Origin of the sequence: Streptomyces sp. NRRL S-646 (genome assembly GCF_000720765.1) — a bacterium.
GTDB lineage: Bacteria > Actinomycetota > Actinomycetes > Streptomycetales > Streptomycetaceae > Streptomyces.
In genome coordinates, this window is the sequence record NZ_JODC01000039.1 from 1 (window position 1) to 44,814 (window position 44,814).

Sequence of the window (44,814 nt, forward strand, 5' to 3'; positions counted from 1 at the left end):
GGTCTGCTCCGCAGACACGCCGCGCCGCCGCTACGCGGCGGTCAACTCCCTTGCTCCGCAAGGGAGTTGATGTACCGTCACTCCGTGACGGTAGTCGAATTGCTCCGCAATTCGACTAAGGAATTCGCTCCGCGAATTCCAGAAAAGCGCGGCTGGGAGGGTGGGGCTGCGCCGGACTGGTCCGGGCTGAAGGAAAGGTTGACACTCTTTCAGGAACCCGTATAATGCGCTGAGTTCGGCACCCTTACTTCATAAAGGAATTGCCTGCCTCCGGTTCCACGTAACGGTTGGTTTGTTTGTGTGTGGGACGTTGGGATTTGATTTGACAGTTCGTCATGCGGGTTCCCTTGATGAGTTATTTGGGATCTCCGGTTCCGAAGGAGGAACGGAGTTCCAGAGGAAGCGGTTCGGTAACTGCCTGGGGCGCGAATCGGTTTCTTCGCCATTGGTAGATGTCTTGGGAGATTGCTATTCCGTGGAGGAAAGTAGCGCCTTCTACAGTGGTGGGGTGTTCCGGTGATGCGTGGTGAGGGAACGCCGGCGGGGAGGTCGCGTCAGGCTGCGAAGCCGATGTTGGTGACGTACTCGTACTGACCCCACTCGGAGCCGAGGTCCACCGTCGCGTCGTTGACCCAGGCCTCGTCCAGGGCCTCGTCGTCATCGTTGGCCCAGGCCTCGACGATCCGGTCCCAGTGGCGCACGTTGAGCGTGCGGAACGACAGGGCACGCTGGCGCGGGCGGCTCACCTGGGACTGGTTGAGCGGGTGGAACTCGACCCGGGTCCCGCGGCCTCCACGGTTGAGGCGGGCGAGCAGGTACCGGGCCACGTTGTGGCGGCGCACTGTGAGGTACGCGGTCTCGATGGCCTGCAGGTTCTTCCTCGAGGGGTTGCGCTTGCCGTCCAGCCACGCCATGAGCGTGCGGTCGGTGACGGAGAGGCCGGCCTCGCGGGCCGCCTCGCGGGCGTGGTCGCTTCGGGTGAGGTAGTGCAGCCGCGCAAGCAGACCACGCCGCTGTCTGATCGGCGTGGCGATGAAATTAGCGAGTGCATCGAGCTGGCGGGCCACGGCTTCATGCCCCTTGATACCGCGCGCCCCGAATTTGCCGAAATCGATACTCCGATCCGGCATCCTCGACTCCCCACCCTCCAGGTAATCGATGGGCGTTGACGAGCACCCATTCCAACACGAGGCAATACTACAGGAATTCGGCCGCCGGGATGCCACTTTCGCAGGCTGTGCCGGATTGCAGCAGCTTGTCACCGGCGGCGTTATAAAAAGCTCTGACATGACAGCTGTAGATCGTGATGTGGGAGAGCTTGGTGGTGGTCACGGCACTGAAGGCACCCACCTGGCATTCTGACGTACATGTCCCCAGAGACCGGGCGGGCGTTTCGGGTTCGTGGGCGAGGCGGTCGACGTGGTCGGCGTCGGGCCGGCTGAGGATCCAGCGGCCTGCACCGCGAGTACCTGGCAGCCGTCGCGCGCCATGGCGCCCTCGCCGGGCATACGGCGGACAGCCGCTGCCCGGCTCCGGCCGCCGCAGGCAGGTCCAACCGGATCAGCCCATGAGCACCCTGGCCATGGTGCTTTTGACCCACGCAGCAAGCTGCAGCCGCCCGATGACTGCAGGCCTCGGCGGCGCATCCGCAGGCCCTACGGGGCCGAGGATGCACCGCCCCGTAGGCGCCGAGAGCCGGCTGCCGCGCCCGTCCCCGGTCAGTCCGGCAGGTGGGGGCGCAGGCGGGAGGAGCGGGCGGCGACGAATGCGCCGGTGGCCAGGGCGGTGCTGCCCATGAGGAGGAAGTAGGCGGGCAGGGGCAGGACGGCCGTCAGGCGGTACAGCTGGCCGCCCAGGACGACTCCGACGGCGGCGAACATGCCGTTGAGGGCGAGGAAGCGGTTGAGGTAGCCGGGTGGGGCGACGGCGGCGGCCAGGGCGAGGCCGGCCGGGGCGAGCACTACCTCGCCGAGTGAGTACAGCAGGTAGACGGCGATCAGCCAGGCCACGGAGACGTCGCCGGTGCGGGCCAGCAGGGCGGCTGCGGCCATGACGAGGAAGCTGAGGCCGGCTGCGGCTAGGGCGCCGGCGAACTTGGCGGTGGTCGTGGTGCGCAGCCGGCCGGCCAGGGGGGCGAGCAGCAGGATGAACAGGGGGTGCACGGACTGCAGCCAGCTCGCGGGGATCGTGAAGCCGAGGATGTCGCGGTGGGTGTGGTGTGCGGCGAACAGCGACAGGACGGAACCGCTCTGGGCGAAGATCATCCAGAAGGCGGCGGAGGCCGCCATGACGGTGGTGAAGGCGGTCAGCCGGGCGCGTTCCACGGTGCTGCGTCGGCCCAGGGAGCGCAGGTACGCAAACGGAAGGCATACGGTCGCCAGGCCCAGCAGGGCCAGCAGGGCGAGCAGGGGCAGTGCGCCGAGGAGGACGGCGGTCGTGGCCGCGGCGCCGGCTGCGAGGAGGGCGGCGGTGCGCCGGGCGGCCGTGCGGGCCTCGGCGCGGGTCAGGGGGCGGGTGGGGGCGCTGCCGGTGCCGTCGAGGACGCGCAGGCCGATACGGAACTGGGCGAGGCCGACTGTCATGCCGAAGGCGGCTGCGGCGAAGCCCAGGTGCCAGGTGACCTTTTCGGCGAGGAAGCCGGTGACGAGGGGGGCGAGCAGTGCGGAGACCTGGATGCACATGTAGAAGCGGGAGAAGGCCTGCTCCCGTCTGGCGGTGCCGCTGACGACGGACACCATGGCGGCCAGGGACGGTTTGACCAGGCCGGTGCCGGCGACGACCAGTGCCAGGCCGGTGTAGAGGGCGGGGGCGGTGGCGAGGGCGAGGACGGCGTGGCCGCAGGCGATGAGGGTGCCGCCGGTCAGGACGGCGCGGCGGGCGCCGATGACCCGGTCGGCGAGCCAGCCGCCGGGCAGGCCGGCCAGGAAGTTCAGGGACATGTAGGTGGCGAACAGGGCGGTGGCTGTCTGCTGGGGCATGCCCAGGCCGCCGTCGGCGGGGGCGGCGGTGAGGTAGAGGACGAGGATCGCCGCCATGCCGAAGAAGCTGAAGCGTTCCCACAGGTCGACGCCGAGCAGGGTGAGAAAGCCCCGGCGCGTCCCGGGCTGCGCGGGGGTGCCGGGTGGGGCGGGGGGCACGTACAGGCCGTTGCCGGTACGGCTTGGGCCGGTCATGGCGTCTTCGGTGTGCTGGGGCATTGAGCCTCCTTCCGCCACCGCGCGGTGTGCGGCACGAGGGGCCGCTTCGTGAAGGGCCGCGGGCGCATGGAGCGGCGGGGGGGGGGGGGGGGGGGGGGGCGCTTTTGCGCCCCCCCCCGCCGGTGCGGTTCGGTGCGTGTCTTCAGTAGTGGGCGAGGACCTTGTAGATCTCGAACGGGCGGGCCCGGTGGGTGTCGCGGAACTCGCGTAGGGGGGTGGTCTGGTCCTTGTGCTGGGCGCCCGTCTCCCACTGCTCGAAGGACTCCCAGCTGTCCCAGTGACTGACCACCACGTAGCTGTCGGGGCGCCCCAGTTCGGTCATGAGCTGGTTGCCGAGCAGGCCGGGGGTGCCGGCCATGCGGCGGCTGGCCTCGTGGTAGGCCGCCAGGACGTCCTCGCCTTGGTCGCTGAGGTGGTAGAGCACCACTTCCACTGCGGGGGCGGTGCTCATGCGGCCGCTTTCTGGAGGCTGGCCACGATCCGCATGGTGGCCATGGAGCCGCCGCTGCGGAAGGGGTGCAGCTTGGTGCGGTGCTGCAGGTGGGTGTCGCTGGTCTCGAACGCGCGGAACTGCGGCTCGTCCACCCAGTCGCTGACGATGTAGTAGATGCCGTCCTCGTTTTCGGCGGTGCTTTTGGCCAGCCACTGGCCGCGGTTGGCCGGGTGGCCGGTGACGGAGTCGCCGACCTCCTGCCACATCTGCTCGAAGTCGGCCTCCATGCCCGGCTTGATCTGCATGCGCAGCATGACCCGGAACGTGGCGTCGCTCATGGTCAGATGCCTCCGTCGACGTTGAGGGTCTCGCCGGTGATGTAGGCGGACAGGTCGCTGAGCAGGAACAGCACCGGGGCGGCCAGTTCGTCGACGCGGCCGAGCCGGGCGAGCGCGGTCTTTTGGGAGTAGGTGGCGCGCAGGCCCTCGGCGCGGTCGGGCGGGAGGGTGTCGAAGGCCTCGGTCTCGATGACGCCCGGGGCGATGACGTTGACCCGGATGCCCTTGCCTCCCAGTTCCTTGGCCAGCGAGCGGGTCAGGCCGATCATGGCCGCCTTGGCTGCGGTGTAGTGGGCGCGCAGCGGGATGCCTGCGGCCGCGCCGCGGGAGCCGATGTTGATGACGGAGGCTCCCGCGCCGAGCAGCGGCAGCGCCTGCTGGATGATGCGGTAGCTGGCCGTCAGGTTGGTGTCCAGGACGCGGGACCACTCCTGGGGGGCGAGGTTGGCGAAGGGGATGTGGCTGATGACGCCGGCGTTGTTGACGATGCCGTCGAGCCGGCCGTACTTCTGTTTGGCGGTCTCGACGAGGGCGTCGACCTGGGTGAGGTCGCCGACGTCGGCGCGTATGACGTGGTGGTCGCCGCCGGTCTCCTTCAGCTCTCGGCGCAGGCTCTCGACGTACTCGCTCTCCTGCACGTAGCAGGTGAGGACGTCGGCGCCGGCGCGGGCGGCGGCGAGCACGATGCCCCGGCCGATGCCGCGGGTGCCGCCGGTGATGAGGAGTTTCTTGCCCTGCAGTGCGAGTTCCACCTGGTGTCCTTCCGTGGTGTGACGGTGATTCACACGCAGCCGTCTACGTGGATGTTCTGTCCGGTGATGTAGGAGGCCTGGTCGCTGATGAGGAACAGGACGACGTGGGCGATCTCCTGTGGGGTGCCCAGGCGGCCGGCGGCGGCGAACTTGGAGAAGATTGCGCGCTGCTGGGCGGCCGCCTCGGGCGGCAGCGCGTCCAGGGCTTCGGTGTCGATGCGGCCGGGCGAGATGGTGTTGACGCGGATGTTTCGCGGGCCGAGTTCGCGGGCCAGGGAGCGGGTGAGGCCGACCAGTGCCTGCTTGACGGCCGTGTAGTGGGCGCCGCCGGCCATGCCGATGCGGGCCACTGTGGAGCCGAGGTTGATGATGGAGGCGCCGGCGGCCAGGAGGGGCAGTGTGGCCTGGGTGACCTGGTGGGTGCCGGTGAGGTTGGACTGCACGGCGGCGGCCCAGGCGGCGTCGGTGAGGTCGGTGTAGGGGGCGGGGGTGAAGTCGCCGGCGTTGTTGACGACCGCGTCGAGGCTGCCGAACAGGTTGCGGGCGCGGTCGGCCAGTAGGCGGGCGCCGGCGGCGTCGGAGGCGTCGGCGCGCACCAGGTGGCCGGTGCCGGGCAGGGCGGCGAGTTCCTTGCCGAGCGTGGTGACGTGGTCGTTGTCCTGGCGGTAGCAGGTGAGGACGTCGGCGCCGGCGCGGGCGGCGGCGAGCACGATGCCTCGTCCGATGCCGCGGGTGCCGCCGGTGACCAGGATGCGTTTGCCGGTGAGGTCGGCGTAGGGGGTGCGCAGGGCGCTGGCCGCGGTTTCGACCTTCCGCTTGATGATGTTCATCTGGACGACGGTGTTGCGGTTGATGCGGTCGGTCATGCCGTCGTCGTCGAGGGGGGCCCCGTCCTTCATGTGGAAGTCCTGGGTCCACTGCATCCGCACGCCCCGGTCGGTCTGGGTGTACTCCCAGTGGATGTTCATGTACTCGAAGGGTCCGGTTTCCACGCGGTGGGCGCGGACGGTGCGGGTCGCGGCGTCGGTGGTGCGCTGGGACACCCAGCTCCACACCGTGCCGTTGTCGTCGGGGTGCAGGGCGAGCCGGAAGGTGACGGTCGGGCCGTCCTGTTCGAGGATCTCGGCGAGGGAGTACTCGCTGAACAGGTCGGGCCATGACGTGACGTCGTTGGTCTGCTCCCAGACGAAGTCCATGGGGGCGTCGATGACGATGGAGTTGCTGGTGTGTCCCGCCATCACTCCTGCCTTTCGGGTTCGGGGGTTACGTGAGGTGGTCGGTGCGGTCCCCGGCGCCGAGCACGAGCGCGGAGGTGAAGCCGCCGTGTCCGCGGGCGAGGACCACGGCGGTGCGCAGCGGGGTGTGCCGGGGCCGTTCGGCGACCAGGTCGATGCCGAGGTGTTCGGCGTCGATGGGGCCTGCGGTGTGCGGGATGACGTCGGCGGCCAGGCTGAGCAGGGCGGTGGCGACGTCGAGTGCGGCGCCGCCCGCGTACAGCCGGCCGGTGAGGGTCTTGGGGGCGGTCACCGGCACCCGGCCGGCTCCGAACACCTCGTTGATGGCGGTGGCTTCGGCGCGGTCGGCCTCGGGTAGTGCGGCGGCGTCGGCGAAGACCACGTCGACGGCGTCGGCGTTCAGACTGGCGTCGGCGAGGGCGCGGCGGATCACCGCGGCGAGGACGGGGGGACGTCCGGAGCCGGGTGCCGGGTCGAATCCGGCGGCGTAGCCGAGGATGCGGCCGTAGTGGCCCACCCCGCGTTCGCGGGCGCCGTCCTCGGTCTCGACGACCAGGATGGCGCCGCCCTCGCCGGGGACGTAGCCGCGCGCCGTCTCGTCGAAGGGCAGGTAGGCGCGGGTGGGGTCGTCCTCGGTGGACAGGTGGCCGGTGGACAGTTGGGCGGTCAGCCCGTAGGGGCACAGGGAGGCGTCGGTGCCGCCGGAGAGCACCAGCCGGGAGCCGGTGTCCAGCAGCCTGCGGGACTGGCCCAGGGCGTCGAGGCCGCCGGCCTGTTCGGCGCAGATGACGCCGCAGGGGCCGCGCATGCCGTGCCGGATGGAGACCTGGCCGGTGGTGGCGGCGTAGAACCAGGCGATGGACTGGAAGGCGCCTACCCAGGCCGGTCCGTGCTGGTAGAGCTGTTCCATCTCCCGCTGGCCGAATTCGGTGCCGCCGGAGGAGCTGGCGGTGACCACCGCCATCTCGTACTCGGGCAGGGTGGCGGGGTCGGCCTGCGCGTCGGCGAGGGCTGTCTCGGCCGCGGCCAGGGCGAGGTGGGTGAAGCGGTCGGTGCGGGAGACGAGGATGTCGGGGATCTGCCGGTCGGCCTCGAAGCCGGGGACCTCGCCGGCCACTTTGACGGGGTAGGTGGTCGGGTCGAAGCGGGTGATGCGGCCCAGGCCGCTCTTGCCGGCGAGGACGGCCTCGAAGTGCCGGCGTGCGCCGATTCCGGTGGGGGCGATGACGCCGAGGCCGGTGACGACCGGGGGGCGGCGCCGCCCCTTGGGTATGCCGAGGGCGCTCATGCTGCTTCCCTTCCGCTGCCGGTGCCCGGGCGGCTGAGGATCATGGCGCTTTGGAAGCCGCCGAATCCGCTGCCGACGCTGAGCACGTGGTCCATGCGGTGCTCCCGGGCGGTGACCGGTACGTAGTCGAGGTCGCACTTGGGGTCGGGCACCGACAGGTTGGCCGTGGGGGGCACCACTTGGTGGTGCAGGGCCAGCGCGCAGGCGGCGACCTCCAGGGAGCCGATGGCGCCCAGGGAGTGCCCGATCATCGACTTGATGGAGCTGACGGGGATGTCGTAGGCGTGCCGGCCCAGGCTCCGTTTGAAGGCGGCCGTCTCGTGGCGGTCGTTTTGTTTGGTGCCCGAGCCGTGCGCGTTGATGTAGCCGATGTCCGTCGCGTCCAGCCGGGCCCGGTTGAGGGCCACGCCGATGGCTTCGGCCATCTCCCGGCCGTCGGCCTTGAGTCCGGTCATGTGGTAGGCGTTGGAGCGGCTGGCGAAGCCGGTCACTTCGGCGTAGATCTGGGCGCCGCGGCGGCGGGCGGCTGCTGCTTCCTCGATCACCATGACGGCGGCGCCCTCGCCGAGGACGAAGCCGTCGCGGCGGCCGTCGAAGGGCCGGGAGGCGCCGGCGGCGTCGTCGTCGTTGTTGGGCGTGGTGGCCTTGATGGCGTCGAAGCAGGCCGAGGTGATCGGTGACAGTGGGGCGTCGGTGGCGCCGGCGATGACGAGGTCGCAGGCGCCCTCCTCGATGAGCTGGACGCCGTGTGCGACGGCGTCCAGGCCGGAGGTGCAGCCGGTGGAGATCAGGGCGACGGGCCCCTGCGCGTCGGCCTGCCAGGCGACTTCGGCGGCCAGTGTGCTGGGCACCATGTAGCCGTAGAGGTGGGGCACGCCGTAGGTGTGGTCGACGAGCCAGTTCTTGCCGCTGTCGGACAGGACGACGTATTCGTCCTCCAGGCCGGTGGTGCAGCCGACGGCGCTGCCGATGCTGACGCCGGTGCGGCCCGGGTCGCCGGCTGTGGTGTCGATGCCGCTGTCCTCGATGGCCTCGCGGGCGGCGACGACCGCGAACTGGGCGGCGCGGTCCATGCGGCGGATCTCCTGGGCGCTCAGCCCGGCGGCCGCCGGGTCGAAGTCGCACTCGGCGGCGATGCGGGAGCGGAACTTGCCCGCGTCGAACAGGCTGATGTCCCGGGTGGCGGTGCGGCCGCTGGCGAGCAGGTCCCAGTAGGCGTCGCGGCCGACGCCGCCGGGTGCGACGGCGCCGATGCCGGTGATGACGGCGCGGCGGCTCATCGCGGGCCTCCGACGTCCGGGTTGGTGCCGCCGGCGACGAGCGGTGTCTCGGTGTCGACGTGGCCGAGTTCCGGGCGCGGTGCCAGCGGGGAGAGGTGGAAGACCACCTGGGCCGTCTCCTGGCCGGTGTTGACCAGCCGGTGGCGCACCCCGATGGGCACGAGCAGGGAGTCGCCGGGGCCCAGGGCGACCGGCTCGCCGTCCAGGGTGATGCTCAGCTCGCCGCGGACGACGTGCAGGAACTCCTCGGAGTACGGGTGCAGGTGCTCGGTGACGTACTCGCCGGGGCTCAGGTGCAGGGTTCCGCCGAAGCCGGAGGTGCAGCCGACGGTGCGGGGGCTGAGGGTGATGCGGATGTCGCCGCCGCGCTTGCGGTTGGCGGCGACCTCCGTGAGGTTCACCTTGGTGGTGGGGGCCGTGGTGGTCATCGGCTGCCGCCCAGGGTGGGGCCGGACGGCGGGGTGGTGACGGGCCCGTCCTGGGGGGTCCAGGTGTAGAACGGCACGGCCATCGCGTCGCGCGGCTCGCGCCAGTTCGGGTCGTAGGGGGAGATGAACTCCTGCAGGCGGGTGTTGATGTCGTTGTAGAGCGGGTGGCTGCGCGCCTTGTACAGGTTCGGGCCGATGTCGTGGTCGGCCTCCACGAGGTGGAAGTACAGGTCGTGGAAGGCGAACAGGGTCCGCCGGGAGACACCCACCATGTGCGGCAGGTCGGTCGAGTCGGAGTCCGCGAAGACCTTGGCGACGCCCTCGGCGTCGGCGAGGTTCATCCGCGCCACGATCAGTGTGCGGTGCACGTTGCCCTCCTGGCTTCTTCGGTCGTTGCTCCACCCTGGTGGGCGGCTCTCGAAGCTGTCTTGAAACGGTCTGGACCGGCGGCCGGGAAGGTCACAGCTTCAGGTCGATGCGGTAGTCGCTCAGCCAGGTCTCCAGCTGCAGCACCATCTCCATGCTGGCCCGCTCGACCCAGGCGAAGGCTCCTTCGGGGGCCTTGTCGGCGTCGGCGGCCGCTGCGGTGGCGGTGGCGTCCAGCAGGCCCGCGACGGCCGCGCCGCGGTCGGTGGCCAGTTCGATGAACCGGCGGCGTACGAAGTCGCCGTAGGCCGCTTCCTGGGTGGTGGGGTAGGCGCTCTTCTTGCGGCGCAGCACCGGCTCGGGCAGCAGGTCGGCGACCGCGGAGCGCAGCAGGCTCTTCTCCACGCCGTCGACGCGTTTGAAGGCGGCGGGCACGTTGTAGACGTATTCGACCAGGGCCCGGTCGCAGAACGGGGGCCGCAGCTGCACGCCGTGGGCCATGCTCATGCGGTCGGCGCGGTCCAGGTGGGTGGGTGCCCAGCGGGTGAGGGCGAGGTAGGTGACCTCGCGGGCCCGGCGTTCGGCCGGGGTGTCGCCGTCGAGGTGCGGGACTTCGGTGAGGGCGTCGCGGTAGTGCTGGTCGGCGTAGCCGAGGAAGTCGAGGTCGCGGCGCAGCCGGCGGTCGATCATGGAGGTGCCCAGGCCGCCCGCGGCGGCGTCGTGGCCGCGTTCGAAGGACACCCAGGGGAAGGTCTGGGAGTTGCTGTGGCCCGGGTCGTAGGCCCAGAAGTAGCCGTTGAAGACCTCGTCGGCGGTTTCGCCGGACAGGACGGCGGTGAAGCCGGCCTCGCGCAGCCGGGCGAAGAACTGGATGAGGGAGACGTCCATGTCGCCGAGCGGGGAGGGGGCGTCCTGGCTGCGCAGGGACATGGCGTGCACGGCCGGGTCGGTGAGCGCCGCGGTGTCCAGGAGGATCTCGGTGTGCTGCGAGCCGATGTGCTCGGCGGCGAGCGCCGCGTAGGGGGCGTCCGGGGTGGAGCGCATGGTGGGGTGCGGCTCGAAGTTCTCGGTGTAGCCGGTGAAGTTGACCGAGAAGCTGCGCAGCGGGCCGGCGCCGGTGGCGGTGAGGGTCTGGTGGGCCAGGGCGGTCAGGGCGCTGGAGTCGATGCCGCCGGAGAGCATGGCGCCCACGCTCACGTCGGCGCGCAGGTGGCCGGCGACGGCGGAGGCGAGCAGGCCGCGCACGGTGGTGATGGTGTCCTCGAGGCTGTCGGTGTGCTGCCGGGCCGGCAGTGACCAGTAGCGCTGCTCGGTGCTGCCCGAGGGGCGGACGACGAGCACATGGCCGGGTACGACCTCCCGCGTGCCGCGGAAGACGCCGGTGCCGGGTTTGCGGCTGTGCGCGAACAGTTCGCGCAGGCCGTCGGCGTCGACGACGGGGGCGACGTCGGGGTGGGCGAGCAGGGCCTTGGGCTCGGAGCCGAACAGCACGCCGGTGGGTGTCGGGTAGTAGCACAGGGGCTTGACGCCGAGGCGGTCGCGGGCCAGGAGCAGTTCCTGGCGGCGTACGTCCCACACGGCGAGGGCGAACAGCCCTTCCAGGCGGGTGAGGAAGCCGGTGCCCCACTGCAGGTAGGCGTGCAGGGCGGTCTCGGCGTCGCCTGCGCCGGTGAAGTGGTGGCCCTTGGCGGTCAGTTCGGCCCGTAGTTCGTCGTGGTTGGTGATCGCGCCGTCCAGGGTGAGCACGGCAACGGGCGTGCCGCCCTCGGTGCGGTGCACGACGGGCTGGCGGCCGGTGTCGGTCACGTCCAGCAGGGCCAGGCGGCGGTGGGCGAGGGCGGCGTGGCCCTGCGCCCAGACGCCCCGGCCGTCGGGGCCGCGGTGCGCGAGGGTGGCTGCCATGGCCTCCACGACGTGGGTCTGCGGGGTCAGGTCCCGCTGGAAGTCGACCCAGCCGGCGATTGCGCTCATCGGGAGGTCCTCTCATTCACGGCGAGTTCGGCGCTGTTGCCGGTCTCGAGGGTGACGGCGACAAGGGTGAGCGGGACGTCGGCGACGGCGGCCCCAAAGTCGTCCAGGGTGGGCTCGGGTCCGTCGGTCACGGCGATGCCCAGGCGGCGCGGGCCGGCCTCCGGGCCGTAGCGCTGCCACAGCTCCAGGTAGCCGCGGGCGGTCAGGTGGGCGTCGGTGACCAGCCGGAGGCGGGCCGGGGTGCGCCGGCCCTGCCAGGTGAGCTCGGCGTCGGCGGTGTCGGTGAAGTTGTGCCGCCAGGAGCTGGAGGTGGCCAGGTACAGGGCGCTGTCCAGTCGGTGCACGCCCGCGGGCACGGTGTAGGGCTGTTTGCTGCGCCGCCCGGTGAAGTGGACCAGCGCCAGGTGGGTGGCGGCCGGGCCAGGGTCGGGCCTAGACAGCAGGGCGGTCATGCGGGCGTTGGTCACCGCCTGCTCCGTGGCGTTGCGCGGCGCGCGGGTGATGCGCGGGCCGGCGGGGGCCGGCTGTCCGGTCGCCGCCGTCATGACAGGACCACTGCGGCGGCGGTCAGGGCGCAGCCGGCGATCGCGAAGCAGGTGCGCAGCAGATGCCAGTCGCGCCACTGGCGGCGCGGGTCCGGCCAGTTGGGGCCCAGATCCTGTGGCCGGGTCTTCTTGACCCGGTTGTTGATGGGCACGTTGCGTGTCTGGGAGACGACCGCGACACCGGCCATGGCGAGCGCGCCGGCGATGAACAGGGCGCGCGGCCCGGCCTCGTGCGCGCGCACCGCGAACGCGGCGTCCACGAGGACCGAGCCGCTCACGATGAACGGCATGATCCGGTCGTAGCGCTTGCCGAGCAGCTTGTGGGTGTCCACGTAGCGGTCGGGGGTCATCGCGATCAGGGCGGGCATGACACTGATCGCCACGGCGAACAGCACCCCCGCCACCAGGCCGGTGCCCACCAGCACCAGCACACTCAGTGTCTCCACCACGGCCTGTGGCCTTTCGTCCGGCTTCTCAACGTCATGAGCGGTTCGACGATCGCAGCGGCTCCTCGTACGCGGCTCGAACCGGTCTGGACGCCCCGGGCCGCCCGCGGTGCCGGGCACGGGCGCGGGCGTGGTCCGAGCGGGCCTCGAGGGCGGCGCTGTTGGCTGGCCGGGACTGTCCGGAATCGGGTCCACCCCGCAACGCCGGGCACGACGGCATCGAGACAAGGGAGCACCGGTGGTGGCTGAGCGAACCGACGTACTGATCGTGGGCGGCAGCATGGTGGGCCTGGCCCAGGCACTGTTCCTCGCCCAGCAGGGCATCCGGCCGATCCTCGTCGAGCGGCACGCCCACATCTCGGCGCATCCGCGCGCGCAGGCGGCCAGTCCCCGCACGATGGAGCTGATGCGGGCGCTCGGCCTGGAGCAGGCGGTGCGCGCGCGGGAGAACCCGCACGCGCAGTACGGCGACATCCTGCAGGTGCAGTCGCTGAGCGGGGCCGAACTGGGCCGGTTCGACGGCCCGTTCCGGCACGACCCGAACGAAGTGAGCACGACCGGCTGGACATTGATCGGGCAGGACCGTTTCGAGCCGGTGCTGCGGGCAAAGGCCGAGGAACTGGGCGCGGACGTCCGCTTCGGCACCGAGCTGGTGCGCTACGAGCAGGACGCCGACGGGGTCAGTGCGGTGCTGCGCGATGTGCGGCACGGCACCGAGACCACGGTCCGCGCCGCCTACCTGGTCGCCGCGGACGGCGTGCGCAGCCCGGTCCGTGACGGGCTGGGCATCGGCACGCACGGGCCGGGCGTCTTCGGCCGCCAGATGAACATCATCTTCCACGCCGCGCTGGACGAGTACGTCGCCGGCCGGCGCTTCTTCCTCTGCTTCGTCAGCAACGACCGTGTCAAGGGCGTGTTGGGCCGGCTCGACGACGCGGACCGCTGGGTGCTGGCGCCGAGCCTGCCGGCGCAGGAGACGCACGCCGAGTACTCCGAGGAGGACTGCATCGAGATGGTGCGGGCCGCGGTCGGTGTGGAGGACCTCGATGTCGCGGTGGAGACCAGCACCAGCTGGGAGATCGCCGCGCGCGTCGCGGACCGGTTTAGCTGTGGCCGGGTGCTGCTGGCCGGGGACGCGGCGCACATCATGCCGCCCACCGGCGGGTTCGGCGGCAACATGGGCCTGCAGGACGCGCACAACCTGGCGTGGAAGCTGGCGCTGGTGCTGCGCGGGCAGGCCGGCGTGGAGCTGCTGGACAGCTACGAGGAGGAGCGGATCCCGGTCGCCGAGTTCACGGTCGAGCAGGGCGTGATCCGCTATCTGCAGCGCAGCGGCCTGGACGAGGAGGCCGCGGCCCGGCACCGGCCGGAGACGACCGTGCTGTTCGGGCACGTCTACCGGTCCGGCGCGGTGCTGGCCGAGAACGGCGCGGACGACGGCGCCCCGGTGGAGGACCCCACCCAGCCCTCGGGCCGGCCGGGCACCCGGGCCCCGCACCTCGTGCTGCGTTCCGGCGGCACGGACACTCCGCTGCACGATGTGCTGAGGGGCGGCTGGCTGCTGCTGGCCGGCCCGGAGGCCGGGCTGTGGGAGCGGGCGGCGGGCGGGGTGTCCCGGCTGACCGGCATCGATCTCGCCTTCCACCGGGTGGGCGGGGAAGAACCGGCGGAGACGGTCGAGGAGTTCTTGAAGAAGTACGGCATCACCGCCTCGGGTGCCGCGCTGGTGCGCCCCGACGGCTTTTTGGCCTGGCGTTCGGCCGGGCAGCCCGCGGACCCGGCGGTCGAACTGTCGGCGGTCGTGCACCGGTTGCTGTCACGCACGCTCTGAGCGGCCGGCCGCCCCTGCACATGACTGGGCGCGCCTCCCGAAGCCGGGAGGCGCGCCCAGTCATGTGTGTGGGGGGACGGTACCGGCTGCCGGGTGGGGAGCGACGGAACCGGCCGCCGGGGTGGGGGCCCGGGGCCGGTTTCGGTCTCGTCGGCCGTGGTGGTGCCGGTCAGTGCAGGCAGAGGATGTTGCGCAGCACCTCGGTCACCGCCTGGGTGACGTCGTCGGCGGGGGCGGCGGGCGAGCGCCAGGCGACGAAGCCGTCGGGGCGGACCAGGACGGCGCCGCCCTCGCCGATGCCGTAGCGCTCGGTGAAGGTGTTCTCGACGTCGGCGTAGTGGCCGCCGGCGCCGATGCCGCGGACGGTCAGCACCAGGCCGAGGTCGCCGGCGGCCTGGGTGGCGGCGGCCCACGGCCCGACGGGGCCGGCGGTCAGCAGGGTGAAGCCGACCGGGAAGAGATCGGTGGTGGAGAAGGGGCCGTGCTCGCCCTCGACGACCACGTGCGGGGCACGGGTGCCGGGCCGGCCGCTGGGCTTGTCGGGGTTTTCGGTGATGGTCCACCCCTGCGGGTCCTCACCGGCGAACGCGCCCTGGGGGTAGGCGTATCCGAAGGTCATCGTGGTCTCGTCGACCAGGTCCTTGGCCACCTCGTCGAACCCTTTGCCCTCACGGACGGCGAAGCGCAGCATGGCCTGCCGCACGGTCTCCTGGGCGACGGGGCGGCGCTCGCTGTCGTAGCTGGCCAGCAGCTGCTCGCCGGCCTTGCCGTCCAGCACGAGGGCGAGTTTCCAGGCCAGGTTGTAGGCGTCCTGGATGCCGGTGCTGGCGCCGAAGGCACCGGTGGGCGGCATCACGTGGGCGGCATCGCCGGCGATGAGGAAGCGGCCGTGGGTGAAGGTGTCGGCGACCCGCGCCGAGATGTCCCAGGCGGGCATGTCGACCGACTCGATGGTCAGCGGCAGGTCGGGGACGCCGACGGCGGCCCGGACCAGTTCGACGCAGCGCTCGGGGGTGAAGTCGTCGGCGCTTTGGCCCTTGTCCGGGAAGAAGGAGACGTTGATGACCCACTTGCGGTCGTTGTCGATGGGGATGATGGTGCCGCGCACCTGGGGGTTGTTGACGTAGGCCGCGATGATTTTGCGGCCGCGCAGGGCGTCGGTGAGGTCGGCGTCGAAGAAGAAGCTGACCAGGTTGGTGAGCGTGCCGCGGCCGTGGGCGTCGATGCCGAGCATCCGGCGCAGCGGGCTGCGGCTGCCGTCGGCTGCGACCACGTAGGAGGCGCGCAGTTCGCTGCTCTGGCCGGTGCCCAGGTCGGTGAGCGTGGCACTCACCCCGTCGGTGTCCTCCACGACCGCCTCCAGGCGGGTGTGGAAGCGCAGGTCGACGCCGACCTCCTCGGCCCGCTTGCGCAGGATCGGCTCCAGCTGGTTCTGGTCGATCAGGGTCCACTGGGTGGGGCTGATCCGGCTGATGTCCTCGATGGAGGCGTTGGGCATGCGGACCCGCTCGTTGCCGGCGAGGGTCTCCACGTGCACCAGGTCGGTGTTGCCGGAGATCGGCGAGCGCCCGGCCCGCACCCGCTCCTGCATGCCGACCGCGCGGTACAGCTCCATGGTGCGCGGGTTGATGGCGCGGGCCTTGGGGTGGACGGAGGTGGTGGGGTGGCGCTCGATAAGTGTGGCCTTCACGCCGTGGTGGGCGAGGAAGACGGCGGTGGACAGTCCGGCGAGGCCGCCGCCGACGATGAGAACGGGCACCTTCTCCTGGCTCATGTTGATTCCTTGGATCGTTGGGCGGCCGTGCCGTCCAGGGCGGTCATCGGGTCGCGGTCACCAGCGTGTGCGTGCCGAGCAGCGGCTGTGCGGCGGGGGCGGTGAAGCCGGCCTCGGCCAGCCAGTCGCTCAGGTCGCCGATGCGGTACTCGGAGCCGTCGGGGCTGACCAGGCGCATGTGCAGGCTGGAGAGCAGGCGCTCGGCGCTGCGGCGCTCGTCGTCGATCATCCGGTCGTAGACGAGGATCTGCCCGCCGGGGTTGACGGCCGCGTGGACCCGGCGCAGCAGCTGTCGGCGCCGGTCGGCATCGAAGCCGTGCAGGATGTGCCCGAGCACCAGGACGTCGGCCCGGGGGATGTCGTCGGTGAAGAAGTCGCCGCCGGTGAACTCGATGCGGCCGGTGTGTCCCAGGCGGCCGACGTGCTCGGTGAACAGCGGCCGGGTGCGCTCCAGGTCGAACACGCCCGCCTTCAGGTGGGGGTGCTCGCGGACCAGGACGGAGGCGAGGTTGCCGCGGGCGCCGCCCAGGTCGACGAAGGAGGAGTGCTGTGACCAGTCGATGCGGCGGGCGAGTTCGGCGCCCATCCGGTCGCTGTAGGCGTCCAGACCGGCGAAGAAGCGCTTCATCTTCTGCGGGTCCTTGTGCTTGTCCCCGACGAACCCGCCCTTGTCGGGGTCCAGGTGCTGCGGCGCGCCGGTGGTCAGGGCCTCGGTGAGCCGCCCCCATGTCCCGTACAGGGTTTCGTTGGTGAGCTCGACGAAGCCGCCGAGGTAGGTGGGGGTGCCGGGGACGAGGTAGGCCTCGGCCAGCGGTGCGTTGGCGTACTGGTCGCCGGTGCGCTCGAGCAGGCCGAGGCCGGCCAGCGCGTCGAGGAAGTCGTCGGCCATGCGCGGGTGCAGACCGGTGGCGGCGACGATCTGCTGCGCGCCGGCCGGCCCCTCGGCGAGCGCGCCGAACACGCCGAGTGTCACGGCGCTGTGCAGCACCTTGGCCGCGCAGTCCGCGATGGTCAGCTTGATCAGCGGACCGGGGTCGACCGCCGCGGCTGTCGTACGGTCATCGGTCGTTGTCACGCGAGCCTCCTAAGCGAGCGGGGGGACCGCTGCGGTCCTCGCCCGACCATGGCGGGTGCGCGTGGAGTCCGGCTCGAAGCGGCCTGCAGCACTCGGGCGCTGCCGCGGGATGCGCAGGGGCGGCGCGCGGCCGTGGCGGGCCGTGCCCGGGGCACGGCCGTGGCGGGGCCCGCCGGGGGGAAATGCCCCGTACCCGGAGGCGCGCCGAGGGGGCCGCTCAGGCGGGAGGTCCCGCACGGTGTACGCGCCGGGAGCAGCCGTGCGGGCGAAGGGTCTGGCACGGTGCACGCGTCCGGCAGGAGCCGTGCGGGCCTGGCACGGCTGCTCCTGGGCGGCAGGAGCCGGCTGCGGGGGCAGTTGGGGTATGGCGAAGGGCCGTCCTCCCGCATGGGTGGGGAGGACGGCCCCGGCCGTGGATCACGCGCGGGGGAATTCGCGTGGATCAGGCCGCTTCGGGGGTGGCTTTGGTGGGTGCCGGGTCCGTGGCGGGGGCGGACTCGCGTTCGCCGCCGCCGTGGTGCTGCGAGCGCAGCGTGAGGTTCTTCATGCACAGGGTGATCAGGAGGCCGGCCGCGAGGATGGGCACCGCGGTGACGAACACCGGGGTGAGGGCTGCGGCGTAGGCCTGTTCGACGGCGTGGCGCACGGGGGCGGCCAGCGAGTTGAGGACCGACGGGGACGACAGCGCCTCGTGGTCGACGCCGCGCAGGGCGGCGGCCGGGACGTGTGCGGTGATCTCGTCGGTGAGGCGTCCGTAGAAGATCGAGGCGAACAGCGAGATGCCGATCGAGGTTCCGAAGGAGCGGCCGAAGGTGGCGGCGCCGGAGACGGCGCCGAGGTCCTGGGGCGGCGCGGTGTTCTGCGCGGCCTGGGTGAAGACCTGGGCGGACAGACCGGAGGCGAAGCCGAAGACCACCATGAACAGCACGGACACGAGGCGCGGGGTGGAGGCGTCCATGGTGGACAGCAGCAGTGCGCCGACGATGCCGAGGGCCATGCTCGCCACGGGGAAGACCTTGTACTTGCCGCTCTTGCGGATGATCTTGCTGGAGCCGACGGAGGAGAGGACCAGGCCGAGCATCATCGGCAGCAGCACGAAGCCCGAGGTGGTGGGGCTGGCGCCGGTGACGACCTGGACGTACAGGGCGAGGAAGTTGACGGAGCCGACGAAGACGATGCCGCAGATGACGGTGCCGAGCAGCGACAGGGTGAACGTGGAGTCCTTGAACAGGCGCAGCGGCACGATCGGTTCGACGGCGCGGGACTCGGAGACGATGAACAGGGCCAGGCACAGCACCGCGCTCGTGCAGAGGCCGATGATCCGCGGGGAGGTCCAGGCGTACTGGACGCCGGCCCATGAGGTGAGCAGCGTGAGGCTGACGATGGCGCCGGAGAGGGTGAGGATGCCGGCGTAGTCCAGGCGGGAGGGGCGGACCTGGCGGGGCAGGTGCAGGTACTTGGCGAGCAGGAAGAAGACGACGGCGCCCAGGGGCAGGTTGACCAGGAAGACCCAGTGCCAGCTGAGCACGTCGGTGAGCAGGCCGCCGATGGCGGGGCCGGCCAGCGAGGCGCCGGCGAAGATCATGCCGAACATGCCGTAGTACTTGGCGCCTTCGCGGGGGGAGAACAGCTCGCCGATGATGGACAGGACGCAGACGAAGATGCCGCCGGCGCCCATGCCCTGCACGACGCGGAAGATGATAAGCGCTTCCATCGAGCCGGAGGCACCCGAGAGGGCGGAGCCCGCCATGAACAGGGTCATCGCGGACAGGAAGGTGACCTTGCGGCCGAAGAGGTCGCCGAGTTTGCCGTAGATGGGCGTGGTCACGCTGCTGGCGATGACGTAGGCGATGGTGACCCACGCGAAGAGGTCGATGCCGTGCAGGTCGCCGACGATGCGGGGCAGCGCGGTGGCGACGATCTGGGTGTCGAGGATGCCGAGGAACGCGGCGAGCATGCACCCGACCATGGTGGGGGTGATGCGGGTGCCGGAGGAGTGGAGCCCTCCCGTCGCCCGGGCGGTGGGAACGGACATGATGAGCCGCCTTTCGAGTCGGTGTGTGCGGTCCCCCTCGCACCGGCCGCCGGAGGCGGCGGCGTCTCTTTTCGCGGGCCCGTCAGGGGCTTAAAGGGGAGGTCACTTCGTGGTCGTGTGCAGGGAGCGGGGGGTGCGGCCGGCCCGGCGGGGGTCCGGGCCGGCCGCGGGCTTGCGGGGTCAGGGGACCAGCACGACCTTGCCGAGCTGGGCGCGGGCCTCCATCAGCTCGTGGGCCGTGACGGCCTCCTCCAGCGGCAGCCGCTTGTGGATCACGGGCTTGATCTGGCCGGAGGCGATGAGGTCGAGCAGGTGGCGCTGGCCGGCGGCCACGGCGTCCTGCTTGTTGTAGAGCATCGCGTAGAGGCTGAAGCCGGCGACGTTCTTCATGCGGGCCAGGGCCAGGGTCGGGATCGGGGGGATGTCGCCGGAGGCGGAGCCGTAGAAGACGAGGGTGCCGAACTGGGCGGTGATGCCCAGGGACTTCAGCAGGACGTCGCCGCCCACGGTCTCCAGGACCACGTCGGCCCCGCGGCCGTCGGTGGCGGCGAGGACCTGGTCCACCCAGTCCTCGTCGGTGTAGTCGATGGCGACGTCGGCGCCGAGTTCGCGCACGAAGTCGAGCTTGGCCTTGGAGCCGGCGGTGGCGATGACCTTGCCGGCGCCGAGGGCCTTGGCGATCTGGACGGCGAGGTGGCCGACGCCGCCGGAGGCCGCGTCGATCACGATCGTCTGGCCCGCCTGGAGGCGGCCGGCCTCGCGGATCGCGTGGTACGCGGTCTGGGCCGGGCTGGGCAGGAGGGTCGCCTCGGCGGCGTCCAGGTCCTGCGGGATCTTGATGAGGAAGTCGGCGCCCGTGACGACGTGGTCGGCGTAGGCGCTGTGGTCGACGTCGCCGACGACCCGGTCGCCGACGGCGAAGCCGGTGACGCCCTCGCCGACGGCCTCGATGGTGCCGGCGACGTCACCGCCGGGTGCGCCGGGCAGTTCGGCGTGGCCGCCGATCGGGATGCCCTGACGGCGCTGGACCTCGGCGAAGGTGACGCCGATGGCCTCGGCGCGGATCAGGACCTGGCCCGGGCCGGGCTGGGGCTTGGCCGTCTCCTCCAGGCGCAGGACGGACGGCGCACCGTGCTCGTGGTGGCGGACGATTCGCATTGCTGTCTCCATGGGGGGTTTGTCCGTCGAGCCGCGTCGCGCATGCGCTGCCGTGGCTCCGTCCGGCGATCCGGATTACGTATGCATGTTGTCATGCATTTGATTGTGAGTCCACACCGTATTGGTGGGCGCACAGGCTCTTTGCCATTACTTGAAGACCGGCCGGTCCGGCCCCTCGGTCCCCGCCCAGGCCGCCAGCGCCGCGCGCAGCCCCTCGGCGGCGACGGCGGGCGGGGTGTCCTGGTCGGCGGCCCAGGCGACGTAGCCGTCGGGGCGCACCAGCAGACCGGCCAGGCCGGGCTCCTGCTCGCAGGTGCCCACGACGTGCCGCACGCGGCCGGGCCAGGAGATGGGCCCGGCCCACTCCTGGTACACCTGCGAGATCTCCGGGCGGCCGGAGAGGTCCAGCAGCGCGAAGGTGCCGCGGCGCAGCAGCTTCTGGAGGGTTGCGGGGCCCTCCTCGGTGGCGACGGTCAGGTCGCGCGCGAAGTCGCCGAGCAGACGGTGGTCGGGGCCCGGGAGGTCGTAGCGCACCGCGACGCCGCTGAGCATCTCGGCGACGTGCCGGTTGACCTCCTCCTTGCGCATCAGGTCCTCGAAGAGCTCGCGCAGCGCAGTGACGTACGGGTCGGGGTTCATCAGCGCGATCTGCGCGCGGGTGTTGGCGAGCACCTTGCGGGCCGGGCCCTGGCGCTCGCGGTCGTAGGTGTCGAGCAGTCCCCGGGGAGCCCAGCCGTTGAGGTCGGCGGCGAGCTTCCAGCCGAGGTTGAGCGCGTCCTGCAGGCCGAGGTTGACGCCCTGGCCGCCGACCGGGAAGTGGGTGTGGGCGGCGTCGCCGGCCAGGAAGATGCGTCCGGCGCGGTAGCGCTCGGCCTGGCAGGCGGAGTCGGTGAACCACGACAGCCAGCGCGGCCGGCTCGCGCCGAGGTCGTCGCCCCAGATCTCGCGCAGGCTGTCGGTGAACTCCTCCAGCGTCAGCTCGCCCCGCGCCTCGCGCTCCTGGTGGAAGTCGAAGGTGGCCACGCGGTGGTAGGTGTCGTCCAGCGGCACGCAGAAGAGCAGGCCGCGCTCGGTGCGCTCCATGCCCATCGGGGCCTTCTCGCCGTCGGCGAGGACGACGTCGGCCAGGCGCGCGGTGACCTTGCCGCCGGTGCCCGGGAAGGCGATCTGCGCGGCCTTGCGGACCAGGCTGCGGCCGCCGTCGGCGCCCACCAGGTAGCGGCCGCGCAGGGTGTAGGGCCCCTCGGGACCGGTGACGTCGGCCTCGACGCCGTCGGCGTCCTGCCGTACGGCGGTGACCTGGTGGCCGCGGCGGATCTCGGCGCCGAACTCCTGCGCCCGCTCCTCCAGCAGGCGCTCGGTGCGGGTCTGCTCGGACAGCAGGGCGTAGTTCTGGGCGCTGTCCAGCAGGGAGAAGTCGACCCAGACGTCGAGGCCGGCGAAGTGGCCGTTGCTCCAGGAGGGAGCGCCGTCGCGGAAGCGCTCCAGCAGGCCGCGGCGGTCCAGCGACTCCAGCGAGCGGGCGTGCAGGCCGAAGGCCTTGGAGTGGGGGGTGCGTTCGGGCAGCCGCTCCAGCACCACCGGCCTGGCGCGGGAGATGCACAGTTCGGAGGCGAGCAGCATGCCCACCGGGCCCCCGCCGACGATGAGGACGTCGAAGTCGAAGTCCTGGGTGTCCGGCATGGAAGTCCTTTCAGGGGAAACATTGACGAGAGACTATATGCATGAAATCATGCAAGGACTTGCTAGCATACACATGCTCGTTTGCTTGTAATCACCGGGCCTAGGATGGGGACATGGAGACTTCGACCAGGCAGACGAGCGTCCCGTCGAGGCAGGGGCCGCTCGCCGCGGCCGACCCCCTCGACGCGGTGGGTCCGGCCTTCTCACGGCTGCGCCGCGCCTCCGCGCTGAACGCGGAGACGCAGGTCTCACGCAAGGACATGACCCGCACCCTGGTCCTCAACATCGTCGAGGAGGGCCCGGAGGAGGACGGCCAGGAGATCACCGTCGGCGTCGTCGCCGAACGGCTCGCCGTGGATCCCTCGGTCGCCAGCCGCATGGTCACCGACTGCATCTCCGCGGGGTATCTGGTCCGCGCCGCCTCGCAGCAGGACGGACGCCGCACGATCCTTCAGATGACCGGCGAGGGCATGGACATGCTGGCCGCCTTCCGCCGTCACCAGCGGGCGGCCTTCGAGTTCATCACCCGCGACTGGCCCGGGGAGGAACGCCTGCAGTTCGCCCGCCTGCTGATCAAGTACGTGGACTCGGTGGCCGAGGCACGGCACGCCCCGGCCGGCGGCTGACCGCCCGCCCCGCATCGCTCAGCGGGCCAGGATGCGGCGCAGCACCGACGACAGCGCCGCGGCCCGCTCGCCGGCGGGCAGGACATCCGCGCTGCGCCAGGCGACGATCCCGTCCGGGCGCACCAGGACCGCGCCGCCGGCCGGCACCCCGTAGGCGCCGGCCCACCGGCCCCCGGGATCCGCCAGCCCCTGGTCCCCGTCCGCGGTGATCCGGTGCACGTCGAGCGCGACCCCCAGCTGCCCGGCCGCCGTCCGCGCCGCCGCGGCCCAGGACGCGCCGTCCGCACCGGCCAGCAGCACGAACCGGGTGCCGAACAGGTCCAGCGTCGCCAGCGGCGCGCCGTCCCGCTCGAGCACCACGTACGGGGCACGGGTGCCGGGCCGGCCGGAAAGGGTGCGCGGATCGCTGGTCAGGGGCAGCGCGCCGGCCTCCTTTTCGGCGACGAAGGCGCCGGCCGGATAGGCCTGGCCCATGGTCACGGTCATCGCGTCGTCGGTCGCGGCCCGCTCCTGCTCGGTGGCCGTGCCCGAGCGCAGCGCCAGCTGCAGCGAACCCTGCCGCGCGGTGTACAGGCCGACCGGGCGCCGCTCCTGCTCGTAGGTGTCGAGCAGGCCCGCACCGGCGGTGCCGTCGAGCACCAGGGCCAGCTTCCAGGCCAGGTTGAAGGCGTCGGCGATGCCGGTGTTGGCGCCGTAGCCGCCGGTGGGCGGGATCTGGTGGGCGGCGTCGCCCGCGAGCAGCACCCGGCCCTGGGCGAAGTGCTCGGCCACCAGCTCGGCCATGTCCCACGGGAAACGGGAGCGCACGGTGACCTCGACGGTGTCCGAGCCGATGGCCGCGCGGACGAGTGCGGCGCACCGGGCGTCGGTGAAGTCCTGAAGGCTCTCGCCCCGCTCCGGGTCGTAGCCGACGATCAGCGTGCCCTCGGTGAGGGTGTCGTCGTGCACCAGGATGCCGGTGACGGTGTCGTTCTTGACGTGGACGACGCTGTAGCGGCGCTCGCCCAGCACCGCGGCGAAGTCGGCGCCGAAGGCGATGCTGACGTGCCGTGAGAGCACCCCGCGGCCCTGGCGCGGGATGCCGAGCGCCTCGCGCACCGTGCTGCGCGGGCCGTCCGCGGCCACCAGGTAGTCGGCGCGCACCGTGCTCTCGTCGCCGTCCGGGCCCTTCAGGACGGCGCTGACGCCGTCGTCGTCCTGTGTGAAAGAGACCAGCTCGGTGCCGAACTGCAGGTCGGCGCCGAGTTTTTCGGCCCGTGCCCGCAGCAGGGGCTCCAGCCGGTCCTGCGGAAGCAGCAGCAGCCTGGAGGGGGTCAGGTCCGCGAGGTCGTCGCCGCCGGCGAGTTCCTCCTTGCTGAAGAGCACCTCCCCGGCCAGCGAGACCACGCCGGCGCGCGTCTTGTGCTTTTCGAAACCGGACGCGGCGCTCTTGGCCGCCTCCTCCACGCCCACCGTGCGCAAAAGCTCGGCGGTGCGCGGGTAGTAGCCGACGGCGCGCGGGTGGACGGAGGTGCCGGGGTGGCGTTCGACCAGGATGCAGGGCACGTTGTGATGCGCGAGGAACAGCGCCGTCGACAGGCCGACGAGACTCCCGCCGGCGATCAGTACACGTGTGCTGCTGGTACTCACAAGGAACCCCTCTCGCGGATGCCGGTCTGTACCGGATCGTGGCAGCGGCCACTGGATCCCGGCTCGAACGCGGCTCGCGCCGCGGGCCGCGGGCAGGGGCTGTCAGCAGGGCAGGGAATACGTCGACCAGGAGCTGTCCGCGCAGAACCCCAGGCGGCGGTTGAGAGCGACGATCGGGGTGTTGCGCACGTCGTTGAAGGCCTGCACGAGCGCCAGGTGTTCGTTGTCGCGGGCGACCCGGCACAGCACGTCGGCCTTGAGCCAGGTGCCGAGGCCGCGGCGGCGCCGGCCGGTGAGGACGAGCGTCTCCCCCGTGTCCGCCATCGGGCTGTCCCGCACCAGGAGGGTGGCGTACCCGCAGACCTCGCCGCTGTCCTCGGCGACGGCGGCGCTGACGTAGGGCCGGTGGCCGGCCCGGGCGGCCTCTCCCTCACGAAAGCGCACGTCCTCGGCGGTGGGCCGGCCAACCCCGGCCCGGCCGTTGACGGGTGCGTCCAGGGTTTGCCAGGCGCGGGCGTAGGAGTCGACCAGTTCGGCGGGGCAGCGGCCCTGCCAGTGCACCAGGCGGTAGCCGGCCACCGCCCGGCCGGCCAGGTCGCTCAGAGCGGCCCTGACCGGGCCGCGCAGCACGAGACGGTTGCGCAGGTTGGTGCCGCAGCGCCCGGCCCCGCGGGCGGCGGCGAACGCCTCGGCGGCCGGGGTGTGCGGGGCGTCGATCAGGAGCGGGCCGCGGCCGCGGCGGTGCAGCTCGGCGCGGGCGGCATCGGCCAGGGCCGTGCCGGCGCCGCGGCGCCGGAAGGAGGGGAAGACCCACAGGGATCCGTGGCCCGGGCCGTCGGGATCGCCCTGGTCCAGGCCCAGTTTGACGCATCCGGCAGGCCGGCCCTCGTCGTCGAAGGCGGCCAGGACGATCCGGTCGGCGCCGTGCCGGCGCTGCAGCAGCCGGGCCAGCAGGGCGGCCGAGACCGGCGGGTCGCCGGGCAGTTCCAGGCTCATCGTCTCCCGGAACCCGGGCAGGAGCAGTGCGATCGTCGCCGGGGCGTCGCCGTCGAGGCTGCGGATGTCCATGGCTTCCTTCCGTGGGCTTCAGGGGATGCGCGGGGCAACCGCAGCGCGGGCGCCGGAAAGGGGGACGCAGCCGGCGGCCGGGTACGGGCGCCGCACCGCCGCCGTACCCGGGCCGCCGGCAGAAAGGGCCGGGGCCTTGCGTGCCGGCCCCGGCAGGGCGGGATCAGGCGGGATCCGTCTCGGTGAGGGAGATGGCCTGGACGGGACACGCGCGCGCGGCCTCGCGCACCAGCGGCTGCCCGGCGCCGTCCTCGCGGCCCGCGATCACCGTGGACAGGCCGTCCTCGTCCTGCTCGAACACGGCGGGCACGGCCACCATGCACTGGGCGGAGCCGATGCACCGGTCGCTGTCGATGGAGATGCGCACGAGGGCCTACCAGGTGACGGGCAGGTCGGTGACGCCCTGCAGCACGAACGGCGCGTTCACGCCGACCTGGTCGGCGGGCACGGCCAGCCGCAGCGTGGGAACGCGGCGCAGCAGGGTCGCCAGGGCGATTTCCATCTCGGCCCGCGCGAGGTTCTGGCCGATGCACTGGTGGATGCCGTAGCCGAAGCCGACATGGCGGCCGGACTGGCGGCGGATGTCCAGCTCGTCGGGGCGCTCGAAGGAGTCGGGGTCCCGGTTCATCAGCATCGTCGACAGGATCACCCCGTCGCCGGCCTTGATCAGGCGGCCCTCGATCTCGACGTCCTCCTTGGCCACGCGCATCAGCATGTCGCCGATGGAGGCGAAACGCATCAGCTCGTCCACCGCGCGCGGCATCAGCGACTCGTCGGCGCGCAGCTGCTCCAGCTGCTCGGGGTGGGCCAGCAGCGCCATCGTGGACAGCGCGATCATGTTGGAGGTGGTCTCGTGCCCGGAGACCAGCAGGACGGTGGCGAGCATCGCCAGCTCCTGCCGGTCGACCTTGCCCTCCTCGAGCTGACGGCTGATCAGCTCGTCCAGCAGGGTGTCGCCCGGCTCGGCCTGCCTGCGGCTGATCAGGTCGTCCAGGTAGGCGAGGATCTCGGTGAACGCCTGCTGCGCCTGGGCCGCCTGCTCGGGGCCGGAGGAGGACAGCACATGCCGGGAGCGCTCGTCGAAGTAGTGGTGGTCCTCGTAGGGGACGCCGAGCAGGGTGCAGATGACGGCGGACGGCATGGGCAGCGCGTACTCGGTGAGCAGGTCGACGGTGCTGCCCGGGCCCTTGGCCAGCATCTTGTCCAGCAGTTCGTCGGCGTAGCGCTGGATCACCGGACGCAGCGCGTTGACCTGCCGGACGCCGAAGCTGGGCAGCACCATGCGGCGCTGGCGGGCGTGCACCGGGTCGTCGACGCCGACCAGCGGCGGCGCGGCGGCCTGCTGGCGCTGGGCCTCGATCCGTGGGGCGAGCAGCGGGAAGCGGGGGTCCAGGACGTCGGAGGACAGCCGCGGGTCCGGGAACAGCCGGCGGCCGGCCTCGTTGCCGGTCACCAGCCAGGCCACCCGTCCGTTCCACAGGGTGACGCGGGAGATCGGGCCCTTGTCCCGCAGCTCCTCGTATCCGGGCGGCATGCGGTAGGGGCAGGTGCGCTGGATCGGGTAGGCGGGAGCGTCGTCGCTCCCGTCCGCCACAGTGGTCGGCGCGTCGAGTGTGTCGGGCATGGGTTCTCCAGGGTGTGCGGCCGCCGGCTTCGGACGGCGGGTCCGCTGGTGGACTAGGGGGCGGGCAAGGCGTTCACAGGCCGCCGGTGACGCGCAGGGCCTCGCCGTGGACGTTGCCGTTGGCGGCGGAGCCCAGGAAGACGATGGTGCGGGCGACGTCGTCCGGGGTGTTCATCCGGCCCGACGGCAGCGAGGCGGCCTTGTTCTGAAGGAACCCGGGCGAGGCGTGGGCGAGCACGTTCTCGGTCAGGGTCTGGCCGGGCACGACCAGGTTGACCAGGATCCCGGCCGGCCCGAGCTCCCAGGCGAGGCTGCGCACCAGGCCGTACAGGCCGGCCTTGGCGGCCCCGTACGCGCCCGCGCCGACCATCCCGGTGTCCGCCAGGCCCGCGCCGAGCAGGACGATGCGGCCCCACTGCCGGCCCCGCATCCGGGGCAGCACGGCCTGGACGGTGTCGAAGGCGGCATCCAGGCCGGTGCGCAGCACCCGCTGCCACTGGGCGGCCGGCACGTCCTCGAAGGCGGGCATCTGCCGGCCGGGCCGCGGGATGGCCTCGCCCCACTCCACGGCGCAGGCGACCAGCACGTCGATGCCGCCCCACTGTCCGGCGACGGTGTCGACGGCGGTGCGGAGGGAGTCGGGGTCGGCGAGGTCGTGGCGGAGAACGAGGGCGGTGCCGCCCGCGGCGGCCACCTGGTCGGCGGTCTCCTTCGCGCCCGCCTCGTCCACGTGGTAGGTGAGCGCGACCCGCGCGCCCTCGGCGGCGTAGGCGAGGGCCGTGGCCCGGCCGATGCCGCGGGAGGCGCCGGTGACGAGCACCACCTTGTCGGTCAGGTCCGTCTTCATCGTGGGGTCTCCGTAATCCGGCCGGGTTCGGGGCGGATGCTCTGCGCGTGGTGGAAGAAGTCGTCGGGGTCGTAGTGGTGCTTGACCGCGCGCAGCCGGGGGGCGTTCTCGGCGAAGTGGTCGCTCTCCCAGTCGGGGCCGATGCGGGAGGAGGGGAAATTGATGTAGGAGCCGGTGGCCAGCGGGGCGAGCGCGGCATCGCACCCATCGGCCCATTCCTGCAGCCCGGCGGGGTGGTGTGCGGCCTCTTCCGCGTCCCGCGTGGCTATCTGATAGCCCATCAGGAACTGGGCGTCGCGGTGCACGTACGCCGTCTCGGTGCGGCCGGCCCGGTTGGCGGCCCCGCCCAGGGCGATGCACAGCAGATAGCGTTCGCCGTCCAGGTCCGGGTCCCACGCATCGAGGAGGGTCTGCGCCTGGGCGCGGGTGACGGGCCGGCCGGTGAGCCGGTAGGCCTGCCGGGTGTAGGGGTGGCGGTGGCCGGCCGCCTCGGGATGGGTGCCGGTGCGGTGGCACTGCTGCACGGTCTTCGAACCGCACAGCGCCTCGTGCATGACGTCGGCGTACGGGCCGGGGGTACCCGTCTCGCGGTGCACGGGCTTGGTGCCGGTGCGCTCGGTGAGCTCGTCCAGGGCGCGTTCGAGGTCCTCGGGTGCGCCCAGGTGCACGCCCCACGCCTTCACCACCGGCTGCCCGCCGGGCCCGAACATGCCGGGCAGCACGACCAGGGAGGTGCCGAGGTCGTCGCTGCCCTGCGCCGCCCAGGCCTGCCAGGCCGCCAGCACGTCGGCGGCGTCCTCGTAGGACCACAGGGTCTCGAAGGAGGTCAGCCGGGGCGCGTCGACGGGCAGCAGTTCGAAGTCGGTGACGATGCCGAACGTACCGCCGCCTCCCCCGCGCAGCGCCCAGTACAGGTCCGGGTGTTCGCCGGCCGAGGCGGCAACGGTGCGGCCGTCGGCCAGCACGACGCGGCCGGAGACGATCCGGTCGCTCGCCACGCCGAACCGGCGGGTCTGCCAGCCCAGTCCGCCGCCGGTGAGGAAGCCGCCCTGGCCGACCGTGGGGAAGGTGCCGGTGATGATCTGGCGGCCCAGCGGCTTGAGCCGGTCCAGGGCGTCCAGGGACTGGATGCCGGCGCCGATGCGCACGGTGCCGGCGTCGGCGGCGACCTGGTTCATCCGCGACAGGTCGATCACCAGGCCCTCACCGGTGGACCAGCCGTTGAAGCTGTGGCCGCCGCTGCGCACATGGACGCGGACGCCGGTGTCCCGGGCGTGCCGGACGCAGGCCACCACGTCCTTGGCCGAGTGGCAGTAGGCGACGGCAGCGGGGGTGACGCCGTCGTACTCGGTGTTCTGCAGCTGCGTGGCCAGCCCGTACCCCGGATCCGACGGGAGAACGAGCTCACCTTCGAGGCGATCGCGCAGCATGGCGGGTCCTTCCTGCGTGAGGTGCCGGCCGGGGGTGACGGCGGCGGTGCGTGCGCCGGCGTGCCGGGCCGGCTACTTGTCGATGCCGAACTTGCGGGCGACGACCTTGGAGCCCTCGTGGCCGCGCAGCAGGTCACCGGTGGGCGAGTAGAAGTTGGCGCCGCCGGTGCCCTCCCAGCAGTCGTCGGAGACGAACTCGCCCTCGACGAAGACGTGCGCCTCGCCGACGTGCCGGCCCTCGGGGCTGACGGCGAGGATGTGGAAGTTGTAGTGGAAGGAGTCCTTGCCGGTGGGCTCCCAGTTGCCCAGTCCGATGTTCTTGGCGTTCACCTGGTAGCAGGTGACGGAGCCGTCACCGGTGAAGGACGCCAGTCCGAACACGGACTTGCCGTCGTCCTCGAGTTCCGTGGTCCAGGTTCCGACCAGCCGCGCGTCGGTCATGGCGCATCTCTCCTGACGGGGTTCGGTAAGGGTGGGTGTTCGCCGCTACGGTGCCGCCCCGGGCTGGAGCGGTGCTTGAACGGCTCTGCAGCCGCCCGCGGGCGCTCAGCCGGACTGCCAGGTCCCGGCGGCCGGGTGCGGGTTGTGGTGCGGGCGGTGCCAGACGGTGGCCGCCTGGCCCGCCCCGGTGTCCTCGCCCGCGGCGGCGCGGGGGGCCAGCAGCGCGGTGAGCACCGCGGCCACGGCGGCGGTCTCCTCCGCCGTGGGGGTGCCGCCCGTGATGCGCCAGCAGGTCATGGTGTCCTCCTCGCCCCTCACAGCGGCGGGTTGCCGTGCTTGCGGGAGGGCAGGCCGGCGTGCTTGGAGCGCAGCATGGCGAGCGCGCCGATCAGTGCGGAGCGGGTGTCGGCGGGGTCGATGACGTCGTCCACCAGGCCGCGTTCGGCGGCGTAGTAGGGGTGCATCAGCTCCGACTGGTACTCCTTGATCTTCTGCGCGCGCACGGCGTCGCCGTCGTCGGCGGCGGCGATCTCCCGGCGGAAGATGACGTTGGCTGCGCCCTCGGCGCCCATCACGGCGATCTCGTTGGTGGGCCACGCCAGGGAGACGTCCGCGCCGATGGAACGCGAGTCCATGACGATGTACGCGCCGCCGTAGGCCTTGCGCAGGATCAGCTGCACCCGCGGGACACTCGCGTTGCAGTAGGCGTACAGCAGCTTGGCGCCGTGCCGGATGATGCCGCCGTGTTCCTGGTCCACGCCCGGCAAAAAGCCCGGCACGTCGACCAGTGTCACCAGCGGGATGGAGAAGGCGTCGCAGAACTGCACGAACCGTGCCGCCTTCTCGCTGGCGTTGATGTCCAGGACGCCGGCGAAGGCGGCGGGCTGGTTGGCGACGACGCCGGTGACGTGGCCGTCGAGACGGACCAGCGCGCACACCACGTTGGCCGCCCAGTGGGGCTGGATCTCGAAGTACTCGCCGTCGTCGACGATCTCCTCGATGACCGCGCGGATGTCGTAGGCCTGGTTGGCGCTGGCCGGGACGATCTCCCGCAGCGCCCGGGTGAGCCGGCCGGCCGGGTCGCCGGATGCCTGGTGCGGCGCCGTCTCACGGTTGTTGGACGGCAGCAGCGACAGCAGGAACCGTACGTCCTCCAGACAGGCGGCCTCGTCGTCGTGGGCGAAGGCCGCCACGCCGGAGACGCCCGCATGGACGTCGGCCCCGCCGAGCCCGTTCTGCGTGATCTCCTCGCCGGTGACGGCCTTGACGACGTCCGGTCCGGTGATGAACATCTGCGAGGTCTCACGCACCATGAACACGAAGTCCGTCAGGGCCGGCGAGTACGCCGCTCCCCCGGCGCACGGGCCCAGCATCACACTGATCTGCGGGATGACACCGGAGGCCCGGGTGTTGCGCTGGAAGATGCCGCCGTAGCCGGCGAGCGCGGTGACACCCTCCTGGATACGGGCGCCCGCACCGTCGTTGAGCGAGACGAGCGGGGCGCCGGCCGCGAGGGCCAGGTCCATCACCTTGTGGATCTTGGTGGCGTGGGCCTCGCCGAGCGCGCCGCCGAAGATGCGGAAGTCGTGCGCGTAGACGAAGACGGTACGGCCGTGGACGGTGCCCCACCCGGTGACGACACCGTCGGTGTAGGGCCGTTTGTCCTCCAGCCCGAAGCCGGTCGCGCGGTGCCGGCGCAGGGCCTCGATCTCCTGGAACGATCCCTCGTCCAGCAGCAGGTCGATGCGCTCCCGGGCGGTCAGCTTGCCCTTGGCGTGCTGGCGTGCGGTGGCTTGGTCGTCGGGGCCGTCGACCGCCAGCGCCTTGATCTCGGCGAGTTCGGTCAGACGGTCACGTTCCACAGCCTCGGTAGCGATGGTCATGCGAGGTCCTCCGGGTGCGACAGCGAGCGTGCCAGGTGCCGTTCGACCGCACTGAGCGGGACGTCGGGGCGAAGCCGCTCGGGGTGCCCCGGCGGGGGCGTGAGCAGGATCCACTCCCGGGCCGATTCGTCCGGGACGGGGATGCAGACCCAGATGGCGCCGGCCGCGGCCAGCGACCGGCCGACAGCCCGCAGGAATGCGGCGGTTATCGACCAGGCGTCCACGTCTCCCCCGTCACCGAGGACCTGGTCGTCTGCAGCGGCATGGACCGTCCTCCTCTTTTCCCGATACGTAGTGTCGGACCCGCCCACGGTCACAGGAGCCGCTCAAAGGTGCTTGGAGAGGCGCTTGAGAAGTGGCCCACAACCGCTCCCGGTCACCGCCCCAGGGCGCGCCAGCCCCAGGTGGTCGCGCAGGGTGTAGCCGTCGTAGCGGGTGCGGGCCAGGCCGCGGCGGCGCAGCTCGGGGACCACCAGGTCGGCCAGCGCGGCCAGCCCCGCGGGCAGGTGGCCGGGCAGGAACACGAAGCCGTCGGCGGCGCCCTGGGTGAACCACTCCTCCAGCTCGTCGGCGACGTCGGTGGCGGACCCGAGCAGGAACGCGGGGCCGGGCGCGGGGCCGGGCGCGGTGCCGGGCGCGGTGCCGGGGGCGGTGCCGGGGGCGCCGAGCCGGGCGGCGGGATCCAGCAGGTCCTGCAGGGCGGCGTAGGTGTCCTCGGCCTCGGCCCTCGTGCGGCCGGTCACCACGAACACCGTGGCCAGGATGCGCACCTGGTCCGGGTCGCGGCCCCGGTCGGCGGCCAGGGCACGCAGCGCGCGCCGTTCCGCGCGGGCCCGCACCACGGTGCGCTGCCCGCTCAGCAGCACGTCGGCCCACTGCGCGGCGAACTCCCGCGCGTCGGCGCCACAAGGCGCGGGGTGCAGCAGCACGGGGCGGCCCTGCGGCGGGCGCGGCACGGTGAGCGGGCCGCCCACCTGGAAGTGGTCGCCCCGGTGGCCGGCCGGGTGCACCTTGGCGGGGTCGGTGTAGCGGCCGCCGGCCTGGTCGTAGAGGAACGCGTCGTCCTCCCAGCCGTCCCACAGCCGGCCGGTGACCTCCAGGAACTCCTGCGCCCGGTGGTACGACATGGCCTCGCCCGGCGCCCGGTCCAGGCCGAAGTTGCGGGCCTGCGCGTCGGTCACGGGCACGGTGACGTGCCAGCCGGTGCGGCCGCCGCTGAGGACGTCGAGCGAGGCGAGGAAGCGGGCGAGGGGCCACGGTTCGTTGAAGGCCGTCGTCGCCGGGGCCGCGAGGCCGATGTGCCGGGTGTGCACGGCCAGCGCGGACAGCAGCGTCAGCGGTTCCAGGTGGGCCACCGTGCTGTCGCGGCCGTGCCGGGCGGCCTCGCCGGCGGCCTGCTCGCCCAGGCTGTCCGCCAGCAGCAGGAAGTCCAGCCTGCCGCGCTCGGCGGTCTGCGCGAGAGCGCGGTACAGGTCGAGGCTGAGCGCCCTCTCGGGCCGGACGTCGGGGTGCCGCCACGCAGCGGCGTGGTGCCCGAGCGCCGGGGCGGGCAACAGCGCCCCCAGCCTCATGGGTGTGCGGTCGGTACGCATCGGCGTCCTGCCTCCCACGATCGGCCCGGCTCCTGCGGCCGGCCATCCGCTCGGGAGTGCAGCAGAAACAGCTCGAGGAACACTCAGGCCGACCCGCGCAACCGGACCAGCCTGCCGGCCCCGTGCCCGATCACGGGGGCCGGCTGGGCTGCCGCCGGGGGCGCCGGGGATCGGGCCGAGAGCGCCGGCGAGTGATCCGGCACCGGCCCGGCCCGCCCGGCCGGTCATGGGCCCGGGCTGCCGCCAAGAGCACGGGCCGGCAATCCCCGCCCCGCCCCGTGGATCACGGGGGCCTGCTGCCGCCCCATGCGCCGAGAACCTGACCGAGGACGCGGGTGAAGACGCAGCACCGGCCTCCCCCGTCCACCGCTCACCGGCCCGGGCTGCCGCCGAGAGCGCGGGCCGGCGATTCCCGCCCCGCGCCGCCGGTCACGGGTGCCGGCCCTCGCCGAGGATGCGGCGCGAGGGACCCGGTACAGGCCTCCCCCGCGCCGCCGGTCACGGGTGGCGGCCCTCGCCGAGGGAGCTGAGGACCTGGTCGAGGGCGCGGGTGAAGACGCAGCACCGGCCTCCCCCGGCGAGGGGACCCCGCACCGGCCTCCCCCGCGCCGCCGGTCACGGGTGGCGGCCCTCGCCGAGGGAGCTGAGGACCTGGTCGAGGGCGCGGGTGAAGACGCAGCACCGGCCTCCCCCGGATGCGGTGGGCCGGCTGTCCGCTGCCGGACCAGCCCGCCAGCACCAGGGGGCGGTGGGGGCCGAGGACGCTCAGCAGTGCCTGCGCCACGGTGTGCGGTTCGGCCTGGGCGGTGGCCACCGCCAGCAGCGGCCCGGGGCCGGCATGCAGGGGCACGAGGACGCCGTAGCAGGCGTGGTCCGCGCCCGGTGGGGGGACGAGACAGACGGCGGGACCGCCGGTGCGCCGGCCCGGGCTCAGGGTGGCCAGCACCCTGTCGCCGGGTCCGGCCGCGGGCGCCATGCGGGGCACCTCCGAGTCGGACAGCGCGTCGAGGACCGCGGCGATGGGCCGGCTGCCGTCGGCGAGGTCGGGGAAGACGCGCAGCAGCCGCATGGACTGCGCGAGCAGCTTGGCCGCCTCGGACTCGGCGAAACGGCTGCGGTCGTGGATCGCGGTGATCACGAGGTTGCCGAGCCGGTCGTAGCGGGCGAGGAGTGCGATCGGCAGCGTGCTGGACGCGCCGGTGCTGTGCGGCGGCTCGAAGGTGATGCCGTGCCCGGCGAGTTCGGCCACGAGGTCGTCGGCGGGCCGCACGGGCCGTTCGAAGAGGACCGCCGTGGCGAACAGTTCCTCGTCGTTACCGCGCGCGTTCCAGCGCCGCAGATCCTCGGTGCTGATCCATTCGTACGCGGACATGTCCAGGGCCCGGTCCCGCAGCGCGGTCAGCAGCTGGGGCACCGTGCCGGCCGGGTCGACGTCGACGCTCATCGGGAGCACGCCCAGCAGCGGACCGGTCAGCTGCTCCGCGCCGTCCAGGCAGATGCCCCGGCCGTCGACGGAGACGCCGAAGGCCACGGTGGCCGGCTGGACGGTCGCGGTGGCCCGGTGCAGCAGCAGCGCCCAGGCGGCGTGCAGGGCCGCCGTCTCGGTGACGCCGCAGCCGGCCGCCCAGTGGACGAGCCGTACGGCGTCCTGCCGCGACAGCCGCCTCGAGATCCGCCGGGAGCCGGTGTGGGAGGTGGGCGCTCCCGGGCGCGCCGGGTGCACGGCCGCGCCCGGCGGCGGGGTGGCGCCGGCCCACAAGTCCCGTGCGCCCGCGGTGTCCTGCTCGTCGAGCCATCGTGTGTAGTCGCGCAGGTCGGGCCGCCGCTCACCGCCGGCGGGAGAGCCCTCGTTGAGGTAGGCGCGGTAGAACTCGCGCAGCAGCACCTGCGCGCTCCACGTGTCGACCAGCGCCTGGTGGAACGTCAGCAGGACGCGGGTCTGCGCCGCTCCCGCCTGGGACGCCGGCTGCTCGTGCAGGGTGATCCGCAGCGGTCCCGGCCGGTGGACGTCCACGCCCCGGCGGCGGTCGCGTTCCAGCAGCGAGGGCCAGGTGATGTCCTGGTGCGAGAGCCGTTCGACCTGGACGGTGGCGTGTTCGTGCAGGGTGATCCGGGTGGGGTCACGCGGGTCGAACGCGGCGCGCAGCAGGGTCTCGCTGCCGGCCACCGCCTGCCACGCGGCGGTGAACCGTTCGCTGTCCAGCGGCCCGTGCCAGGTCCACTGCAGCTGCTCGATGTGGTGGCCGGCAGCGGGGCGGGCCAGGCACGGGGCGAGCAGTTCCTGCTGGCGGGGGGTGGCGGCGAGGACCGGCCCGGGGTACCGGGCCCAGGCCCCCTCCGCGTCCGGGCCCGCCGGCTGCTCCGGGCCCGCCAAGTGCTCCAGTACCGAGCGCAGCTGCCCGCACAGCGCGTCCAGGGCTGCCCGGCCGCCGCCGGCGACGGCCCGGACGTGCAACCTGCCGTCCTGTACGTGGGTGCGGACCTCGATGTCGTACTCCCCCAGGCCCCCGGGAGGCCGGGGCGCGTGGTCCTCGTCGGTGCCGGCGAGGGTGAAGCGGGCGAAGGGCGCCGGGAGTTGTGCCGGGTCGTGAGGGGTGAGGCGGATGCGCGGCAGGCGTTCTGCCGTGGGCGGTCCCTGGCCGGTGCCCGGCGGCTCGTCCGCGGTCAGGGCGCTCGCCACGGCGACGAGGAACCGTGCGGGCGCCAGGTCCGGGTCGGCGTCCAGCCGGATGCGCCGGGCGCGGGTGTACGGGCCCACGGCACGCGCGTGCGCGGGCAGGAGGGTGCGCCCGTCGGTGCACAGGTCGAAGACGGCCTCGTGCGTGTGGCCCCAGCGGGCCAGGGCCTGCCCGAAGGCTCCCGCGAGCAGTTCGGCGGCGGACAGCCGGTGATGGTGCGGCAGGACGGCGGTGATCAGCCGGGTTTCGCGCGCGCCCAGGCTGAAGCGGGCGTACGCCGCCTGCGGGCCGCCGTCCCCGTCCGGCGCGGTGCCGTCCGCGGCGGTGGCGCTGTCGGCGCCGAAGCCCGCGGCGGTGACCCCCTCGGCGCTGCCGCCCTCGGCCGCGGCGCCGAGGGCGGCGCATGGCGCACCGCTCCCGGCGGCCGTACCGGAGGCGAGTGCCGGGGCGGCGGCGCCGGAGGCCTCGTCGCCGTGGCCGGCGGACGTGACGGCCAGCCGTGCGCTCCACTGCTCCAGCCACCCCCCATCGCCCTGCACCGCAGGGCTCCTTCCCGAGGCGAGTGCTCCCAGGGCCGTGTCCAGGTCCTCCAGCAGGATCCGCCAGGACGCCGGGTCGGCGGCGAGGTCGTGCACGGCCAGGAAGAGCAGATCGCTTTGGGCAAGGCCCGGGACGCCGCCCTGGGCGTGCACGGCACGCAGCGACGCCCCGGTGCGCGGGTCGAGGCCGCGGCGCGCGCCGGCGAGGGCCGCGTCGAAGGCGGCGCGGCCGGTGAACCGGGCCGTCGTCAGCAGGCCGTCCGGCAGGGGGGCGCCCTGCCGGCGGGTGCCCAGCAGCAGGGTGCCCGCCGGGCCCGGCCCGAGCGCAGTGCACAGGAGCGGATGGGCGGCGAGCACCGCGGCCAGTGCCTGGCGCAGCACGGGTGGGCCGACGGCGTCGCCCAGCCGCAGCAGCAGGCCGCGGTGTGCGCGGTGCGGAGCCTCGTCCAGGGTGCGCAGCACGGCGCGCAGGGCGGGTTCCAGCGGTACCGGGCCGGGCGGCACGCTCAGCAGATCCGCCATCAGGCCGGCCGCCTCGTGCGCTGTTTCGTGCGCCGCTTCGGGGCCCTCCGGCCGTCCGGCGGCCAGGTGCAGGGTGTGGTGGGCGGGCCCGTGCCGCCGCAGGCGGGCGTGCAGCACACCCGGCGCCGGTGCCTGGTCCGGGTGCGGCACGTCGTCGCCGTCCAGGCTCCAGCCGCGCAGGTCGGGGCGGCGTACGACGGCACGGGCAAGGGCCCTGTCCACGGCGGCCGGGCCGAGCAGGCCGTGCAGCTGCAGGACCGCCCCGCCGGCCACGACGGTCAACGGCGTGTGCGCGCAGCCGCGTTCGCTCATGAGCCGCCTCTCCTTTCGCCCCGTGGAAGCCCGGCTGCCTCCTCATGCTCCGGGCCGGCAGATGTATGCATGGGGCACGTTAGCCCGGCCGAAAGGGGATGGCCCGTGGCCTCCAGGCATCGTTAAGCGGCCCCTGAGCGGGGCTGATGCGGCCCTGCGGCGTCGGTGTGGCGGGGCAGCAGCTGCGCCACCAGGCTCATGGACCGCTCGTCGGCCACGGGCCGGTCGGCGCCGCCGGGCACCGCGGCCGGGCCCGTGGCGTAGCGGGCCACCGCGACCAGATAGCGCTCCATCGTCCGGTAGGTGCCGAGCGACCAGGTGTCCGGTGCGGCGGGGCTGCCGTCGGGGGCCAGCAGGCCCGCGCCGTCGTGGGCGGTGAACTCCCCCTCGGCGCCGGCGGGGAAGCCGAACTCGGTGAAGTCCAGCCGCAGTCCCTGTCCCAGCGCCTTGGTGTAGGCCTCCTTCAGGGTCCACAGCCGCAGCAGCGCGGCGGTCCGTGCCGGGCCGTCGAGGCCGTTCAGGGCGGCCCGTTCGGCGGGGGTGCACATCCGCTCGCGCATCACGTCGTAGGTCAGGGTCCGCGTCAGCGGTTCGGCGTCGACGCCGATCCGCCCGCCGCGGCTGATGCCGACGACGATGAGCTCGTCGGTGTGTGACAGAGCCACGTCGACCTGGCGTATCCCGCGCAGGTGGGGACGCCCGCCGATCTTGTAGGCGAGGTCGAGTCCGGCGGCGTCGGTGCCAAGGGCGGCCGCCGCCGTGTATTTCAGCACCAGGCGGGCGGCGGCGAACCGGTGCCGTACCAGCGGGTCGGCGGTGCGCCGGTAGCGCGGCCAGTCGCGGCCCAGCAGCAGGCGCAGCCGGGGTTCGGTGACGACCGCGCTCAGCCACTCCCCCCAGGTGGTGAAGACCACCGCGCTGCCGCACCGGTCCATGGCCGTTGCGACCTCGTCCCACGGCCCGGACGGCCCCGGCACGTGCACGGGCTGGGTGATGCGGGGTGCCTGCGTCATCCGTTGGCTCCTCTCGTGGATCACTGGCCGGGTTGCGCCGGCCGGCGCCTGCGGGCCCGCGGCGGGCTCTGGTGCGGGCGCGTGGAATGGGCTGCTGCGGGCGTGGGGCGGCGGCTGCCGCTCACGGTGACGGCCGCGCCTCACGGTGACGGCCGCCGCTCACGGTGGCGGCTGCCGCTCACAGGGCGAGTTCGGTCCCGTCGAGGTCGAAGCTGCGGCCGGTGTGGTGGCGCCGCAGCAGTTCGTCCAGGACGCCCGTGACGCAGTCCTGGGGTAGGTCGGGCAGCGCGATGGCGAGCCGGCGGCCGAGGCGGGACAGGGCGAGCACCGCCCAGCCGGGATCGGCGAGGAACGGGTCGGCTGCCTCCTGGCCCTCCCAGACGGCCAGCACGGCGGCCGCCGCGGCGAGCAGTCCGTAGCGGTCGCTCAGGGCGCAGGCCGCCGGCCCGGACAGGGCGTCGCCGCCCTGGCCGGGCAGCAGGGCGCACTGCTCGCGCAGCAGGCGCAGCTCCGCAAGGAAGCCGTCGGCCAGATCGGCCAGCAGGGCGATGCGGCCGCCGGCCCGCCGCGAGCGGCCCAGCCGTTCGGCGGCTGCGGTCAGTGCGGCGGCCAGGAAGTCCCCGCCGCCCGCGAAGGCCAGCGCCCCGTGGTCCAGCGGCGGCAGGTCGGCCCGCCGGCGGAACAGTTCGGCGGGCGGCTCCTCCTCCACGAGCCAGGACTGCTGGGCCAGCGCGCCCAGTTGGGGAAGGATCACGGCCTGGCAGGCCGCGGCGCCGTCGCGGCCCAGACCGGCGGCCGGCAGGTCGCGCACCAGCTTGGCCAGGATGCCGTGCAGCAGGTCGTCGCGCCCGCCGTGCGTGCCCAGCACGGCGGACAGCTCCTCCAGGGCGTCGGTGAGCAGCGCGGGCACGGTGTAGGTGGCGGCCACCGTCGGGGCGTGGGCCTGGTCGGGCAGCAGGCCCACCGCGCGCAGGCACACGGTGGCGAGGGCGTCGCACACGAGCAGGTCGGTGAAGACCCCGGCGAGCGGACGGTGCCAGCGGCGGGCCGGTGGCCCGGTGCGGCCGTCGGTGGCGGTGTGCACGGCGGCGCGCAGGACCGGGTCGAGGGCGGCACTCGCGGCGCCGGCGACGAGGCAGCGGTTGACCTGGTTCATGCGCAGGGCCAGCGCGGCGCCGTCGCCGGGCCGGCCCACGAGGGCGTCGTCGCTCACCGGGCAGCGGGTGAACCGCAGTCCGGAAAAGACGGCGCCGCGCATGCCGTCGGTGGCGACCCGCGGCAGCCGCTGCCATGTCGCGCCAGGCAGCTGCGCGGCCTCCAGCAGGAGGACCGAGTGGGTGCGGGAGCCGGCGTCGGCGGTGCGGGCGTGGACGACGTAGACATCCGCGCGGGCCGCGTCGATGATCACGTCCTTGCGGCCGCTGACGAGCATCGCGGTGTCGCCGGCCGTGCGCCGGGCGGTGACCTCCTCGCGCCGGACCCCGCCGGCCGGGGCGAGCCCGGGGTGCACCACGGTGGTGCGTCCGCCGCCCAGCAGCAGCCGGGCCAGGGCCCGCTGCTGGGCGTCGGTGCCGGCCGCCCATACCGCGGAGGCGGCGAACAGCGAGGTGACACCGGCGGCGAAGCCGAGGGCCACATCGCGGCGGAAGACGGGCCGCAGCACCTTCATGAGCAGGTCGGCCCGGGTCAGGCCGCCGCCGTGGCGGGCGGGGACGAACTCGGCGGCCAGACCCGCATCGGCGAGCAGCCTTTCGGTAGGCCGTGCCGGGCGGCGTTCCCGGTCGGCGGCGAGGAAGGCGGCGAAGCCGTGTTCGTTGACCGGGTCGTAGGGGTTTTCGAGCAGGGTGTCCACGCGGGCGGCGCGGCACAGCGCGGCGCTGCGCCCGTCCGTGGCCCCCGGCGGGAGACCGATGCCCGTGGTGAGGGTCATGACCATCCCGGCAGGCCGCTCGGGGTGAGCGCGCGGACGGCGTCCTCCGCGTGCCGGCGGGCCAGGTCGAGGAGGGCGGCGCTGTGGCGGCCGACGCGTTCACGGACGTGGCGGCGGGCGTCGGCCAGGCCCGCGTCCGCTCCCAGCACCCGCGCCACGTCGTGCTCGTTGAGCACCACCTGGTGGCGTGCCCGCACCGTCACACCGGCCGGATCGGGCTCCACCGACCACTCCCCGGCCTGGCCCGAGACCAGCTCGGGCGGCTGGGTCACCTTGTAGACGATGAGCCCGCCGTGCGGGAAACACAGCCGCACCGCGGCGCTGTCCCCGGCGCCGTCCTGGGTGTGCAGCGTCTGGATGCCGGGCACGTCCTCCGCCAGGCGGACGCCGGTCACACCGGGCACGGTGCCGGGCCAGGCGGCGGCCCGGTACAGGAAGCCGTAGACGAGCTCGGAGGGCCCCTGCACGCGTACGGTGTCCTCGACAGTGACGACCAGTTCGTCCAGGACGGCCCACCGCTCCGCGAGGCTCTTGAGGTTCGCCAGGTGGGCGCGGATGTTGGCGTCCCCGATCCGGTCCGGGGCCAGGTGACCGTGGGCCGCCGTGAACTGCCGTTCCAGCGTCAGCAGCGCGGAGCCGTGAGCCCTCTGCTCGACGTTCCAGACGCCCCGCATGCTGTCCACGGCCGCGGAGGTCACCTCCTGGCGGAACGTGATGCGCCGGGCTGCGGGGTCGAGGGTGCGCCGGGTGATCCAGGAGGTGATCCGGCCCCCGGCGCGGGCCCACATGCGCAGGCGCTGCCCGGGGCCTTCCAGGTCCAGCAGTTCCACGTACACGTTCGGGGCGAAGAACAGCGGCCAGCGCTCGGCGTCCGCGATGAGTCCGTAGACCACTCCGGCGGGAGCGGCCACCTCGATCCGATGCGAGGTGCGGTGTAGGGCCGGTGCGGGCATCGGCGTTCACCCCCTTCATTTCACCTGTGTGACGACTGTGCGCGCGGCCGCTCGAAGCCCGCTGGAGGGCCGGTGGACCAGCGCTGGTGCCGCCCGGGGGGATGCGCCAGGCCCGCGTTCGCGGCGTGACGGCTGCGGCGCAGGTGGACGGCGGGGCCCGAGCCGTTGCGGTGCGTTGGGGCCGCCGGGTTCGAGCGTTCCTCCAGCGCCTGGCGAGCGGCCGGCGACCGGGCGCCGCCCGGACGCCGAGCCTCCGTCCCGGCGCGGCCGGGGCTGGAGGTTTGGTCGAGCTCCTCTCCACCCGCGCTCGGCGCGGGTGGCGTCGAATCGAGGCCGCACACCTCCCGGGCATCCGGGTCGACGTCTTCGCGGCGGCATGGACACCCAGCGCACGGCTTGACTCATCCGACTGACAGCGGAGGAAATTCGCCATGGGGCTTTTGTTCACCTCGGAGTCCGTGACCGAGGGTCACCCCGACAAGATCGCTGACCAGATCAGCGACACCATTCTCGACGCGCTCCTGCGCCAGGACCCGGCCTCCCGGGTCGCCGTGGAGACGCTGATCACCACCGGCCTGGTGCACGTGGCCGGCGAGGTGACCACCCAGGCCTACGTGCCGATCGCGCAGCTCGTGCGCGAGAAGATCCTCCAGATCGGCTACGACTCCTCGAAGAAGGGCTTCGACGGCGCCTCCTGCGGCGTCTCGGTGTCCATCGGCGCGCAGTCCCCGGACATCGCGCAGGGCGTGGACGCGGCCTACGAGACCCGCACCGAGAAAGCCGCCGGTGCACAGGAGGACGAGCTGGACGGGCAGGGCGCGGGCGACCAGGGCCTGATGTTCGGCTACGCGACCGACGAGACGCCCACCCTGATGCCGCTGCCGATCTTCCTGGCGCACCGTCTGTCCAAGCGCCTGTCGGACGTGCGCAAGGACGGCACGCTCCCCTACCTGCGCCCGGACGGCAAGACGCAGGTCACCCTCGAGTACGACGGCGGCAGGGCGGTCCGCCTCGACACGGTCCCGATGGGCGACGCCGGCCTGACCGGCCGCAAGATCATCATCGACACGTACGGCGGCATGGCCCGCCACGGCGGCGGCGCCTTCTCCGGCAAGGACCCCTCCAAGGTGGACCGCTCGGCGGCGTACGCGATGCGCTGGGTCGCCAAGAACGTCGTCGCCGCGGGCCTGGCCTCCCGCTGCGAGGTGCAGGTGGCGTACGCGATCGGCAAGGCCGCCCCGGTGGGCCTGTTCGTGGAGACCTTCGGCACCGAGACGGCCGGCGCCGACAAGATCCGGCAGGCCATCGAGGCGGTGTTCGACCTGCGCCCGGCCGCGATCATCCGCGACCTGGACCTGCTGCGCCCCATCTACGCCCAGACGGCCGCCTACGGCCACTTCGGCCGTGAGCTGCCCGACTTCACCTGGGAGCGCACCGACCGGGCCGACGCGCTGCGCCGGGCCTGCGGAGTCTGACATGCGGATCGCCGTCACCGGGTCCATCGCCACGGACCATCTCCTGGTCTTCCCCGGCCGGTTCGCCGACCAGCTCATGGCCGGCCGGCTCGAGTGCGTCTCCCTGTCCTTCCTCGCCGACTCGCTGGACATCCGGCGCGGCGGCGCCGCCGCCAACATCGCCTACGGCCTCGGCCGGCTGGGGCTTGCGCCGGTGCTGGTCGGCGCCGTGGGCAGCGACTTCGAGCCGCACCGGGTGCTTTTGAAGGAACAGGGCGTGGACACCGAGTCGGTGCGGGTCAGCCCCGATCTGCACACCGCCCGCTTCGTGTGCACCACGGACGCCGACCAGAACCAGATCGCCACCTTCTACACCGGTGCGATGGCCGAGGCCCGGCACATCCGCCTCGCCCCGGTCCTGGCCCGTACCGGAGGACTCGACCTGGTCCTCGTCTCGCCCAACGACCCCGAGGCGATGCTGCGGCACACCCGCGAGTGCCACGAACTGGGCCTTGCCGTCGCCGCCGACCCCTCGCAGCAACTGGCCCGCCTCGAACGCGACCAGGTCCGCACCCTGATCGACCGCTCGCGGATGCTGTTCACCAACGAGTACGAGTCGGTCCTCCTGCACGAACGCAGCGGCTGGACGCAGGAGCAGATCCTCGCCCGCACCGGCCTGTGGATCACCACGCTCGGCGCGGCCGGCTCCCGGATCCGGCAGGCGGGCCGCACCAGCCTCGAGGTCCCCGCCGCCCCGGCCCGCACCGTGGTGGACCCCACCGGCGTCGGCGACGCCTACCGCGCGGGCTTCCTGGCCGCCCTCGCCCGCGGGGCCAAGCTGCGCGATGCGGCCCGGCTCGGCAGCGTCAGTGCCGTCCTCGCCCTGGAGACGGTGGGCACCCAGGAACACACCCTGGACGGCGCCGAACTGCTGACCCGCCTCGAAGAGGCCTACGGGCCCGCCGCGGCACACGCCCTCTCCTGCCGTGTGGTGGTGCGCTCATGACCGAGACCGCCCGTGTGTCCGCGCTCCGCGAGGCGCTCGCCACCCGGGTGGTGGTCGCCGACGGCGCGATGGGCACCATGCTGCAGGCGCAGGAGCCCACCCTGGAGGACTTCCAGCAGCTGGAGGGCTGCAACGAGGTCCTCAACGTCACCCGCCCCGACATCGTCCGCTCGGTGCACGAGGCGTACTTCGAGGCCGGCGTGGACTGCGTCGGCACCAACACCTTCGGCGCCAACCTCACCGCGCTGGGCGAGTACGACATCCCCGAGCGGATCACCGAGCTGTCCTGTGCCGGGGCCCGGATCGCCCGTCAGACGGCGGACGCCTTCGCGGCGCGGGACGGGCGGACGCGGTGGGTGCTGGGCTCGATGGGCCCGGGCACGAAACTGCCGACCCTGGGGCATGTGACGTACGGCGTCCTGCGCGACGCCTACCAGCACAACGCCGAGGGCCTGCTCGCGGGCGGCGCGGACGCGCTGCTCGTGGAGACCACCCAGGACCTGCTCCAGACGAAGGCCGCGGTGCACGGCGCCCGGCGGGCCCTGACCGCACGGGGCGCCGACGCCTTGGTGATCGTGTCGGTGACCGTGGAGGCGACCGGGACGATGCTGCTGGGTTCGGAGATCGGCGCGGCGCTGACCGCGCTGGAGCCGCTCGGCATCGACATGATCGGCCTGAACTGCGCGACCGGCCCGGCCGAGATGAGCGAGCACCTGCGCCACCTCGCCCGGCACGCGCGCGTGCCGCTGTCCTGCATGCCCAACGCCGGCCTGCCGGTCCTGACGGCGGACGGCGCCCACTATCCGCTCTCGGCAGGGGAGCTGGCGGACGCCCAGGAGGCCTTCGTCCGCGACTACGGGCTTTCGCTGGTGGGCGGCTGCTGCGGTACGACGCCGGAGCATCTGCGCGCCGTGGTGGAGCGGGTGCGGGGGCTGACGCCGCCGCCGCGTGATCCGCGCCCGGAGCCGGGCGCGGCCTCCCTCTACCAGACCGTGCCGTTCCGCCAGGACACCTCCTACCTGGCGATCGGCGAGCGGACCAACGCCAACGGTTCGAAGAAGTTCCGTGAGGCGATGCTGGCCGGCCGCTGGGACGACTGTGTGGAGATGGCCCGCGAGCAGATCCGCGAGGGCGCGCACCTGCTGGATCTGTGTGTGGACTACGTGGGCCGGGACGGCGTTGCGGACATGGAGGAGCTGGCCGGCCGCTTCGCCACCGCCTCCACCCTGCCGATCGTGCTGGACTCCACCGAGGTCGACGTCCTTCGCGCCGGGCTGGAGAAGCTCGGCGGCCGCGCGGTCATCAACTCCGTCAACTACGAGGACGGCGACGACCCCGCCTCCCGCTTCGCGAAGGTCACCCGGCTCGCCCGCGAGCACGGCGCGGCGCTGATCGCGCTGACCATCGACGAGGAGGGCCAGGCCCGCACCCC

Annotated in this window: 39 protein-coding genes and 1 pseudogene; 5 read left to right on the forward strand and 35 right to left on the reverse strand. The window is 73.0% G+C overall.

Translation table 11 applies throughout. The features are described 5' to 3' along the window. Positions 1 to 554: 554 nt before the first annotated feature. The 15 genes and pseudogenes from IH68_RS0147255 to IH68_RS0147320 all read right to left on the reverse strand — a co-directional run bounded on the left by IH68_RS0147255 (position 555) and on the right by IH68_RS0147320 (position 12,282). The gene (locus IH68_RS0147255; RefSeq protein ID WP_030949609.1) at positions 555 to 1,130 is read right to left on the reverse strand and encodes a hypothetical protein; all 576 of its coding nucleotides are present in this window, start codon (positions 1,128 to 1,130) and stop codon (positions 555 to 557) included. Between the two features lie 67 nt (positions 1,131 to 1,197). After that, a complete protein-coding gene (locus IH68_RS59350) occupies positions 1,198 to 1,332 on the reverse strand; it encodes a hypothetical protein (protein ID WP_267883797.1) in 135 nt (44 codons plus the stop codon). Between the two features lie 386 nt (positions 1,333 to 1,718). After that, positions 1,719 to 3,197, reverse strand: coding sequence for a peptide MFS transporter (locus IH68_RS0147260; protein WP_051834109.1), 1,479 nt, complete (start codon positions 3,195 to 3,197; stop codon positions 1,719 to 1,721). A gap of 142 nt (positions 3,198 to 3,339) precedes the next feature. Further along, the gene (locus IH68_RS0147265) at positions 3,340 to 3,648 is read right to left on the reverse strand and encodes an antibiotic biosynthesis monooxygenase family protein (protein WP_030949614.1); all 309 of its coding nucleotides are present in this window, start codon (positions 3,646 to 3,648) and stop codon (positions 3,340 to 3,342) included. Beyond that, complete coding sequence (locus IH68_RS0147270; RefSeq protein WP_030949615.1) at positions 3,645 to 3,968, reverse strand: antibiotic biosynthesis monooxygenase family protein; 324 nt, start codon at positions 3,966 to 3,968, stop codon at positions 3,645 to 3,647. Before IH68_RS0147270 ends, IH68_RS0147265 begins: the two co-directional genes overlap by 4 nt. Before the next feature lie 2 nt (positions 3,969 to 3,970). Next, a complete protein-coding gene (locus IH68_RS0147275; RefSeq protein ID WP_030949617.1) occupies positions 3,971 to 4,720 on the reverse strand; it encodes an SDR family NAD(P)-dependent oxidoreductase in 750 nt (249 codons plus the stop codon). A gap of 29 nt (positions 4,721 to 4,749) precedes the next feature. Then, on the reverse strand, positions 4,750 to 5,508 hold the full coding sequence (locus IH68_RS54690; RefSeq protein ID WP_030949693.1) for an SDR family NAD(P)-dependent oxidoreductase: 759 nt from the start codon (positions 5,506 to 5,508) through the stop codon (positions 4,750 to 4,752). Further along, a pseudogene (locus tag IH68_RS58870) lies at positions 5,503 to 5,958 on the reverse strand (SRPBCC family protein); the annotation flags it as partial. The pseudogene IH68_RS58870 and the gene IH68_RS54690, both read right to left, overlap by 6 nt. A 25-nt stretch (positions 5,959 to 5,983) precedes the next feature. Beyond that, entirely contained in the window at positions 5,984 to 7,243 is a 1,260-nt protein-coding gene (locus IH68_RS0147290; protein ID WP_030949618.1) for a ketosynthase chain-length factor, read from the reverse strand. Continuing rightward, positions 7,240 to 8,523 (reverse strand): beta-ketoacyl-[acyl-carrier-protein] synthase family protein, encoded by a 1,284-nt coding sequence (locus IH68_RS0147295; RefSeq protein ID WP_030949619.1) that lies wholly within the window; start codon positions 8,521 to 8,523, stop codon positions 7,240 to 7,242. Before IH68_RS0147295 ends, IH68_RS0147290 begins: the two co-directional genes overlap by 4 nt. Beyond that, positions 8,520 to 8,951: a cupin domain-containing protein gene (locus IH68_RS0147300; RefSeq protein ID WP_030949621.1), complete on the reverse strand. Its 432-nt coding sequence runs from the start codon at positions 8,949 to 8,951 to the stop codon at positions 8,520 to 8,522. Before IH68_RS0147300 ends, IH68_RS0147295 begins: the two co-directional genes overlap by 4 nt. Further along, entirely contained in the window at positions 8,948 to 9,319 is a 372-nt protein-coding gene (locus tag IH68_RS0147305; protein ID WP_030949624.1) for a TcmI family type II polyketide cyclase, read from the reverse strand. The genes IH68_RS0147300 and IH68_RS0147305 overlap by 4 nt, the downstream gene beginning before the upstream one ends. Positions 9,320 to 9,410: 91 nt before the next feature. Beyond that, the gene (asnB, locus tag IH68_RS0147310; protein ID WP_030949626.1) at positions 9,411 to 11,288 is read right to left on the reverse strand and encodes an asparagine synthase (glutamine-hydrolyzing); all 1,878 of its coding nucleotides are present in this window, start codon (positions 11,286 to 11,288) and stop codon (positions 9,411 to 9,413) included. Then, positions 11,285 to 11,833 (reverse strand): hypothetical protein, encoded by a 549-nt coding sequence (locus tag IH68_RS0147315; RefSeq protein WP_030949628.1) that lies wholly within the window; start codon positions 11,831 to 11,833, stop codon positions 11,285 to 11,287. Before IH68_RS0147315 ends, asnB begins: the two co-directional genes overlap by 4 nt. Next, positions 11,830 to 12,282: a DUF1772 domain-containing protein gene (locus IH68_RS0147320; protein WP_030949629.1), complete on the reverse strand. Its 453-nt coding sequence runs from the start codon at positions 12,280 to 12,282 to the stop codon at positions 11,830 to 11,832. Before IH68_RS0147320 ends, IH68_RS0147315 begins: the two co-directional genes overlap by 4 nt. A 238-nt stretch (positions 12,283 to 12,520) precedes the next feature. Here IH68_RS0147320 and IH68_RS0147325 point away from each other — a divergent pair, with 238 nt between their 5' ends. After that, positions 12,521 to 14,110: an FAD-dependent monooxygenase gene (locus tag IH68_RS0147325; RefSeq protein WP_037886497.1), complete on the forward strand. Its 1,590-nt coding sequence runs from the start codon at positions 12,521 to 12,523 to the stop codon at positions 14,108 to 14,110. Between the two features lie 169 nt (positions 14,111 to 14,279). Here the strand turns inward: IH68_RS0147325 and IH68_RS0147330 are convergent, their stop codons facing one another. The 5 genes from IH68_RS0147330 to IH68_RS0147350 all read right to left on the reverse strand — a co-directional run bounded on the left by IH68_RS0147330 (position 14,280) and on the right by IH68_RS0147350 (position 21,835). After that, a complete protein-coding gene (locus IH68_RS0147330; RefSeq protein WP_051834111.1) occupies positions 14,280 to 15,884 on the reverse strand; it encodes an FAD-dependent oxidoreductase in 1,605 nt (534 codons plus the stop codon). A gap of 43 nt (positions 15,885 to 15,927) precedes the next feature. Continuing rightward, positions 15,928 to 16,959, reverse strand: a complete 1,032-nt coding sequence (locus IH68_RS0147335) for a methyltransferase (RefSeq protein WP_051834112.1) — start codon at positions 16,957 to 16,959, stop codon at positions 15,928 to 15,930. A 442-nt stretch (positions 16,960 to 17,401) separates the two neighbouring features. Then, the gene (locus tag IH68_RS0147340) at positions 17,402 to 18,994 is read right to left on the reverse strand and encodes an MDR family MFS transporter (protein ID WP_063763608.1); all 1,593 of its coding nucleotides are present in this window, start codon (positions 18,992 to 18,994) and stop codon (positions 17,402 to 17,404) included. Between the two features lie 180 nt (positions 18,995 to 19,174). After that, positions 19,175 to 20,152, reverse strand: coding sequence for a quinone oxidoreductase family protein (locus IH68_RS0147345; protein WP_030949639.1), 978 nt, complete (start codon positions 20,150 to 20,152; stop codon positions 19,175 to 19,177). Between the two features lie 147 nt (positions 20,153 to 20,299). Then, on the reverse strand, positions 20,300 to 21,835 hold the full coding sequence (locus tag IH68_RS0147350) for an FAD-dependent monooxygenase (protein ID WP_030949640.1): 1,536 nt from the start codon (positions 21,833 to 21,835) through the stop codon (positions 20,300 to 20,302). 113 nt (positions 21,836 to 21,948) lie between these two features. On the opposite strand from IH68_RS0147350, the gene IH68_RS51080 reads away from it, so the two are divergent. After that, positions 21,949 to 22,461 (forward strand): MarR family winged helix-turn-helix transcriptional regulator, encoded by a 513-nt coding sequence (locus tag IH68_RS51080; protein ID WP_063763609.1) that lies wholly within the window; start codon positions 21,949 to 21,951, stop codon positions 22,459 to 22,461. Positions 22,462 to 22,479: 18 nt separating this feature from the next. Here the strand turns inward: IH68_RS51080 and IH68_RS0147360 are convergent, their stop codons facing one another. The 15 genes from IH68_RS0147360 to IH68_RS0147430 form a co-directional block, all read right to left on the reverse strand. After that, positions 22,480 to 24,090, reverse strand: coding sequence for an FAD-dependent oxidoreductase (locus IH68_RS0147360; protein ID WP_030949646.1), 1,611 nt, complete (start codon positions 24,088 to 24,090; stop codon positions 22,480 to 22,482). A gap of 102 nt (positions 24,091 to 24,192) precedes the next feature. After that, entirely contained in the window at positions 24,193 to 25,158 is a 966-nt protein-coding gene (locus IH68_RS0147365; RefSeq protein ID WP_030949648.1) for a GNAT family N-acetyltransferase, read from the reverse strand. A gap of 163 nt (positions 25,159 to 25,321) precedes the next feature. Continuing rightward, entirely contained in the window at positions 25,322 to 25,525 is a 204-nt protein-coding gene (locus IH68_RS0147370) for a ferredoxin (RefSeq protein WP_030949650.1), read from the reverse strand. 6 nt (positions 25,526 to 25,531) lie between these two features. Then, complete coding sequence (locus IH68_RS0147375; protein ID WP_030949655.1) at positions 25,532 to 26,782, reverse strand: cytochrome P450; 1,251 nt, start codon at positions 26,780 to 26,782, stop codon at positions 25,532 to 25,534. Positions 26,783 to 26,855: 73 nt separating this feature from the next. Further along, the gene (locus IH68_RS0147380; protein WP_030949662.1) at positions 26,856 to 27,629 is read right to left on the reverse strand and encodes an SDR family NAD(P)-dependent oxidoreductase; all 774 of its coding nucleotides are present in this window, start codon (positions 27,627 to 27,629) and stop codon (positions 26,856 to 26,858) included. Next, entirely contained in the window at positions 27,626 to 29,059 is a 1,434-nt protein-coding gene (locus IH68_RS0147385; RefSeq protein WP_051834113.1) for an FAD-binding oxidoreductase, read from the reverse strand. Before IH68_RS0147385 ends, IH68_RS0147380 begins: the two co-directional genes overlap by 4 nt. A gap of 72 nt (positions 29,060 to 29,131) precedes the next feature. Then, positions 29,132 to 29,500: a hypothetical protein gene (locus IH68_RS0147390; protein WP_030949667.1), complete on the reverse strand. Its 369-nt coding sequence runs from the start codon at positions 29,498 to 29,500 to the stop codon at positions 29,132 to 29,134. 105 nt (positions 29,501 to 29,605) lie between these two features. Then, positions 29,606 to 29,797 carry an acyl-CoA carboxylase epsilon subunit gene (locus IH68_RS0147395; protein WP_030949673.1) on the reverse strand — a complete coding sequence of 64 codons (192 nt, stop codon included), beginning with the start codon at positions 29,795 to 29,797 and terminating at the stop codon, positions 29,606 to 29,608. A 17-nt stretch (positions 29,798 to 29,814) separates the two neighbouring features. After that, positions 29,815 to 31,383, reverse strand: coding sequence for an acyl-CoA carboxylase subunit beta (locus IH68_RS0147400; protein ID WP_030949675.1), 1,569 nt, complete (start codon positions 31,381 to 31,383; stop codon positions 29,815 to 29,817). After that, positions 31,380 to 31,607 (reverse strand): DUF6059 family protein, encoded by a 228-nt coding sequence (locus IH68_RS51085; protein WP_037886489.1) that lies wholly within the window; start codon positions 31,605 to 31,607, stop codon positions 31,380 to 31,382. Before IH68_RS51085 ends, IH68_RS0147400 begins: the two co-directional genes overlap by 4 nt. A gap of 102 nt (positions 31,608 to 31,709) precedes the next feature. Beyond that, positions 31,710 to 32,975 carry an NtaA/DmoA family FMN-dependent monooxygenase gene (locus IH68_RS0147410; RefSeq protein ID WP_051834114.1) on the reverse strand — a complete coding sequence of 422 codons (1,266 nt, stop codon included), beginning with the start codon at positions 32,973 to 32,975 and terminating at the stop codon, positions 31,710 to 31,712. A gap of 370 nt (positions 32,976 to 33,345) precedes the next feature. Continuing rightward, the gene (locus tag IH68_RS52230) at positions 33,346 to 37,026 is read right to left on the reverse strand and encodes a condensation domain-containing protein (RefSeq protein ID WP_051834115.1); all 3,681 of its coding nucleotides are present in this window, start codon (positions 37,024 to 37,026) and stop codon (positions 33,346 to 33,348) included. 122 nt (positions 37,027 to 37,148) lie between these two features. Next, positions 37,149 to 38,039: a 4'-phosphopantetheinyl transferase family protein gene (locus IH68_RS0147420; RefSeq protein WP_063763610.1), complete on the reverse strand. Its 891-nt coding sequence runs from the start codon at positions 38,037 to 38,039 to the stop codon at positions 37,149 to 37,151. A 178-nt stretch (positions 38,040 to 38,217) separates the two neighbouring features. Beyond that, complete coding sequence (locus IH68_RS0147425; RefSeq protein ID WP_159403875.1) at positions 38,218 to 39,969, reverse strand: acyl-CoA dehydrogenase; 1,752 nt, start codon at positions 39,967 to 39,969, stop codon at positions 38,218 to 38,220. After that, positions 39,966 to 40,922, reverse strand: coding sequence for an aromatase/cyclase (locus IH68_RS0147430; protein WP_030949686.1), 957 nt, complete (start codon positions 40,920 to 40,922; stop codon positions 39,966 to 39,968). The genes IH68_RS0147425 and IH68_RS0147430 overlap by 4 nt, the downstream gene beginning before the upstream one ends. 431 nt (positions 40,923 to 41,353) lie before the next feature. Between IH68_RS0147430 and IH68_RS0147435 the strand changes: the two genes are divergently transcribed. The 3 genes from IH68_RS0147435 to IH68_RS0147445 all read left to right on the forward strand — a co-directional run. Then, positions 41,354 to 42,397 (forward strand): methionine adenosyltransferase, encoded by a 1,044-nt coding sequence (locus tag IH68_RS0147435; protein WP_030949688.1) that lies wholly within the window; start codon positions 41,354 to 41,356, stop codon positions 42,395 to 42,397. A gap of 1 nt (position 42,398) precedes the next feature. Next, positions 42,399 to 43,382 (forward strand): carbohydrate kinase family protein, encoded by a 984-nt coding sequence (locus tag IH68_RS0147440; RefSeq protein WP_030949690.1) that lies wholly within the window; start codon positions 42,399 to 42,401, stop codon positions 43,380 to 43,382. Further along, positions 43,379 to 44,814 (forward strand): homocysteine S-methyltransferase family protein (locus tag IH68_RS0147445; protein WP_030949692.1); only part of this gene is annotated, 1,436 nt, incomplete at its 3' end. The genes IH68_RS0147440 and IH68_RS0147445, both read left to right, overlap by 4 nt.

Coding starts and splice junctions, on each gene's coding strand:
- IH68_RS0147255 (WP_030949609.1), bottom strand. CDS start 1,130: ATGCCGGATCGGAGTATCGATTTCGGCAAATTCGGGGCGCGCGGTATC.
- IH68_RS0147260 (WP_051834109.1), bottom strand. CDS start 3,197: ATGCCCCAGCACACCGAAGACGCCATGACCGGCCCAAGCCGTACCGGC.
- IH68_RS0147265 (WP_030949614.1), bottom strand. CDS start 3,648: ATGAGCACCGCCCCCGCAGTGGAAGTGGTGCTCTACCACCTCAGCGAC.
- IH68_RS0147270 (WP_030949615.1), bottom strand. CDS start 3,968: ATGAGCGACGCCACGTTCCGGGTCATGCTGCGCATGCAGATCAAGCCG.
- IH68_RS0147290 (WP_030949618.1), bottom strand. CDS start 7,243: ATGAGCGCCCTCGGCATACCCAAGGGGCGGCGCCGCCCCCCGGTCGTC.
- IH68_RS0147295 (WP_030949619.1), bottom strand. CDS start 8,523: ATGAGCCGCCGCGCCGTCATCACCGGCATCGGCGCCGTCGCACCCGGC.
- IH68_RS0147300 (WP_030949621.1), bottom strand. CDS start 8,951: ATGACCACCACGGCCCCCACCACCAAGGTGAACCTCACGGAGGTCGCC.
- asnB (WP_030949626.1), bottom strand. CDS start 11,288: ATGAGCGCAATCGCCGGCTGGGTCGACTTCCAGCGGGACCTGACCCCG.
- IH68_RS0147315 (WP_030949628.1), bottom strand. CDS start 11,833: ATGACGGCGGCGACCGGACAGCCGGCCCCCGCCGGCCCGCGCATCACC.
- IH68_RS0147330 (WP_051834111.1), bottom strand. CDS start 15,884: ATGAGCCAGGAGAAGGTGCCCGTTCTCATCGTCGGCGGCGGCCTCGCC.
- IH68_RS0147340 (WP_063763608.1), bottom strand. CDS start 18,994: ATGTCCGTTCCCACCGCCCGGGCGACGGGAGGGCTCCACTCCTCCGGC.
- IH68_RS0147345 (WP_030949639.1), bottom strand. CDS start 20,152: ATGCGAATCGTCCGCCACCACGAGCACGGTGCGCCGTCCGTCCTGCGC.
- IH68_RS0147350 (WP_030949640.1), bottom strand. CDS start 21,835: ATGCCGGACACCCAGGACTTCGACTTCGACGTCCTCATCGTCGGCGGG.
- IH68_RS51080 (WP_063763609.1), top strand. CDS start 21,949: ATGGAGACTTCGACCAGGCAGACGAGCGTCCCGTCGAGGCAGGGGCCG.
- IH68_RS0147365 (WP_030949648.1), bottom strand. CDS start 25,158: ATGGACATCCGCAGCCTCGACGGCGACGCCCCGGCGACGATCGCACTG.
- IH68_RS0147375 (WP_030949655.1), bottom strand. CDS start 26,782: ATGCCCGACACACTCGACGCGCCGACCACTGTGGCGGACGGGAGCGAC.
- IH68_RS0147380 (WP_030949662.1), bottom strand. CDS start 27,629: ATGAAGACGGACCTGACCGACAAGGTGGTGCTCGTCACCGGCGCCTCC.
- IH68_RS0147385 (WP_051834113.1), bottom strand. CDS start 29,059: ATGCTGCGCGATCGCCTCGAAGGTGAGCTCGTTCTCCCGTCGGATCCG.
- IH68_RS0147390 (WP_030949667.1), bottom strand. CDS start 29,500: ATGACCGACGCGCGGCTGGTCGGAACCTGGACCACGGAACTCGAGGAC.
- IH68_RS0147395 (WP_030949673.1), bottom strand. CDS start 29,797: ATGACCTGCTGGCGCATCACGGGCGGCACCCCCACGGCGGAGGAGACC.
- IH68_RS0147400 (WP_030949675.1), bottom strand. CDS start 31,383: ATGACCATCGCTACCGAGGCTGTGGAACGTGACCGTCTGACCGAACTC.
- IH68_RS0147410 (WP_051834114.1), bottom strand. CDS start 32,975: ATGCGTACCGACCGCACACCCATGAGGCTGGGGGCGCTGTTGCCCGCC.
- IH68_RS52230 (WP_051834115.1), bottom strand. CDS start 37,026: ATGAGCGAACGCGGCTGCGCGCACACGCCGTTGACCGTCGTGGCCGGC.
- IH68_RS0147420 (WP_063763610.1), bottom strand. CDS start 38,039: ATGACGCAGGCACCCCGCATCACCCAGCCCGTGCACGTGCCGGGGCCG.
- IH68_RS0147425 (WP_159403875.1), bottom strand. CDS start 39,969: ATGACCCTCACCACGGGCATCGGTCTCCCGCCGGGGGCCACGGACGGG.
- IH68_RS0147430 (WP_030949686.1), bottom strand. CDS start 40,922: ATGCCCGCACCGGCCCTACACCGCACCTCGCATCGGATCGAGGTGGCC.
- IH68_RS0147435 (WP_030949688.1), top strand. CDS start 41,354: ATGGGGCTTTTGTTCACCTCGGAGTCCGTGACCGAGGGTCACCCCGAC.
- IH68_RS0147440 (WP_030949690.1), top strand. CDS start 42,399: ATGCGGATCGCCGTCACCGGGTCCATCGCCACGGACCATCTCCTGGTC.